This window comes from Rhodobacter aestuarii, assembly GCF_900156655.1.
In the GTDB taxonomy this organism is placed as follows: domain Bacteria; phylum Pseudomonadota; class Alphaproteobacteria; order Rhodobacterales; family Rhodobacteraceae; genus Rhodobacter; species Rhodobacter aestuarii.
In genome coordinates, this window is sequence record NZ_FTOG01000001.1 from 57,302 (window position 1) to 114,972 (window position 57,671).

Annotated in this window: 34 protein-coding genes, 1 tRNA gene and 2 pseudogenes (2 of these 37 running past the window's edge); 16 read left to right on the top strand and 21 right to left on the bottom strand. The window is 62.3% G+C overall.

Features of this window, described 5'->3' with window-relative positions; all coding sequences use genetic code 11:
- From BW967_RS00270 to BW967_RS00280, 3 genes are all read right to left on the bottom strand, one after another.
- A protein-coding gene (locus tag BW967_RS00270; protein WP_076483043.1) for a glutathionylspermidine synthase family protein crosses the window boundary here: on the bottom strand, positions 1-959 show its 5' portion. Its footprint begins 268 nt before the window's first position; the window shows 959 of its 1,227 coding nt (coding positions 1-959); it begins with the start codon at positions 957-959; its stop codon lies off the left edge, out of view.
- A gap of 101 nt (positions 960-1,060) precedes the next feature.
- Positions 1,061-1,915 (bottom strand): universal stress protein, encoded by an 855-nt coding sequence (locus BW967_RS00275; RefSeq protein WP_076483044.1) that lies wholly within the window; start codon positions 1,913-1,915, stop codon positions 1,061-1,063.
- Between the two features lie 16 nt (positions 1,916-1,931).
- Positions 1,932-3,422 carry a SulP family inorganic anion transporter gene (locus BW967_RS00280; RefSeq protein WP_076483045.1) on the bottom strand — a complete coding sequence of 497 codons (1,491 nt, stop codon included), beginning with the start codon at positions 3,420-3,422 and terminating at the stop codon, positions 1,932-1,934.
- A 432-nt stretch (positions 3,423-3,854) separates the two neighbouring features.
- Here BW967_RS00280 and BW967_RS00285 point away from each other — a divergent pair.
- Both BW967_RS00285 and BW967_RS00295 read left to right on the top strand, forming a co-directional pair.
- Positions 3,855-3,944, top strand: a tRNA-Ser gene (locus BW967_RS00285).
- A gap of 859 nt (positions 3,945-4,803) precedes the next feature.
- Positions 4,804-6,834: pseudogene (locus BW967_RS00295) on the top strand (putative bifunctional diguanylate cyclase/phosphodiesterase).
- A gap of 352 nt (positions 6,835-7,186) precedes the next feature.
- Here BW967_RS00295 and BW967_RS00305 read toward each other — a convergent pair.
- Together BW967_RS00305 and BW967_RS00310 are read right to left on the bottom strand one after the other, a co-directional pair.
- The gene (locus tag BW967_RS00305; RefSeq protein ID WP_076483049.1) at positions 7,187-13,984 is read right to left on the bottom strand and encodes a CHAT domain-containing tetratricopeptide repeat protein; all 6,798 of its coding nucleotides are present in this window, start codon (positions 13,982-13,984) and stop codon (positions 7,187-7,189) included.
- 28 nt (positions 13,985-14,012) lie between these two features.
- On the bottom strand, positions 14,013-15,683 hold the full coding sequence (locus BW967_RS00310) for an alpha/beta hydrolase (RefSeq protein ID WP_076483050.1): 1,671 nt from the start codon (positions 15,681-15,683) through the stop codon (positions 14,013-14,015).
- A gap of 158 nt (positions 15,684-15,841) precedes the next feature.
- Between BW967_RS00310 and BW967_RS00315 the strand changes: the two genes are divergently transcribed.
- The 4 genes and pseudogenes from BW967_RS00315 (at position 15,842) to BW967_RS00330 (ending at position 21,438) form a co-directional block, all read left to right on the top strand.
- Entirely contained in the window at positions 15,842-17,899 is a 2,058-nt protein-coding gene (locus BW967_RS00315) for a mechanosensitive ion channel family protein (protein WP_076483051.1), read from the top strand.
- 173 nt (positions 17,900-18,072) lie between these two features.
- Positions 18,073-18,378 (top strand): annotated as a pseudogene (locus BW967_RS00320) (transposase); the annotation flags it as partial.
- 187 nt (positions 18,379-18,565) lie between these two features.
- Positions 18,566-20,587, top strand: coding sequence for a 4Fe-4S binding protein (locus tag BW967_RS00325; RefSeq protein ID WP_245826398.1), 2,022 nt, complete (start codon positions 18,566-18,568; stop codon positions 20,585-20,587).
- The gene (locus tag BW967_RS00330) at positions 20,584-21,438 is read left to right on the top strand and encodes an FAD:protein FMN transferase (RefSeq protein ID WP_076483053.1); all 855 of its coding nucleotides are present in this window, start codon (positions 20,584-20,586) and stop codon (positions 21,436-21,438) included. The genes BW967_RS00325 and BW967_RS00330 overlap by 4 nt, the downstream gene beginning before the upstream one ends.
- A 12-nt stretch (positions 21,439-21,450) precedes the next feature.
- On the opposite strand, the gene BW967_RS00335 is transcribed toward BW967_RS00330, so the two are convergent.
- Both BW967_RS00335 and pedF read right to left on the bottom strand, forming a co-directional pair.
- Positions 21,451-22,347, bottom strand: coding sequence for a substrate-binding periplasmic protein (locus BW967_RS00335; protein ID WP_108188568.1), 897 nt, complete (start codon positions 22,345-22,347; stop codon positions 21,451-21,453).
- Positions 22,344-23,033: a cytochrome c-550 PedF gene (pedF, locus tag BW967_RS00340; protein WP_076483054.1), complete on the bottom strand. Its 690-nt coding sequence runs from the start codon at positions 23,031-23,033 to the stop codon at positions 22,344-22,346. Before pedF ends, BW967_RS00335 begins: the two co-directional genes overlap by 4 nt.
- A 189-nt stretch (positions 23,034-23,222) precedes the next feature.
- Between pedF and BW967_RS00345 the strand changes: the two genes are divergently transcribed.
- The 3 genes from BW967_RS00345 to BW967_RS00355 are packed head-to-tail and all read left to right on the top strand — an operon-like array spanning position 23,223 to position 25,636.
- A complete protein-coding gene (locus tag BW967_RS00345) occupies positions 23,223-24,215 on the top strand; it encodes an ABC transporter substrate-binding protein (RefSeq protein WP_076483055.1) in 993 nt (330 codons plus the stop codon).
- A gap of 3 nt (positions 24,216-24,218) precedes the next feature.
- Positions 24,219-25,046, top strand: coding sequence for an ABC transporter permease (locus BW967_RS00350; protein ID WP_083951824.1), 828 nt, complete (start codon positions 24,219-24,221; stop codon positions 25,044-25,046).
- Positions 25,043-25,636, top strand: a complete 594-nt coding sequence (locus tag BW967_RS00355) for an ATP-binding cassette domain-containing protein (protein WP_076483056.1) — start codon at positions 25,043-25,045, stop codon at positions 25,634-25,636. Before BW967_RS00350 ends, BW967_RS00355 begins: the two co-directional genes overlap by 4 nt.
- Before the next feature lie 7 nt (positions 25,637-25,643).
- Here BW967_RS00355 and BW967_RS00360 read toward each other — a convergent pair whose 3' ends face one another.
- Genes BW967_RS00360 through BW967_RS00380 form a run of 5 tightly spaced genes read right to left on the bottom strand, consistent with a single transcriptional unit; the run spans position 25,644 to position 29,729 of the window.
- Complete coding sequence (locus BW967_RS00360) at positions 25,644-26,432, bottom strand: ABC transporter permease (protein WP_076483057.1); 789 nt, start codon at positions 26,430-26,432, stop codon at positions 25,644-25,646.
- Entirely contained in the window at positions 26,429-27,151 is a 723-nt protein-coding gene (locus tag BW967_RS00365) for an ABC transporter ATP-binding protein (protein WP_076483058.1), read from the bottom strand. Before BW967_RS00365 ends, BW967_RS00360 begins: the two co-directional genes overlap by 4 nt.
- A complete protein-coding gene (locus BW967_RS00370; protein WP_076483059.1) occupies positions 27,144-27,593 on the bottom strand; it encodes a cupredoxin domain-containing protein in 450 nt (149 codons plus the stop codon). Before BW967_RS00370 ends, BW967_RS00365 begins: the two co-directional genes overlap by 8 nt.
- A gap of 9 nt (positions 27,594-27,602) precedes the next feature.
- Positions 27,603-28,565: a YVTN family beta-propeller repeat protein gene (locus tag BW967_RS00375; protein ID WP_076483060.1), complete on the bottom strand. Its 963-nt coding sequence runs from the start codon at positions 28,563-28,565 to the stop codon at positions 27,603-27,605.
- Positions 28,566-29,729 carry an ABC transporter substrate-binding protein gene (locus BW967_RS00380; protein ID WP_076483061.1) on the bottom strand — a complete coding sequence of 388 codons (1,164 nt, stop codon included), beginning with the start codon at positions 29,727-29,729 and terminating at the stop codon, positions 28,566-28,568.
- A 116-nt stretch (positions 29,730-29,845) separates the two neighbouring features.
- Between BW967_RS00380 and BW967_RS00385 the strand changes: the two genes are divergently transcribed.
- From BW967_RS00385 to BW967_RS00410, 6 genes are all read left to right on the top strand, one after another.
- Positions 29,846-30,385, top strand: coding sequence for a tetratricopeptide repeat protein (locus BW967_RS00385; protein ID WP_076483062.1), 540 nt, complete (start codon positions 29,846-29,848; stop codon positions 30,383-30,385).
- Between the two features lie 105 nt (positions 30,386-30,490).
- Entirely contained in the window at positions 30,491-30,889 is a 399-nt protein-coding gene (locus BW967_RS00390) for a c-type cytochrome (protein ID WP_076483063.1), read from the top strand.
- A 127-nt stretch (positions 30,890-31,016) separates the two neighbouring features.
- Positions 31,017-32,792 (top strand): PQQ-dependent methanol/ethanol family dehydrogenase, encoded by a 1,776-nt coding sequence (locus tag BW967_RS00395; RefSeq protein ID WP_076483064.1) that lies wholly within the window; start codon positions 31,017-31,019, stop codon positions 32,790-32,792.
- Positions 32,793-32,952: 160 nt separating this feature from the next.
- Positions 32,953-33,660 (top strand): response regulator, encoded by a 708-nt coding sequence (locus BW967_RS00400; protein WP_108188567.1) that lies wholly within the window; start codon positions 32,953-32,955, stop codon positions 33,658-33,660.
- Positions 33,661-33,696: 36 nt separating this feature from the next.
- On the top strand, positions 33,697-34,854 hold the full coding sequence (locus BW967_RS00405) for an FIST N-terminal domain-containing protein (protein WP_076483065.1): 1,158 nt from the start codon (positions 33,697-33,699) through the stop codon (positions 34,852-34,854).
- Positions 34,847-37,096, top strand: a complete 2,250-nt coding sequence (locus BW967_RS00410; RefSeq protein ID WP_076483066.1) for a hybrid sensor histidine kinase/response regulator — start codon at positions 34,847-34,849, stop codon at positions 37,094-37,096. Before BW967_RS00405 ends, BW967_RS00410 begins: the two co-directional genes overlap by 8 nt.
- A gap of 43 nt (positions 37,097-37,139) precedes the next feature.
- Here BW967_RS00410 and BW967_RS00415 read toward each other — a convergent pair whose 3' ends face one another.
- The 9 genes from BW967_RS00415 to BW967_RS00455 all read right to left on the bottom strand — a co-directional run bounded on the left by BW967_RS00415 (position 37,140) and on the right by BW967_RS00455 (position 50,519).
- Positions 37,140-39,392: a molybdopterin-dependent oxidoreductase gene (locus BW967_RS00415; RefSeq protein WP_076483067.1), complete on the bottom strand. Its 2,253-nt coding sequence runs from the start codon at positions 39,390-39,392 to the stop codon at positions 37,140-37,142.
- A gap of 118 nt (positions 39,393-39,510) precedes the next feature.
- Positions 39,511-39,756: a hypothetical protein gene (locus tag BW967_RS00420; protein WP_076483068.1), complete on the bottom strand. Its 246-nt coding sequence runs from the start codon at positions 39,754-39,756 to the stop codon at positions 39,511-39,513.
- A 176-nt stretch (positions 39,757-39,932) separates the two neighbouring features.
- On the bottom strand, positions 39,933-41,237 hold the full coding sequence (locus BW967_RS00425; protein ID WP_076483069.1) for an HlyD family type I secretion periplasmic adaptor subunit: 1,305 nt from the start codon (positions 41,235-41,237) through the stop codon (positions 39,933-39,935).
- Between the two features lie 8 nt (positions 41,238-41,245).
- Positions 41,246-43,375 carry a type I secretion system permease/ATPase gene (locus tag BW967_RS00430; RefSeq protein WP_076483070.1) on the bottom strand — a complete coding sequence of 710 codons (2,130 nt, stop codon included), beginning with the start codon at positions 43,373-43,375 and terminating at the stop codon, positions 41,246-41,248.
- 31 nt (positions 43,376-43,406) lie between these two features.
- Complete coding sequence (locus BW967_RS00435) at positions 43,407-44,756, bottom strand: TolC family protein (protein ID WP_083951828.1); 1,350 nt, start codon at positions 44,754-44,756, stop codon at positions 43,407-43,409.
- A 3-nt stretch (positions 44,757-44,759) separates the two neighbouring features.
- Positions 44,760-44,963 (bottom strand): DUF6447 family protein, encoded by a 204-nt coding sequence (locus tag BW967_RS00440; protein WP_076483072.1) that lies wholly within the window; start codon positions 44,961-44,963, stop codon positions 44,760-44,762.
- An 18-nt stretch (positions 44,964-44,981) separates the two neighbouring features.
- A complete protein-coding gene (locus BW967_RS00445; protein WP_076483073.1) occupies positions 44,982-45,212 on the bottom strand; it encodes a hypothetical protein in 231 nt (76 codons plus the stop codon).
- A 46-nt stretch (positions 45,213-45,258) separates the two neighbouring features.
- Positions 45,259-45,909, bottom strand: a complete 651-nt coding sequence (locus BW967_RS00450; RefSeq protein WP_076483074.1) for a hypothetical protein — start codon at positions 45,907-45,909, stop codon at positions 45,259-45,261.
- On the bottom strand, positions 45,906-50,519 hold the full coding sequence (locus BW967_RS00455; RefSeq protein ID WP_076483075.1) for a cadherin domain-containing protein: 4,614 nt from the start codon (positions 50,517-50,519) through the stop codon (positions 45,906-45,908). Before BW967_RS00455 ends, BW967_RS00450 begins: the two co-directional genes overlap by 4 nt.
- Before the next feature lie 572 nt (positions 50,520-51,091).
- Between BW967_RS00455 and BW967_RS00460 the strand changes: the two genes are divergently transcribed.
- Positions 51,092-57,671, top strand: the 5' portion of a protein-coding gene (locus tag BW967_RS00460) for an ExeM/NucH family extracellular endonuclease (RefSeq protein WP_076483076.1). Its footprint extends 1,343 nt past the window's final position; only the first 6,580 of its 7,923 coding nucleotides appear in the window; it begins with the start codon at positions 51,092-51,094; its stop codon lies off the right edge, out of view.

The window sequence follows — 57,671 nt, forward strand, 5'->3', positions numbered from 1 at the left end:
TGACCAACCTCAAGCGCCTTGGCCGCGCGGGCAAAGCGAGCGGCGAGTTTGGGTGGCAGGTTGCCCGTGCCATCCAGCATCGGGGCGATGTCTTGTTCGAAAAACGCGGGCAGCAGGTTCTTATGCCCCTCGAACATCTCCCACAGCACCGGCAGAATGCCTTTGTTTGACAAGATCGCCTTCCAAGGCGGTTCAATCATCAAACAGCCCGCGCTGGTGAGGTTTTGGGCAAACTCATCGCGCAGCAGGTCTTCCCACGGGTAAAGCTTGAAAAGCGTGCCAATCACCCGGTCTTGCTCATCTAAGAACTGGCCTTCGGTGCTGAGCGCGATCTTTTCCAGATCGGTGTAATGCGCGCCCATGCCCGCCTCGCGCGCGGCCCAGCCAAGCGCCTCGACGGTGGCGTAATCTTCCGGCGCGCCGGAAATGGCGGTGAAATGGAGTTCGGTGCCGGGCTCAAACAGATCCGCAAAGCGGGCGACCAGCGCCTCATGCAGGCCATTGAACTGATCATCGCCCTCTTGCAGCACGCCTGCGGCGATCTGATCTTCAAGCCATTGCCACTGGAAGGCCGCCGTTTCGTAAAGCGAAGTCGGGGTATCAGCGTTGTATTCCAAAAGCTTGGCCGGGCCTTCGCCGTCATAGGCAAGGTCAAACCGACCATAAAGCGAGGGTTCTCCCGCGCGCCAGCTTTCGGCAATGTAATCGCGATGCGCTTCGGGGATGGCGAGCTTGTCGAGCAGTTCTTCGCTTTGCAGCACATGATCGACCGCTTGCAGGCACATGCCATGCAGTTCGGTTGCCGGATCTTCGATCTTGTCTTCGATCTCACGCAGGGTGAAGCAGTAGGCGGAGCTTTCTTCCCAATAGGGCTCGCCATGCATATCGGCAAAGGTGAAGCCTTGTTCCTCGGCCTTGGCGCGCCAATCTGCGCGCTCGGGCAGGTCCATCTTCTGCACTGGGTTTCCTTTTTGTTAGCCCGTGGACACAGCGCCTATATGGGAAAATGCGCTTGCGGGTTCAAGCAAGAGGGGCAGGGCAGGGGCCCCGCCCGCACTCTTTAGCGCACCAAAAGCACCGGGCTGTGGCAGGTGCGGATCATCTCTGAGGTGGTGGAGCCCACAATCATCGTGCGGATGCGCGAATGGCCATATGCGCCCATCACCAAAAGATCGAAACCTTCTTCCTCCTCGATCCGGCCGAGCACGGCAGCGGGTTGGCCGGGGATCACCTCTGCCGTGGCCTTGATGCTGGCCGCGCCCAAAAGGGCGGCGGCATCGTCAAGGCTGCGGCGCGCTTCGGGGGTGTTGTTGCCAATGGTGACAAGCCGCACCGAAAGCCCGGCAAAGAGCGGGCTGCGCGCCATGAAATCCACGGCCCGCATCGCCGAGGGGCCGCCATCCCACGCGACCAGCACGCGCTCGACGGGTTTGAAGGCCCGCGCGGCCACAAACACCGGGCGGTGGCTCGCGCGCACGATCCGCTCAAGGTTTTGGCCCAAAGCGCGGTCGGGCTTTTCGGCGGTTTCGCCGCGCTTGCCGATCAGTACCATCGTGGCGGCCAGATCTTGTTCACCCACGGTTTCGGCAATCTCACCATGGCGCAAATGCGGCGTCACGGCCTCAACGCCTGCTTCGCGGATCACGGTGGTGGCGTCATCCAAAATGGCGCGGCCGCGATGCGCCACCAGCTTGGCGCGTTGCTCATCAAGACTGGCAAGCTCTTCCATCAGCGCGGTGCGCGCGCCCAGCTTGATCGAGCCCGAATAGTCTGAAGGCGCAGAAGCCTCACGCGGGCCCAGCACATGCACAAGGTCAATGGCGGTGCCGGTGCGCTTAGCGATCCAGGCGGCGTATTCACACAGGCTATGCGAATAGATCGAGCCGTCGACGAAGGCGATGATCGTGTCGGTCATGGGTCTTTCCTCCGCCTCAATGCGCATTCAGCTTATCAAGCGCATCCGGTTTGTCATGCAGCGCCAGTTTGTCCACGATGGTCTCGGACGCTTCGTTCATACCGACGATCTCGACCGTGGCGCCATCGCGGCGGAACTTCAACACGGCCATGTCGAGCGCGGCAACGGACGAAATGTCCCAGATATGGGCGTGGCTCACGTCGATGGTGACGTGTTCAAGCGCTTCGCGGAAGTCGAAGGCGCGCATGAAATCTTCGACACTGGCGAAGAAAAGCTGCCCCTCAATGCGGTAGGTGCGCGCGCGGCCATCGGCGGAAAGCGTCGATGTGACGCGGAAGAGTTGCGCGATTTTCGCGGCAAAGAAAATGCCCGAAAGCAGCACCCCCAGCACCACGCCAATGGCAAGGTTATGGGTCCAGACCACTGCCGCCACGGTGGCGAGCATCACGATGGAGCTTGAGGTCGGGTGGCTGCGCAATGCCTTCATCGACGACCAAGAGAACGTCCCGATCGAGACCATGATCATAATGGCCACAAGCGCCGGCATCGGGATGCGCCCGACCCAATCGCCCAAAACCACGCAGAAGAACAAAAGCATCACCCCGGCGGTAAAGGTCGAAAGCCGCCCCCGCCCGCCCGATTTCACGTTGATCATCGACTGGCCGATCATCGCACAGCCCGCCATGCCGCCAATAAAGCCGGTGGCCGCATTGGCCAGACCTTGGCCTATGCATTCTTGATTGCGGTCCGAATTGGTGTCGGTCAGGTCATCAACGATTTGCTGCGTCATCAGGCTTTCCAAAAGCCCCACCACGGCCACGGCGACCGAATAGGGGAAGATGATTTGCAGCGTCTCAAAGGTGAGCGGAATATCCGGGATCAAGAAGACCGGCAGCGTATCGGGCAGCGCGCCCATGTCGGACACCGTGCGCACATCCCAGCCAAAGAAGATGGTGAGCGCGGTCAGCACGATGATCGTCACAAGCGGCGAGGGCACAGCGCGGGTGATGAGCGGGAACAGATAAATGATCCCAAGCCCTGCCGCGACCAGCGCATAGGTCATCCACGTCACCTGACGCGGGTCCAGTTCAGGCAATTGCGCCATGAAGATCAAAATAGCGAGCGCATTCACAAAGCCCGTCATCACCGAGCGCGAGACGAAGCGCATCACCCGGCCCAGCTTGATCACCCCGGCGCCAATCTGGATCAGCCCGGCCAGCACCGTGGCAGCCAGCAAATATTGCAGCCCGTAATCGCGCACCAGCGTCACCATCAAGACCGCCGTCGCGGCTGTTGCCGCCGAAATCATCCCCGGCCGCCCGCCGGTGATCGCCGTGATCACCGCAATCGAGAAGCTGGCGTAAAGGCCCACCTTCGGGTCAACGCCTGCGATGATGGAAAAGGCGATGGCTTCCGGGATCAGGGCCAGCGCCACAACAAGGCCGGAAAGCACATCGCCGCGGATATTGCCCAGCCATTGGGCGCGATAGGCAGAAAGGGACAGCATGGAAAACCTCTTCGACGACCGGAGGGCGCGGATCGGGCGCGGGCCGGTGGGGTGGGGTTTGCGTTCGGTGGTCAGTTGGCGGGCATCCGGCGCAGGGGCGCAGGCGCCCCGCCGGGACGGTTCGGCCCTCCCTAGCCAGCCAAGCCGCCCTTGCCAACCCCGCAAGGCGCGAAATCCTGCGCAGCGGCGGGGATGGTGGCTTTTTGAGCAAGACGGGCGGGGGATGCCATGCCATTGAGCGCGCCCCAATGGGGGGCGGATCGCTTTGCGCGCCGGGGCAGGGGGTGTTGGTTACGAAGGTCAGGGTGTGCGAAGCGTCTCGCCTTTGTGGTGCGCAAGATAGAGCGCGGAAAACGCATCCTTTTCGCTGCGGCCTCCAGCCACAGAAAAAGGCTCTTGTTCTACCCGCCCGAGCCGCATATACGAGGCGACGGAGACGTGGCCGAGTGGTCGAAGGCACACCCCTGCTAAGGGTGCAGGCGGGAAACCGTCTCGAGGGTTCGAATCCCTTCGTCTCCGCCACCCCTCACTCATGAAAATTATCCATTATTCATCAATGGGTTAGCGGATCCCAATTTCGCCGATCACCACACGTTATCACCACACGTTTTCAGGTTATCGCCCACCACTTATGGCCGCTTGCCAAGCTAGTTCGCGACGAGAGTGGTTCGAGCAATGAGAGGGCCATCGTCGCATCACTCAGCCCCAAATGTCCGCAGTACCGAGTCGACCATCAGGATTGACGCGACATAGGAAGAGATCACGCCCCTGAAGGTGCGAACCGCTCATTCGCTGCACTGAACGCGAATGTCAGTTACTGATCTCCGCACTATACTAATCCCGCCGAGCGCTAATCTTACAGTTGATTTTCGAAGCAAGACGCTGGCTTTTGGCTGCAAGATCATCACGCCACAGTGACGTGATAACCATCCACCGCAAACTTATTGTTCGTGAGTTGTCTGCAAGGAGTTGTTGCGAATGCGAACTGAGGAGAAGTGCTTTAGGGAACTTATCGAACTGTGCCGAAGCCCGGGTTTTGCGCACGCAATCGCGATGTTCTGCTTCCGAGACAATTGGATCGGTTTCAAAGATCGAATGACTGGCCAACTGATTGCGGACAAGAAAACACCGCAACGTCTTGTACGTACCGAGATTGCATCGTTGATTGGTGGGTTGCTTGCGCGCGACCGAGGCGCAGTTTGAAACGCAACTGGAACGGTTGCGCACTGAACTTCTGGGGCAAACCAGCCCGCGCCGGATCGACCGGATCGAGCGTCATTGGCAAGAGTATCGCGCCTCTTTGGCCGAGGTCGATAGTTTGATGGAGCAAGGCAACCTGCGCCGCGCCGCGGCCCGGTTGCAGGGGCCAACGATGGCGGCGATGGATGCCGCACAAGATGAGCTGAAAGCCCTGATTGCGGAGACCCGCGCCGAAGCGGATCGTTTATCAACGCGCGTGGATGACGAATATCTCAAGACCCGCAATGGCACGCTGAGCGCTGTGGCGGTGGGTTTGATCGCCACGCTTCTGGCGGTGTTCTGGACCGCGCGCTTCGTCAGCCAACCCTTGTTGCGGATCAGTTCGGCCATGCAACGCCTGACCCGTGGCGAAGATGACATCGAGATCCCGCATCTGTCGCAGCGTGAAGATGAGATTGGCATTCTTTCCCGCGCTGCCGAAAGCTTTCGCGGCAAGCTCGTTGAAACCCGACTTTTGGCGCATGATCTGGACCTTGAGCGCTTGCGGCTTGAAGCGAGCGGTGCGCAGCTTAGGGCAACGGTTCACAACATGCCGCTTGGGCTTGCGATGTTCGACCATCAGGGCAAACTGGTGATCTGGAACGCCGCTTTCGAAGCGATTTGGGTCATTCCGGAAAACTGGCTGCACCCCGACCAACCGCAAGAAAGCGTTTTGGCGGAAATGGCGCGGCTCACGCCAAAGGAACAGCGCGCGCAATTTGCCCAAACTGTTCAGGCGCGCTTGGCGGAAGAGGGCGCAGAGGCGCGCTGTGAAGTGTGGCGGCTCACCGATGAACGCTCGATCTCGGGGATGTTCCAACCCACGCCTGATGGCTGGATGCTGATTTGCGAAGATATCACCGAACGTGTCACAGTCGAAGAGCGCATCCGTAAGCTTGCCCGCAATGATAGCCTGACCGGGCTGCATAATCGGCTGTCGTTCCAAGAAGCGATTGAGGCGGCGCTGCAAGATTCTGATGCAGAAAATCCGGCTGCGATCATGTTCATTGATCTGGATCGCTTCAAAAGCGTCAACGACACCTTGGGCCACCCGGTCGGTGATGCGCTCTTGCGCCAAGTGGCGGCGCGGCTGCGTTGGCTGGTGCGCGAAAACGATGTGGTGGCGCGGCTTGGTGGGGATGAATTTGCGATCATCCAATATGCCGGGCCACAGCCCGAGGCGGCGCTTTCCCTTGGCGATCGGATCATCGCGCAATTGTCGAGCCCGTTCGAAATTGACGGCCATATCGTGCAGATCGGCGGCAGTGTCGGTGTGGCGCTGGCACCGCTGCATGGCGACACGCCCGAAGACGTACAAAAACACGCTGACCTTGCGCTTTACGCAGTGAAAGAGGCGGGCAAAGGTCATTGCCGCGTGTTCGACCCAGAGATGAACGCGCGCCAACAGGAATTGCATGGGCTGGAACAGGCGCTGCGTCATGCGCTCAAATCCGATGGGTTCACGCTGAACTATCAGCCGCTGATTGATCTTGAGACCGGGCGCGTGCGCGGGGCCGAGGCGTTGCTGCGCTGGCGCCACCCGACCAAGGGGCCGCTCTCGCCCGCCGAATTCGTACCCTTGGCGGAAGAACTCGGCCTTATCCAGCCGCTTGGGCTCAAGGTTTTGGACATGGCGTGCCAAGCCGCCATGCAATGGCCGGAAGATATGACGATCTCGGTCAACCTGTCGCCGTTGCAGTTTCATCGTTACGATGTTGCACAAGATGTTCTCAACGCACTCGACCGCTCTGGCCTGCCGCCCTAACGCCTGGAAGTGGAGATCACCGAGGGCGTGTTGCTGGATCATACTGATGCCACGCTTGCCGCGCTGAAACGGTTGCGCGCGCATGGGATTAGCGTCGCACTCGATGATTTTGGCACCGGCTATTCGTCGCTGCGCTATCTCAGGGCCTTCCCCTTCGACCGGGTCAAGATTGACGCGGCCTTTGTCGGGGAATTGCCTAGCGATGAAGGCGCTGGCGCGATCGTGCGCGCGATTTGCAACCTTTGCCAAGCCTTCTCGCTCAGTGTGACAGCGGAAGGCATCGAAACCGACCCGCAACGCGTGTTCGTCAAAGAAGCCGGTTGCAGCTTCGGACAAGGCTATCTCTTCGCGGCCCCGATGCCGCTTGAGAGCTTCATGGCCTATCTGGATCAGATGCGCGCGGCTTAGGGCGACAGCCTTCGATGGTGTGGGGTAATTGGCTGCAGCCTTTCTTAGCTGACAGTCCCGCTTCCTATGAAGTGCATTCTCCCTAAAGCGTCAACGAACGGCGGCTATCCGGTTGAGAGTGGGGGACTGGCGGGTGATCATGGATGATCACGGCAATTGTCTGGCCATTCTCGATATCGGGCCGCGCGTAGGCGTCTACGACTGAAAGGGTTTGAGATGAACGAGATGGTGACCTTCATGACCGAGGCGTGATGGTCAGCTTTCTCATGCAGGCCAGACAGTGGCGAGCCTGAAATTTAATAACTGTTCGTATTATGGTGGGGATGAAAACAACATCCACAAAAATTGGCATTCAGGGTGCGCCAAACAGCGTCAATCCCGCCCAATAGCCCGGCCGCGCATGATCACCCCCCGCCGCGATCATCGCGCGTTGCGCGGCGCTGAGCGCGGCGGCATTGCCCGCCCCCTCGAGGCGCTTGGCATAGAAGCTTTCGGCCAGTTTGCGCGTCGCCGCGTCATCGACCTGCCACAGCGTCGCAATCACCGCCCGCGCACCCGCCAGCACGAAAGCATGCGACAGCGTGCGGTATTCAAGCCCGTCCGCGCCGATGCCGCTTTCGCAGGCCGAAAGGAACACCAGCTCGGTCTCGGGCATCGCCAGCGACATGATCTGCGCCAGATCCATATGCCGCTTGCCCGCCAGAAGCAGGTAGCTGTCCTTCGGCGAGGTGGGGTTCAGCTTGCCGTGGGTGGCGAGGTGGACGAACGGCGCATCGGGGGCGAGCCCTTGCAATTCCTCGTAAGTGGCCTCTTCGCCAAGGCGGAGTTCGACCATCCCCTCGGCCTCAAGCAGCCCCGCCACGGTCTCGGCCTCGGCCTTGGCAGCGGGCAGCGAGCCGTCGGGGTCGCCGAACACCAGCGGCGCGAAGCCAGCCGAGGGCAGCGCGCCGATCATCGTGTCGAGCGCATAAAGGCTGGGCGCCACCGCCAGATCGAAGCGCTCGACCGCATAGACCGGGCCGCGCGGGCCGATCTCGCGAATGAGCGCGGCAAAGGGCAGGTAGGAAAGCGCCCCCGCAGGCGAGACCACGAGCGATGCGCCCTCGGGGATGTCGTTCTCGATCGGGCGCAAAAGCTGGTCGTAAAGCCAGCCGAGCGCCGTCTCGGTGTCGAGCACCTCGCCTGCCGCGATCGCCCCTGCCTGCGCTGCGATAGCCAAGGCCTCGGTGGGGGTGGCAGGCGCGGCGGGAGCAGAGGGGGCCGGATCGGGCGCTTGGTCCATGTCAAAGCCGCGCATTTGCCCGCGCGCCTGACCGGCCAGCGCCTGAGCCACCTGCCGTGCGCGGGCGTCGAGCAGTTTGGGATCAAGCTTCACCTCGCGCAGGGTCTCGCCCTCGCGGCTGACAAGGTTGATGTAAAGGCTCTGCCCCGCGGGCAGATATTGCGCCACCACCACGCCATCGGGCAGCTTGCGGGCAAAGCCGCGGAGATCCATCGGGTTTAGTTGCAACATGTTGAAAAGCGAAGGGTTCTCTTTTTCCAGCTTGCCAAGTAACGCCAGATCGCGTTGCTTGGCACGCAGGATTTGCCGCTCCAGATCGGCCTTGCGCGCCGCATCCTCGCCCACCGCAAGGTCGAGCTTTTCCTCCAGCGCCGAGATCGCCCGGGCGCTTTTTCGGAAATTCGCCGCCAGCTTGCCAGCCTCGCTGTCGGGCGGCAGCGCGTCGATCAGCACATCGTTCACCGCCCGCATTCGCCCCTGCTCAAACGCGGCAAAGGCAAACTCGCTTTGCGCCTGCGAGATTAGGAAGGCCTCGGGCCCGGCGCCGCGTGGGTCGTAGACCGTCACCCCGGCATCGGTGGCGATGTAGACGCGCCCCTGCGGGTCGGTTTCCAGCGCATGCACCACGCGCGCGCCATAGCTGGCATAATCCTGATCAGGCAGCATCCAGTTCAGCCGGTCGGGGTAGAACCAGGTCTCGCCCTTGCGCGCCACCACCCCGGCGGCCGAGCCGTAAAGCCACAGATCCTCGCCCAGTTGCACCCCGCGCGTGCCCAGATATAGCGCCGGATGGGCGTCGCGCAGCGCAGTATAGCTGCGATCATCGGCGTTGCGGAACTCGGTCCAGCTTTCGCCCGCAAGCCGCGCGAAGCCGCGGTTGGTGCCCAAGATCGCCGATCCATCGGGTTGCGGCGTGAGCGAGGTGGCAAACCACGAGCCCGCCACATTGAGCGTGCTGGGCACGAAGCGGGTGCCGTCGAATTCAAAGAGCCCGCCCTTGAGCGCCCGGTTTCGGTAGCTCAGATGGGCGTTGTTCGAGGCGACCAGAAGGATGCGCCCGTCCGGTGCCTGATAGATGCCGTGCAGGCTGTCGGACCAGACCGGGTAATCGGCGGGCCCTGCGTAAAGGCTGAATTCGGTGACCTCGCCGCCCGGCTGCCAGCGAAAGGCGCTGGCCCCGGCGACGGCCCAGATCGAGCCGTCCTTCGCCGCCAGAATATCGCGCAGCGGGCCTTGGCCGCGGTCGCCCGGCACAGTCTGGCTCGCGGCGAACAGCTCTTCGGCGGCGGTGGCGCCGGGTGCGAAGCGCATCACCCGGTTGCCCGAATGGGTGATCAGCGCGCCATCGGGGGCGCGGCGCAGGATATGCGCGTCGAGCGGCGCAAAGAACTGCGCGCCGGCCGCCAGATCGTCGTGGTGGATCACCTCGAGACTGCCGCCTCCCGCGACGAAGGTGACGCCGAGGTCTGCGAAAGTGAGCAGGTCATCGACCCGCCCCTCGGTTGCCAGCCTTGCTTGCCCGCGCACAACCGCCGCGACGCCCTCCGAGGTCAGCATCCAGAGCTGCCCGTCGCGCTCGACCGCGCGGAGAAGCCCGGTGAGGCGGTCGCGACCGGGCTCGCTGAAGGGCTCGAAGCCCGAGCGCCCCATCACCGCGCCGCCCTGATCGGTGAGTACGGTCAGCGCGGTGCGGGCGGGCAGCGCGGTGAGTTCGGCCAGCCCCAAGGGCGCATCGGTGCGCGCGATGGTTTCTTGCGCCGCGACGGGGGCGAAGGCGCCGGGCGGGGCAAGGATCGCATCCTCGCGCCCGGTCTGCGGCCAGTCGGCGCGCAAGAGCTCTTCGCCCGCGATCAGGTAAAGCGCGTCTTCGTGCTCGGGCGCGAGCGCATCGGTTACGCGGAAATCGGTCAGCAATTGCGCGCCGCGCGGGCCGTGGAAGGAAAGCCCCACCCGGCCCAGCGCCAGAAAACCGTCGCGCGCCGGGCGCAGCGTTTCAATGGCTTCCGGTCTGCGTTCGAGTTCGCTCAGCCGCTCCAGATCCCAGATCACCAGCCCCGCACCGTTGCCAAGCGCCATGCGCGGCCCGTTCACCGCCAGCGCCGCCAGCGGGCCCTCGGGCAGCGCCGGGTCGTCGGTTTTCCAGAGCTGCGCGGGGGCGGAGTAATCCTGCGCCAGCATCACAAGGCCCGCGCGGGTGGCAAGCCAAAGCCGGCCCAGATCATCCTCGGCGAGCGCCGCAATGGCGGAATGGGGGTCTAGTTTTGCAGGCTCAAGCGAGGCCGAGAACGCCCCCGCCGCGCGGTCGAAACCGAACCATTCCCAAAAACCGCGCCGAAACACCGCAAGGCCGCGGTCCGAGCCCACCACCACATCGCCATTGGCGCGGATCACCAGATCCGACAGGCTCAGCCCGCGCTCGACCAGCGCGCGCGGGAACACCTCGGCGCGCGGGTAAGAGCGCCAGAAGCCCGGGTTGGTGAGCGCCGAGGCGCGCAGCCAGCCCGCCTCGGACAAGAGCCGCAAGCCGCCCTGCGCCAGTTCGGCGCCAAAGCGGGCCTGCGCGCCCGTCGCCTCGGGGGAAAGGGGCGCAACGGCCATGGCCCAATCGCGCATGTCTTCCCATTCGGACCAGCGATCTTCGGGCAGACCCTCGGGGCGGATCAGGGCCGCCAGCGTGCGCCAGCGCGACACCGCCTCGAGCCCGAGCACCTGCAAGGCGGCGGCGTCTTCGGGCGTGGTGTCCTCCTCGTCCTCGGCGTAGCGGGCGGAAAAATAGATGTTGGAAAGCAGGCTCTCGGCGCGCTGGGCATGGGCGGGCAGATCGCCCAGCCGCGCCAGCAGCATCTGTGCCAGCTCCATCTCCAGCCGCCGATAGGCGAGCATCGAGACGGTCTCGTCCTCGTTCGCCTCCTCGAGCCGCGTCTGCATCGCGCTCAGCTCGGGGTCATCGACCTGAAGTCCAGAAAAATCGCCGCGCTGGATGTCGCGCAGATTGCCCAGAACCTCCTGAAAGCCGCTGAAGGCGCGCAGCACTGCCGCAGTGATGGCCTGACCGCCCTCCGAGCCATCGGGCGCCTGCGCCTGCGTGTCGGCAATATCGCCCGCCGCGTCATAGCTAACCAGCAACCGCCCCATCCCTTCGACCTCGATCCGCGTCGGCTTGCCGGCCGCATTATAGTCGAAACTGAGCGCCGGGTTGCCCTTCGATTCCATGCGGATGATCGGTGAAACGGGGCTTTCGGGGTCGCGCGGGGCGTAGATCAGCCGGGTCTCGACGCGGTCGCCCAGAAACATCCGCTCGACATTACCCTCGGCGTTATAGTCGATGCCGCCCTCGACCCGCCCGACCTTGAACCGCGTCAGCCGCCCGATCACGGGGTGATATTCGGCCTCCCATTCGGTGCCGTCGGGCTGGATCATCGAGACCCGCATCGCACTCAGATCAAGCTGGCGGATGGTGGGCTGCGGCTTGCGCGTATCGGCGCGGGCGCTTTCGAACCACGAGATGTAAAGGTCTGATTCCGAAACCGAAACGCCCTTGTCATATTGCTCGGCATAGTGCCGCTTGTAGGCGCCGAGCGTCTTGTAGGCATGGTCGGTTTCGACCTTCACCGAAGCCTCCGGGTCCCAGCGTTTTGCGCGTTCCAGATAGGCCAGCGCCACCACCGGCGAGCCGCCCCATTTGTTGTGCCGATGCGCGAAGCTACTCAAGCGTTTGGCATCGCGCGGGCGGCGCTCGACATAGGCGTGATGCGCGACAAAGGCCAGCGCGCCGCCGCCAAGGTTTTGCTGCACATCGCCCTTGTAAAGGTTGCCGACCGCGCCTTCGTCATCGGGGTGGGTGCGCTGGTTTTCCAGCGCGGCAAGGGTCAGCGCCTGCGACGGGCCGACCCGGCCAAGCAGGAAATAGCGCAATTTCCAGAAGCGGTCCTCGCCCAGACCCAGCGCGCGGGCGCGGTCGAGATCGGCCAGCGCCTGTTCGATCCGGGCGGGCTCGAACATCCGGCCCGCATAGACCGCATCGTCCACCTGCCCGGCGCGCTCCTCGAGCACGGCCGCCAGTTCGGGCGCCTCCGCCCCCGCCGCCTCGAGCCGCGCCAGCCCGGCATCAAGGCTGCCTATCACGCCCTGCCAGTCGTCGGGCGCGGCCTTGGCGAGCGCTTTCGCCCCCCGCACCTCGGGGAAAGCCGCGCGCGGGGCGGCTGCCCGGGCACGCTCCCAGATCGAGAGGTCTTGCTTGGTGGCGCGGCCAAGCTGCGCCCAGGCCTCGGCCATATCGGGGTAGCGCGCCACCACCGCTTCGAGCAGATCGGCGGCCTCGGCCATGCGGTCCGCCTTGGCGGCGTAATCGACAAGCCGGGCAAGGCGCCAGTCCGAGAAAGGATCGCGCAGAACCGCATCGCGGATGGTTTCGAAGGCCTCCTCGGCGCGGTCCTGTTGTGACAGGTCATAGGCGAAATTGCCGTGCAGCCAGACGGCGTGGGGCAGCACGGCGCGCGATTGAACCAGCAGCGCATCGAGGCCGGCACGGTCGCCCTGCGCGGCCAGAATTTTGCGCGCGGTGTTGAAGGCCGCATCGCTGGGCAGCCCGCCGGCGGCACGGTGCGCTTTGAGGGCTTCGAGGGCATCCTGCGGGCGCCCGTCAGTGTCGAGCGCCTGCATCAGCGCGGCCACGGCGGCGCTGTCGCGCGGGTCTTGCGCCACGGCCTTGGTCAGAAGCGGCACAGCCTCGCCGGGAAAGCCTTCGCCGGTCAGCATCTCGCCAAAAGCGACCAGCAGCGGGCGCAGATCGGGGGCGGCTTCAAGCGCCGCCAGCCCCGCCGCGCGCGCTTCGCCCAATGCGCCCGCCTTGTCGAAACCACGCAGCGCGATCAGCCCGGCCCAGGCGGCCTGAGCTGCCTCGGGCTGGCTGGCGCGCGCCGCCGCCTCGGCGGTTTGGCGGGCTTCCTCGAACCGCCCCAGCGCCGCAAGTGCGCGCGCGACGCGCGCGGTCGCATCGCGGAATGGATAGGCGGCCTCCTCGCGCCGATAGTCTTCAAGCGCCGCTTCGTGGCGCCAGAAACTCCCCTGTTGCGCGCCAAGGCGGCGCAGGGCGTTGGGGTCGTTCGGCGCGGCGGCAAGCCAGAGCGCGGAGAGGTCGCGCATTTCGGCGGCGGTGGTGTCGGGGCGGGCCAGAAGTGCGCGGATCAGAGCGCCGCCGGGGGCCTGATCCGCGCCCGGATGCGCGTCGAGCCAGTCGATCACCGGCGCGGGCTCCTTGATGAAGGTGCCGCCGAGCAGGAAAGCGGCACCGAAATCGGCGGGGAAGGTCTCGACCAGCCGCTCGGCGACCGCCAGACATTCGGCGCGCAGGCCAACGCCGCAGGCGGCATAGGCGATCTCGTAATCGGCCCAGTAATCGGCGCGGGGCCTCGCCAGCGTCGCCTCGGCCAGCCCTGCCAGTAGATCGTCGCGCCCCATCTGCACCGCCTGAAACGCCTGCGCGGCAAGGGTCAGGGTCGCGGCAAGGTCTGCGGGCGGGCGGGGCAGGGCGGTGGGCCCCAGCGCGCCTTTCGCCCATTGCGCCCAGGCCCAGACATGGCTTGCCGACGGATGGGGTGCGGCGCTGCGCAGATCGGCCTCGGTCGCGCCGATCAGCCCGTCGAGATCGCCCGCAGTGCGCAGCGCGATCCAGACGCCGATGCGCGGGTCGTCTTCCTTCGCCACCGCGCCCTGAAACGCCGGGGCCAGATCGGCGATGGGCTTGGGCGCATAGACGCCCTCGGCGCTCACCGCGCCGGTCGGGTCGGGGGCGAAGGCGGTCTGGGCAGTCAGGGTCAGCGGCGTCAGGCAAAGCGCGGCGAGAAGGGCGGGGAGGAAACGGGGCATCGGGGACTTTCGGCAGAAGGGAGGAGGGCTATTGCGGCAGCGAGGTTTGCACCACCGCCATCACGCCTTGCCAGAATTCGACCTGATCGCCCGGCGCGGCATCCAGCCGGTGCTGCGCCTCGGCCAGTGCTTGCGCGCCATATATCCGCAGCAGATCGCCCGCCGCGCGCACCGCCTCGACCCGGCAGCCATCGGGCTCGACCTCCCAAAGCCGCCCCTGCACGGCCGCGCGCGGCGCCACCGAGCAGCGCTCGTCCGCGCTCCAGCCCAGCCGCACCAGCCCCAGAATATCGCCCAGAATCTGTGGCGCATCGCCGAAATAGCTGTGGCCCAGACTGTCGGCCTCGATCCGCGAGGCATCGACCGTGTCGAGCCCGTCGAGCGTCACCACCTGATCATTGGCATCGCCGAGCCGCGCGCCGCCATTCACCTGCCGCGACACTTTCAGCGCCAGATCGTGTTTCGAGGCATACAGCGTCACGCCCTCGACATGATCGCGCAGCACCGGGAAACGCGCCAGAAACTCGGCGCGATCGACATCGGGGGCGGCCAGAACCAGCTGGCCAAGGCGCCGGTCGGGGTGGCGCAGCAGGAAGGTTTCCAGCGCCTCGAGCGTGTAGCGATTGCCCATCGAATGCGCGATCACATGCAGCTTGCCGCTGCCGCGGGTGGCGATTTCGAAGAATTCCTCCATCGCTGGGCGGGTCGAGACTACGCCATTGGCATCGGACAGATAGCCGTAAAGCGAGCCCTTTGAGGGCCAGCTGTAATACATCGTCTGGCCCGGAAATTCGAGGTCATAGCTCAGTTGCGCGGCGCGTAGCGCGCCGTCGTGAAACGACACGTTGTAGCCATGCACGAACAAAAGCCGGTCCTCGGAGCCGCAGCAGCCTGCGGCGAAAGCTTCGCGCCCCATCCGCGCGATTTCGGCCAGCACCACATGTTCGTTCGGGTCGAGATGGTCGGTGAACACCCAGCCGCCGGGGCGCTCGATCATCCCGGCCAGATGGTTCGGCGGAATCGTCACGACCAGCTTGCCCACCGAAAGATCGCCGCGCTCGCTGCCGTAGGCCTGCGCCGGATCGGGGTTGCCGGTCGCGGCCCGGTTGGTGCCATACCAGACCGTGACCGCATCGGGCTTGCCCTCGGCGCGTAGGCTTTTCGCTGCGGGCTTGGCTGACTCGAGCAGCACCGCGCGCATCGCCTCGAGTTGCGGCAGGATCTGCGGCATCAGCGCCTCGACTTGCGGGCGCAGCGCCTCGAGCCGCATCAGCAGCGCCGGGTTTTCCGGCCCGAGCCGCTTTTCGAGCGTGTCGTAAGCCGCAAGCCGGGCCCTCAGCGCCGCCTGCGGATCGCCCAACTTGTCCTGCGCCGCGGCGGTTAGATCGAAGCTTTCGGTGCGGCGCGGGTCGATGGCGGCGAGACGGGAAGCCAGCGGGGCCAGAAAAGTCAGCGCGCGGGCCGGTTCGCCCGCCGCAAGCGCGGCGCGGGCGAAGATCAGCCGCAGGTTGTCGTCGTCTTGCGTGGCAAGGATGGTTTCGGCCAAATCGAGCGCGGCTTTCGGGTCGGACTCGATCAGTGTCTCGAACCGCGCCACCTGTTCGAGGCTCGCGACCGAGGGCGCCTCTTGCCCCAGAGCGGGCGCCAAGGCGCCAATTTGCAAAGCAAAAACGGCGCAAGCAATGCTGAGAACGCGCATCGAGGTCTCTCCTTCCTGTCGTTCCGGCCGTGATCGGCCCGAGGCTGCTAGGCCCGCAACTGCCGCGGCCTATCCCCATCCAAACCGTCTTGTTCGCCTGTGTAAACCTGCGATAGCATCCAAAGCGTGACAAAAAACCGCATTTCGGGGGGCTGCACATGAGACGGGCATATCTGTGGGGGCTCGCGGGTCTTCTCCCCTTGCGCGCTTTGGCCGAATCATCCGAGGCGCCGGGCATCGTCACCTCGGGCTTCGTACAGGGCGCGCTGGCGGTGGTCGAGGTGCTGATGCAAAGCTCGAGCCGCGCGGCGCTGCAATTTGCTGCGCTGGGCGCCGATCTGCCCGACTTTCCCGCCACTCTGGTCGCTTTCTTCGCCCGCCTCGGCGAGACCGACTTCAGCCTTGGCGCGCTGGTCGCGCGTGTGGTCTTGTGGCTGGCGGTGGGCACGCTGGCCGAACTGGGTTTTCGCGCCATGCTGGCGAAGTTTCGTAAAGCCGCCGGAGCGGGCGGGGGGGACGGCGCGCAAGAGGGCGGGCGGGGCCTGTGGCTTCTGGGCAATCTTGCGGCGATGGCGGTCTTCGCGGTGGTCGGCGGCTGGCCCTTGCTGATGAGCGTACAGGCCAATTCCGGGGCGCAAAGTTTCGTCGTCAGCTACATGCTGGCGCTGGTGATGGTGCGGGTGTTCGCGCTGCTTGCACGGCTCGTGTTGGCGCCTTGGCGCCCCACGCTGCGCCTTGCCGCGCTGAGCGACCCCGAGGCGCGCCGGCTTTACCGCCACCTCGTCACCATCGCCGGGGCGGCAGTGTTTTTCCTTGTCACCACCAAGCTTTTGCGCGCGGGTGGGCTGTCGCTTTCGGCCACGCTCACTTTCGCGCTGATCACCCGCACGCTGGTCGCAGTCGCCGTCATAGCGGCGATCTTCGCGCATCGCGCGCCCATTGCCCGCATCCTGTCGCGCGACCGCAAGGGGCGCCGCCGCGCGGCGGGCTGGCAGGGGCTGGCGGGCATCTGGCACTTGCTCGCGACCAGCTATGTCGCACTCTCTTGGGGCATGAGTTCGATGCTGCTGCTGCTGGGCCGGTTCGAGGCCAACACGCTCGCCGTCGCCAGCCTGATCCTGATTGTGGCGCTTGTCACCTTGTGCCTGATGCTTGACGATTGGGCCGCGCGCGCCGATGCCGCCACGCCCGCCACAACCCTCGCCGCCGTCGCCGGCCAGCGTTCGCCGCCCAGCTTCGCGCAATTCTTCTCGCGGCTGGGCCGGGCGCTTGCCACCGTCGGCACGCTCACCCTTCTGGTGCGGCTCTGGAGCGGGCCCTGGGACATCTGGCGCAACCCGCTGGCCGAGGCTCTGGGCCCGGCGCTGACGCAACTGATGCTGACGCTGCTGATCGCCTATGTGCTGTGGCAGGTGGTGGCGATCGGCTCCGAACGGATGCTCTGCGCCGCCGCCCCCGGCGCGAGCGCGCGACAGACCCGCGTTGCCACCTTCCTGCCGCTGATCCGCAACACCACCTTCGTCGCCATCGCGCTCACTGCCACGATGATCGGGCTATCCGCGATTGGCGTCGATGTGCTGCCGCTTCTGGCCGGCGCCGGGGTGGTCGGCATCGCGCTTGGCATGGGCGGGCAGGCGCTGGTGAAAGACATCGTCTCGGGGATTTTCTTTCTGCTCGACGATGCATTCCGGGTTGGCGAATATGTCGACACAGGGCTTGCCGAGGGAACGATCGAGCGCGCTGGCATCCGCTCGCTGGCGATCCGCCACCCGCTTGGCGCGCTGCACACCGTGCCCTTCGGCGAAATTCGCACCATCGCCAATCATTCGCGCGACTGGATCTCGCTACGCCTCGATTTCCGCTTGCCCTTCGACACCGACCTAGCGCTCTTGCAAGCCGAATTCGAGCAACTGGCCGAGGTGCTGGCGGCGGACCCGCAACTGGGGCCGCTGTTCGTTGGGCGGCTGGACTTTGGCGGCGTGGTGATGATCGACGAAGGCGCGATGATCGTGCGCACCAGCTACAAATGCCTGCCGGGCGAACAATACCGGCTGCGCCGGATCGTTTATGACGCAGTACAAAAGATGTTTCAGGACAATGGGATATCTGTCGCCGTGCGCGAGGTTCGGGTGCGCGGCGAGGGCGCGGCGGAGCATGGCCCTGCGACCTCCGCAGGCAGCGTCGCCGCGCCCGGGAGCGGGCAGGAGATGCGCTGATAGAGAGGCGGGCAAGGTGGGCCGGGCTCCAGAGCGGCTTCTAGGTGTCGGACAGGGGGCATGTTTGCGGCACAATTCGGCGGTTGGCAAACCTGCCTTCTGCTTTTCGATCATCCCGCTAATCTGCGCTTCGGTGATCGTGGCCCCAGTGGGGCCGCGTAAGCCCTCAGAACCAAAATGCGTCCATCTTGCGGCAAGGCGAAGAGGGGATGCCTGTTGCCGGGATTTGTCGCAAAGCTGGGATTAGTCAGGCGACCTGCTTCAACTGGAAGAAAAAATACGGCGGGCTGCTGCCCGACGAGATGCGGCGTTTGAAGTTGCTCGAAGACGAGGTCGTCCTTGAGCGCGAGGGCTGGCGCCACAGCACCAAGAAAACCTACTGTGTTTACAAAGCTATGGGCATGCAGTTGCGGAACAAGACACCGAAGCGGCGCGTTAAGGGCAAACTGCGAGAAGATCGCGCTGAAGCCCTCGGGCCGAAACTTCTTCTTTGCGATCATGTTCGTCGCAACCATCCTGTTCTGACTATGATCAAGAACGAGTCCTGAGCCCAACCCCCCTTGGCCTTTGTCTGCGCGAGGGCACTCCCCCAACACCAAGGTCTTATATCCAAACCCTTATGCGTCGGATCAGACTGTGCCGATGTGGCGCGTTTTGATTTTTTGGATGTTTCTGGCCGGACCGCTTTTTGCGGCCCCGCTTACGCGCGAGGCGCTCGCGCCGATGATCTTGGCCCCTTATGAACTTGGCGATCCGGTCAACGACAGGGGCGTTTGGGCGCTTTTGAATTCGGGGGGTGGTGAGGCAGGGTATGTTTTTGAAACCGAGCCTTTGGCCCCTTTGCCCGGCTTTTCTGGCGCACCGATCAACATGCTGGTGCTGCTCGACCGCGAGGGACGGTTTTTGGATGTGCGGTTGCTGTCCCAAAACGAGCCGATCTTTGTGTCGGGGCTGGGCGAGGCGCCGTTTCGCGCGTTTTTGGAGCAATATCGCGGTCATTCCATCAATGAACCGCTGGTGGTGGGCACGCCCTATGGCGCGGGCGTTACGGCGTCGGACAATGTCTATCTGGATGGGGTGACGAAGGCGACGGCCTCGGTCCGGATCGCGCATGAATCGATTTTGGCGGCCACTTTGGCGGTGGCGCGCGAAAAGATGCAAGGCGTGGGGGCGGGGCCTGCGCCAAAGCCTGACCCGAGCTATAACGAGCCGATCACGTGGCAAGAGATGGTCGATCAAGGGCTGGTGGCGCGGCTCACGGTCTCTTTCGCCGATCTTGATGCGGCTTTTGCGGGCACGAAATGGGCCGATGATGGCGCGGCGGCGGGGGAGGGGGCTTATATCGATCTGTATGCGCTTGATCTTGGCCCGCCTGCGCTTGCCCGCGCCGCGCTTGCGCCTGACACTTTGGCCGAGGTGGCAGGCTTCACCGCCCGCGCCCCCGATGATGAGCTTTACCTCCTGATTGAGGCGGGCGAACATGGGCTCGTGTCCGAAGATTTCGTGCGCAACACCGCGCCCGATCGACTGACCGCGAGCCAAGACGGGTTGCCGCTCGCGCTGCGCGATGCCGATATCTTGCCGGAACTCGCCGCCGATCTGCCCGAGGCATTGCAAGACGCCACCAAGATGATCTTGCGGCTGGATCGGCGCCTTGGCTTTGACCCGACCCGGCCTTGGCAGATCAGTCTGCAAGCGGTGAGGCTGCATGGCATGTTCCAGCCAGAGGCGGGTTCGGCCCATTTTCCCTTGCAGATGCAAACGCCTGAGCGGTTCTTTTTGCGCCCCAAAGCGCCCGAGCGGCTCAGCCCGTTTGAGGAAGCTCTGCGCAACCGCGCCAATGATCTTTGGGCGCTGGGCGGGTTTCTCACTCTGCTTTTTGCAGCGCTCTTCGCGCAATCCCGCTTGGCTGGGCTGCGCGCCTTTACCCCGGCGCGACTAGCCATTTTGGCCGTGGTCACCGGCTTCATTGGCTTTTGGGGGCAGGGACAGTTGTCTGTTGTCACGCTTATGGCGGTGGCGCGGGGGCTGGTGTCCGGCGGGCTGGAGGTGCTGCTTTATGACCCGTTTGGGCTGATGATCTGGGCGGCGGCGGCTCTGGGGTTTTTGCTTTGGGGGCGTGGGCTTTTTTGCGGCTGGCTCTGCCCCTTTGGGGCGTTGCAGGAATTTGCCCATCATTTGGGGCGGCTTTTACGCCTGCCGCAGATCGAGCCGCCGCAAAGCCTTGCCCGCGCGCTGTTGTGGGCCGGGCCGCTGGCGCTTGCCGCGATGATTGCGACGGCCTTCTTTGCGCCCGAACAGGCCGAGACCGTCGCCGAACTAGAGCCTTTCAAAACCGCGATCACCATGCAGTTTGACCGCCCGCTCGCTTACGTGCTTTGGGCGGGGGGCTGGATTGCCGTCTCAATGGTTTGGTTCAAGGGCTTTTGCCGCTCGCTCTGCCCGCTTGGGGCGGCGATGCGGCTGGGGGGGCTTTTGCGCCTGCGTCGCTGGATCCCGCGCCGCACCGAATGCGGATCACCGTGCCAACTTTGCCGCGTGCGCTGCGCCTATGGCGCAATCAAACCCACGGGCGAGATACGCTATTCTGAGTGCTTCCAATGCCTTGATTGCGTCTCTATCCATGATGATGCCAACCGCTGCGTGCCGCTGGTGGTGGCAGCCAAACGCGCGCGGAGGGCCGCATGAAACGACGCCGTTTTTTACAAATTGTGGCCGGGGCGGTGCTGGCGGGCGGGGCGGCACAGGCCAGCACATGGCAAGGCCGCGCCTTTGGGGCGGATTTGCAGATTACCGCTTCGGGGGATTTGCCGTTAGAGGCGATCAAGGCAGAGATCGCGGCGATCGAGGCCACCTTTTCGCTTTATGCCGAAAGCGAGTTGACCCGGCTCAATGCCCGTGGGGTTGTGCCCGGCTCGGCGCGCTTGCGCGAAGTTTTGGCGGTGGCGCGGCGGGTGCATGACCGCACGCGCGGCGCCTTTGACCCGACCGTGCAGCCGCTGTGGCGCGCTTTGGCCGAGGGCGGCAATGAACGCATGGCCCGCGCGGCGATTGGCTTTCATCGAGTGCGGGTGGGTCATGAGATCCGGCTTGCCCGAGGGCAGGCGCTGACGCTCAATGGGATCGCTCAGGGCCATGCCGCCGATGCGATTGCGCGGCTGTGTGAGGATGCGGGCCTTGGCCCCTGTTTGATTGATATGGGCGAATTGCGCGCTTTGGGTGGGCCGTTTCGTATCGGGCTCGAGGATCCAACCGCCGGACAAATCGCGCAGCGCAGCCTCAGTTCTGGCGCGGTGGCGACCTCATCGCCCGGTGCGATTTGGCTTGCGGGGGGCAGCCATATTCTTGGCCCGCATGGGCAGGTGCCGCGCTGGTCCACCGTCTCTGTCGAGGGGGCCACAGCCACGCTCTGCGATGCGGCCTCCACCGCCTTTGTGCTGATGGAACGGCACGACATTCTGCCCGCCGCGCGGCGGCTGGGCCTGCGCACGGTGATGCTGGTGGATTTTGACGGCAATCTGGAACGGCTGACGCTTTAGCCTCGCGTAGGGCTACCGCAGGGGCACGCGGAAATCCGCGCCATAATCGGCGAAAATCGCTTCAATACGGCCATCTTCAAGCGCGGCGGCAATTGAATCATCCACCGCATAGGCCAAGGGCCGATGCTGGAAGGAAATCGCCACGCCCAAGGTCCAACTGTTGCGGGCGAGGCCCAAAAGCGGCGGCTCATGCACCGCTTCGCCATCTTGCAGGGCCGCATCAATCTCGGCGCGTGGGCCCATCACGGCCATCACCTCGCCTGCGCTCAAGCCCGCGATCGCTGCCGCCGTGGTCGGGTAGCGGTGCACCTTATCGGCGGTCGCCCCATGTGCGAGCGAGGTCAGGTAAAAATCGGAGATGGAGTCATTTTCAACCCCCACCGGATCATACCGAAAGACCGGGGGCGTTGGCCCCTTTTCGGGGTAATCTGCGGGCTTGTAAGCGATCGCCAGCCGCTCGGTCGCATATTGTCCGGTAAAGACCACCTGATCAAAGCGGCAGGCGTAATCCACATCATAAGGGGCGTGCAGCATCACATCGGACACATGCCCGCCCACAACCGCGCCGCGATAGACATAGTTCAAAAGATCCGCGTCCAGCGTTTCACCGGGCGTGACCAGCCGTATGCGAGCCGTTACCCCCAAATCTTCGGCAATCAGCCGCGCGATCTCGACATCTATCCCGCGCGGCTTGCCGCCTTCGGCCCAAGACCAAGGGGCGAAGTTTTCATACATCGCGAATTCGATCCAACCCTCATCCCGAATACGGTCCAAGTCCCGCCCAAGGTCGCGCTGGGGAGTGTTTTGTAACCGTTGTTCGGGGGCGATGCCCTCGCAAGCCGCCTGCGCGGCGAACGGGAAAACCGCCAGCGCCAGCACGGCCAGAAGGGATCGCCCCCGCCCACTCATTGTGCCGCCGAAAGGCCAAGGGTCAGCAATTCCGCCGCATGTTTGAAGCTGGCGGGGTCATCGGTGAGCGCCTCCGCCGCACGGCTGACCGCGCTATCGGCGATTGGGGCCCCCGAGAAGGTTTTGACCTCCCCCGCCACCTGCAAAAGCTCCTCACGGATCGCCGCCGCATCGCCTTTGCCTGCCATCAGATCATCGCGGATCACATGCAGCCGCGCGGCATGGCTTTCAAGCGCATCATCTTCGGGGCGGGTCTCGATATAGGTGCGGATCGCCCAACCCGCCTTTTGCCCCAAAATCTCGCCAAAGGCGGGCATTTTGGTGGTGCCATCTTGGGTGTAGCCGTGCTGGAACCGTTCGGCGAACCATTCATCGCCATATTCCTCGGCCTCCAAAAAGCGCAGATCCGGGGCCAAACCGCCCGAGACCGCGCCAAGCCCGTGGCAACGCGCACAGTTTTGGTTGAAGCCGGAATCGCCAATCCGCACGGCGGCGCGCCAAACCTCTTCGCCTGCGGCCTCGGCGCGATAAGGGTTTTCGGTCAGCCAGTCCTCGCCGACGTCGGGCAGCGCGTCGGTGTTGATCGGCTGCGGGGCCACATCGCCATGCGCGATCACCTGCACAGGTGCCAGAACGCCGGCTAGGATGAGCGCCGCAAGGGTGCGGCGGGTCCGGGTGTCAAGCATCTCTCTCTCCCTCTCGATCGGTGCTGCCAAGCAATTAACGGGACCGGGCGCGGTCGCTCCATTCGACCTTGGTAGCGTTTGGCCCGATCCTGCCCGAGAGGGGCCCCTGCGCGTATTGTCCAATGGTCTAATAGGAAGGCGGGCGCCGGGGCGGGTAGCGTGATCCCAACGAATGAGGGAGGAGAGACCATGCTCAGATTTACGCGCCGTGGCGCGCTGGCCCTCGGGCTTGCCGCCGTGCTGACGACCCAAACCCCTGTTCTGACCCCGGCCTTGGCCGATGATCTGCCGGTTCTCAAGGTCGCCACGCTGCAAGGCGGCACGGTGAGTTGGGAGCTGGATACCATCGCCCATTACGGGCTCGACGCGGCCAATGGCTTTCACCTTGAGGTGCTGCCACTTGCGGGCAAATCCGCCTCAGAGGTCGCGCTTTTGGGCGGGGAGGCCGATGCGATTGTGACCGATTGGTTTTGGGTCGCGCGCCAGCGGGCCGAGGGGCGGGATTACACGTTCATCCCCTATTCGCGCGCGGTGGGCGGGCTTTTGGTCAAGCCGCAATCGGGGATCATGGATCTGGAAGACCTCGCGGGCAAAAAAATCGGCATCGCAGGCGGGCCGCTTGATAAAAGCTGGCTGATCCTGCGCGCCTATGCGCAGCAAGAATTCGGCATGGATTTGGCGGCTCAAACCGAGCAAGTCTTTGGTGCGCCGCCGCTTATTATGGAAGCGGCGCTTTCGGGCGAAGTCGATGCCGCGATCAACTTCTGGCATTTCGGCGCGAAAATGCAGGCGCGCGGCATGGAATCTTTGGTCACCACAGGCGAAGCCGCGCAGGCGCTGGGCCTTGACCCGGAAACCCCGCTTTTGGGCTATGTTCTGTCTGAAAAACTGGTGGCCGAAAAGCCCGAAGCGGTGGCCGGGCTGCGCGCGGCCTCCCGCGCGGCGAAGGACATGCTCGCAACCAATGACGAGGCTTTCGCCCGGCTGCGCGATGTCATGCGGGTGAAGTCGGATGCGCAATATGTGGCGCTGGTGGCGGGCTTCCGCGAGGGGATTCCAGCGCAAGCTCCGGTGGATGAAGCCGCCGCCGATAAAATGCTCAAGCTGATGGCGGGCTTGGGCGGAGAAGACCTTTTGGGCCCGGTCAAAGACTTGCCGCCCGGCACGTTCTTGACCAACTGAGCCATGATCGCCTTGGCGCGCAAACGGCACATTCCGAGCGGGGGGCGCAGCGCGCTGCCCGCTCACGCCATTGCCACGCCCGATTGGCGCGCCGTGGGGCGGACCATTGTATCCATCCTTGCGGCGCTTTTCTTATGGGCGGGGCTGGCTTTTGTGCTGGATGACCCGGCCCACGCACCGGGGCCGCAACAGGTGTTGCCTGAGCTTTTTGAGGGGCTCGCCTCGGGCAAAATGCTGCCCGATCTGGGCGCAACGCTTTGGCGGGTCGGGCTTTCTTTTGCGCTGGCGATGGGGATTGGCGCCGCTTTGGGCATTTTGCTTGGGCTCTCGCGCCGCGCCGATGCCTGGTTCGATCCTTGGCTGACGATTTGGAACAATATCCCGGCCCTGGTGCTGATTGTGCTGTGCTATCTGTGGATCGGGCTGAATGAAACGGCGGCTGTGATGGCCGTCGCACTCAACAAAGTGCCGCTCGTTGCGGTGATGCTGCGCGAAGGCGTGCGGGCGCGTGACCCGGCGCTTTCCGAAATGGCGCGGGTCTTTGGCATGGGCTTTGTCGCGCGCCACCGCCACATTCTGATCCCGCAACTGATGCCGCATATTTTGGCTGCGGCGCGCGCCGGGTTGGCGCTGATCTGGAAGGTCGTGTTGGTGGTGGAGTTTCTGGGCCGATCAAACGGGATCGGCTTTCGGATTCACCTGAATTTCCAGATGTTTGACATTGCGGGCGTGCTGGCTTGGGCGTCGGCCTTTGTGCTGGTGATGCTGGCGATTGAATGGCTGGTGCTTGCGCCGCTCACCGCCCATGCTGCTCGCTGGAGACGCGAATGATCGCCCTTGATCTGACAGAAAAACGCTTCGGCCCCACGCAGGTTTTGGGCGCGCTGCGCCTAGAGGTCGCGCGTGGTGAAGTGCTGGGGATCGAAGGGCCCTCGGGCACCGGCAAATCCACGCTTTTGCGGATTTTGGCGGGGGTGGACACGCGTTTTGAGGGCAAGATGCAAGCGCCGAGCCGCCGCGCAATGGTGTTTCAAGAACCGGTGTTGATGCCGTGGCGGCGGGTGATCGACAATCTTACCATTCCCACGGGGGCCAGCGAAGACGAGGCCGAGCATTGGCTGTGCCGGGTTGGCCTTTCGGGCTATGGCGCGCATTGGCCGGGGCAATTGTCGCTGGGCCAAGCGCGCCGAGTGGGCCTTGCGCGCGCCTTTGCCTCGCGACCTGAGTTGTTGATTTTGGATGAGCCCTTCGTCTCGCTTGATGCCGAGCGGGTGGATGATCTGTTGGAACTGACGGCGCGGCTGATTTCGGAAACCCAGCCCGCCGTGGTGTTGGCCTCGCATGCGGTTCGGGAGTTGGATCGGCTCGCCACGCGGCGCGCGGTTTTGGCCGGGCGCCCGGCGCGGCTCACCGCGCTTTAATCGGGCTTTAATCGCGCTTCGGGGGGCGGGTGCGGGCCGGTTCAAACCCCCAAAGCGCAAGCGCAAAAAACACCGCCGTTGCCCCCGCCACCACCGCGAGCGACAGCGGCTCAAGCTGGCGGTAAAGCGCAAAACGGATCAGTTCGACCGCATGGGTGAAAGGGTTGAGTTTGCACAGCAGCGCCAACACCGGAGAGGATTCTTGCATCTTCCAGATCGGGTAAAGCGCTGAAGACAGGAAAAACATCGGGAAGATGACGAAATTCATCACCCCCGCGAAGTTCTCCAATTGCCGAATGCGGGCCGAGAGAAAGAGCCCCAAGGCCCCAAGCATCAGGCCAGACAGCACCACCGCGGGCAGCGCCGCGACATAGCCCAAGGGCGGAAGATGGATGCCATAGGCGTAAGCGATGCCCAAAAACGCCGCGACCTGCAACAACCCCACCAGCGCCCCGGCCACCAGTTTTGCCCCGAGCAAAAACCAGCGCGGCCAAGGCGCGGTGAGCATCAGCCGCATCGTGCCGCTTTCGCGGTCATTCACAAGGCTCAGCGAGCTTTGCATCGCTGAAAACAGCAAGATCATGCCGCACAGCCCCGGCGCGATATAGGTCTCGTACGTAATATAAGTGCGATAGGGCGGGATGATGGACAGCCCCAGCGCCGCACGAAACCCCGCCGCAAAAACGACAAGCCAGACCAGCGGGCGCACAAGTGCTGCAAAGAACCGCTCGCGCTGGGTCAAAAACCGCGCCAACTCGCGCGCCATAATCGCGCCTGCCGCGCGCAGAGCGCTCATGCTGCGGCTCCGGTGCGGGCCAAGAACCAATCCGCAAGCGGGACCTCTCCCCGCAATTGGCCAATGGCCCCCGTGGCCGCGACAGTGCCCCGGTGCAACAGCACCATCTCGTCACTATCGTGCAATTCATCGACCAGATGCGTGGCCCAAAGCACGGTGATCCCAGTTGCGGTCAGATCATGCACATGCGCGGTGATTGCCGCACGGGCGGGGGCATCCAGCCCGACGGTGGGTTCATCAAGCAACAAAAGCTTCGGGCGGTGGAGCAGCGCGCGGGCAATCTCCATCCGCCGCCGATGCCCGCCATTGAGCTTGCCGACTTTTTCGCCCGCGCGTTCCGCCATGCCGAGCCGGGTGAGCGCTTCTGCAATCCGGCCCTCGGTCTCGCGCCGGGCAAGCCCTTGCAGCGCAGCGAAATAGCGCAGGTTTGCGGCCACGGTCCGGTCTAGGTCATGGGTGGGCTGTTGAAACACCACACCAATCCCCGCCAGCGCCTTGCGCGGCGCGCGCCCCATATCCACGCCCTCCACCGTCACCACACCGGGGCGCGGGCGAATAAGCCCCGTCAGCACCGCCATCAGCGTGGATTTGCCCGCGCCATTGGGGCCAAGAAGCGCGCAAAACCGCCCCGCGGGCAGGGTGAATCCCACCTCATCAAGTGCGAGCTTCGCGCCCCAGCGGTGGCTCAGCCCCGCAACATGGAGCGCAGGCTCATTCAATGGTGATCGCCAGCCGCTGGCTTTCGCCGGTTGAGCCGGGGATCGACAGCGCATAGCTGCCCGGTTTTACCGCGATGAAGGTGATTTTCATCGTGCCGGGATCGTCAAATTCAAGCGAATGCAGCCCGGTGGGGCGCACTTCCAACCCCTCGATCACCACTTCATCGACCCAGATCGCATGGAAAAAATCCGCCCCCGCAAGGCCAATTTCCCCCGAGCCATCCGATGTAATTTCGACCGAGTAATACCCGCCCGAGCGCAGTTCCCACGGCCCGCCCAAAGGCTCGCCCACCGAAAGCATCACCTCGGGCAATTTTGTCCGGTTTGGTGCGGCCATCAGCCCGGCAAGGGGGCGGGCGATCTCATCATCATCGTCCGTTTCGGCCAAAACAGGGGCGGTGGCGAGCCCCGCCACAAGCAGGCAAGAAAGCAAAAAACGCATCGTCTCTCCTTAGTTCGCAGTCGGGCGCGCCGCCGCGCCCCAGGGGAAGCGGCCCACTTTGATCGTGGCAACCGGGGCGAGCGTGGCGACATCTATCGCCGTCACATCGCCCGAAACGCCATTGGTGGTGAAAAGAAGGGTCTCATCAGGCGACAGCGCCATATGCCAGACGCGGCGGCCAACAAGGATGTACTCTTCCACAGAGAAACTTGCTGCATCGACCACGGCGAGATGGTTCGCAGGCCCCAGCGCCACAAAAACCTTGGTGTGATCGGGCGAAAAATGCATCCCAACGGGTTGCAGCTTTTCGGGCCGGATGCCGGGGATTCCAAAGGTGATCTTGCCCTTTTCCATCTGCGTGGCAGTGTCAAAGATCGTCACCGTGCCGCCAATTTCCGAACTCACCCAAAGCTCACCCCCATCGGGGGAAAATTCGGCATGACGCGGGCGCGCATCCACCAGCGTGTTGGCGGTAATTTCATGGGTCGCGGTGTCGATCCAATGCGCCATATTGGTGGTTTCTGAGGTGGTGACCTGCACCTTGCCATCGGGGGAAATGCCCATCCCCTCTGGCTCAATGCCCACATCGATTTGCGCCACCACCTTGCGGCTTTGCGTATCGACCACTGTGGTCACGGCATCGTTTTCATTGGCGATGTACAAAAGCCGATCATCTGGCGCGATCACGAATTGCTCTGGGTCTTCGCCCGAGGGAAGATCGTGCAAAATCTCGCCCGTATCCGGGTCCATCACCTGCACCGCGTCGCTATCTGAGGCACAGATATAAAGGCGTTTGAAATCGCGCGAAAAGGTCACCCCGCGCGGGCGTTCGCCGGTGGGGTAAGTGTGGGTGACTTCAAGCGTTTCCACATCAATCACGCTCACCGTGTCATCGGCCTCATTCGTCACCCAAATTTCATCGGCCAAGGCAGGTGAGGCAAGGAGCGTGGTCAGCAAAAGGGCGCGCAGCATTTAGCCTCCAAAGGCAGTGCAAAGGGTTTCGGGGCGGTCGGGGCCGAGCGTGTCAAGTTCGTTATGCGCGTGCAAAAAGCCTTCAAGCGGCGCGAGCGCGATCACCGCGCGTTCGGTCACCAGCGGGATCGGTTGGCGCATCTGCCCATCCCACGGCCGAAACGACAGCGGACGGCCCAGAAATCCCGCGATCCGCGCTTTTTCTGAGGTCAGATAGGCACGCAGGGCTTCCGGCGTGGCCGATCCCGCGCGGGTGCGCGCATCGGAAATCGCCGCCACCGCCACCCAAGCGGCATAATCTTCGGCGCGCATTTCGCGGCCAATGGCGGCGCGGAAGCGGTCTTGCAATTGCGCGGCACCGTTTTGTTCCACCACGCCCGACCAGCCGCGCGGCACCAATCCTTCCGAGCCCGCAATGGGCCGGGGCAGCCATGTGTTATAGGGCAAATAGCGGGCAAAATCGCCGCGTTCATCGGCCACAAGCAAAATGTCATGTTTGGGCAGGTCTTGGGTGAAAAGCGGCACCTCCGCCGCGCCAGAGCGGCGCATATCGGCGGTAAGCGGCCAGTCTTTTTCCCCGCTCAGGGCAAGGCCAAATTTTGTGAGGCTCGCTTTCAGCGCCTCGGCATAGGCCGCATCTTCGGGTTGGGGGCCAGAGATCAGCGCCAAATCCGTCCAGCGTTTTGCGACCAAAAGCTGCGCCAAAGCATCGGTGCGCATCGCGACCGAGGGCAAGGTGTGCAGCACATTCGCCCGGCAATCCGCACCGCGCAAACGCGTTTCATCGGCGCCAGTGTTGAGGATCAGCGCGCCTTGCGCTTGCGGCAGATCGGCCAAGGCTAGCAGATCCTTTGCCGGGGCGCGGGTGATCAAGATTTGCGCGCCATCGGCCAGCGCGGCTTTTGCAACTTCCAGAAAATCCGCCTCGGGCGGCACGACGGTTTCTTGTAACGCCCAGTCGATGCCCAGAAATTTGCCTGTTTTGGCAATGTCTTTCAGGCTCAGCCGCGCCCCTGCAAGACCAAGGTCGTCTGGGTCGCCTTGCAGGTTTGACAGCACTGGCGGCGGCACAACTTGCCGCTCGATCCAATCCAGCCGCAGGGCCTCGGCCTGCGCCGAAGCGCAAGCCAGCCCCAAAGCCGCCGCTGTTGCCAAAAGTTTCATGTCTCTCTCCCTTCGCGCAGTCCATCCGCCCCCGTGCGCGGGCGCAATACGACCAAGGTCTAGGGAAGCGGCACTGGGCGCCGTGCTAGCCTGCCAAAAGCAACAAGGAGGAAACCATGAAGGCACTTTTTCACACCGGCCTTGGGCTTCTTTGCGCGCTCACCCCCGCTTTGGCTGAGGAGGCGGGCGGAGAGTTGAACCCGCCGGAGATGAGCCTTGAGCGGGTGCTGCGCGACACCGAGCGCGGCGAAGCGTCGATGATGAACTGTGCCTCGGGTTATTTCCTCACCAAATCGGGCGATCATAGCGGCGCGCGCGAAGTGTTTGGCCTTTGTGCCGAAAAGGGCTGGACCGGGGCGATGACATGGATGAGCGCCCTTGAAGATAACGGTCTTGGTGCACCAGAAGACCCGGCCAAAGCGGCGGAATGGGACCGCCGCGCGGCAGAGGCGGGTGACCCGATTGGCCAATTCAACCATGGGCTGGATTTGCTGCGCGGGCGTGGCGGCCCGCGCGATATTGCGGCGGGCCGGGCGCTGGTTGACAGTGCTGCGCAGGCTGGGCTCGCACAGGCGCAGCAGTTGCGCGACGCGGGCTATGATTGGCGCGCGGTGACCCCCGATGCCGATGAAGCGCGCTACTTGCCGCAAGGCTAAGCCCCCGATCTGCGACCAAAGTCTTATGGCGGTCTTGATACGGATCAACCGAGGCTGTGGGGCGCGGACCTAATCTGCACCTGCGCCGAAGACAGGAGACGGACCATGAAAAGAAGCTTCATCCTAGCCGCCGTGCTGGCCCCACTGCTGGTCACGGGGCTTGCCGCAACGGCGCAGGCCGACCCGACGGAGCGCATCAAAGTGGATGCCGGGCGTCAGTTCTTTGATGCCAATTGCCACCGTTGCCACTCGGTCGATGCCGATAAAGCGAGCTATGGCCCACTGTTGGAGGGCGTAGTCGGGCGCCGCGCGGGCACCTTTCCGGGCTATCCCTATTCCAAAGCGCTGCAAGGCGCGGGCTTTGTCTGGACGCCGGGCGCGCTTCGGGCTTGGATGGAAGCCAATGACGAGCTGCTGCCGGGGACGAAAATGCGCCATGTCGGCATCACTGACCCGACGGTGCAAGATTTCATCGTCACCTATCTGGCCAGCTTGCAACCCTAAGCACCGCATCGGGCGGGTCGTAAGACCAATGGACAATACCCGCCCGTTTGCCCCTGCCCGATACTCCTCCAATGCCTGATCTACCCCCTTCCCGAGAGGTGGACAGGACGACAGGGAGGACTACGCGATGAACCGTTTCGTTCTGGCCACGGTGCTGGCCATTTCCTGCATGGGGGCAGTGGGAGGCGCCCAAGCAGAGGTTACCGAGCAGGATCTGCGCGCCGATCAGCAAACCGTGGGCGATGTGCTCACCAATGGCATGGGGCGCGATCTGCAACGCTTCAGCCCGCTGACCACGCTCAACCGCGACAATGTGGAAAACCTCGTTCCGGCTTGGGCCTTTAGCCTTGGCGGCGAGAAGCAGCGCGGCCAAGAAAGCCAGCCGATTGTCTATGACGGGGTGATGTATATCACCGGCTCTTATTCGCGCCTTTACGCGATTGATATCCATACCGGCAAAGAGCTTTGGCAATATGATGCGCGCCTGCCCGAAGGCATTTTGCCCTGCTGTGACGTGATCAACCGTGGTGCGGCGATCTATGGCGACAATGTCTATTTCGGCACGCTCGATGCGCGGATCGTGGCGCTGGATCGCAAAACCGGCGACGTGGTCTGGAACAAGAAAATCGCGAGCTACAAGGAAGGCTATAGCTACACCGCTGCTCCGCTCATCGTGAATGGGCTGGTGATCACCGGCAATTCGGGCGGTGAATTCGGCATTGTGGGTGAAGTGCAAGCGCGCGATGCGGCCACCGGCGAACTCGTTTGGACCCGCCCGGTCATCGAGGGCCACATTGGCACGCTCAACGGCGAGCCTTCCACCATGACCGGCACGCTCAATGCGACTTGGCCGGGGGATATGTGGAAAACCGGTGGCGGGGCCACGTGGCTCGGCGGCGCTTATGATGCCGATACCGATACGCTGGTCTTTGGCGCGGGCAACCCGGCGCCGTGGAACAGCCATTTGCGCAACGCGGGCACCCCGGTTGAAGGCAACACCGGCGACAACCTTTATGCCGCCTCGCGTCTGGGCATTGACCCGGCGACGGGAGAGATCAAGTGGCACTTCCAAACCACCCCGCGCGAAGGCTGGGATTTTGACGGCGTGAACGAGGTGGTGGGCTTTGTCGACCGCGAGGGCAACAAGCGCTACGCCACCGCCGACCGCAACGGCTTTTTCTACATCCTCAACCGCGAAGACGGCAAATTCGTCGCTGCCTATCCCTTTGTGAAAGACATCACTTGGGCGAGCGGGATCGATGAAAATGGCCGCCCGATCTATAATGAAGACAACCGCCCCGGTGCCCCGGATGCGGCGGCCGAAGGCGGCAAGGGCCAGCAGGTCTTTGCGGTGCCAAGCTTCCTTGGCGGCAAAAACTGGATGCCGATGGCCTATAGTCAGCAAACCGGCCTTTTCTATGTGCCCTCGAACGAATGGGGCATGGATATCTGGAACGAGCCGATTTCCTACAAAAAGGGCGCGGCCTATCTGGGGGCGGGCTTCACGATCAAACCGCTCTTTGAAGACCATATTGGCTCGCTCAAGGCGATCGACCCGAACACCGGCGAGGTGAAATGGGAATACCAAAACCCGGCCCCGCTGTGGGGTGGCGTGATGAGCACGGCGGGTGGGCTGGTCTTTACCGGCAACCCCGAAGGCGAATTCATGGCCTTTGATTCCGAAACCGGCGAAAAGCTTTGGTCGTTCCAAACCGGCTCCGGCATCGTCGGCCAGCCGATCACTTGGGAACAAGATGGCGAGCAATATGTCTCGGTCATCTCCGGCTGGGGTGGCGCGGTGCCGCTTTGGGGCGGCGAGGTTGCCAAGCGCGTGAACTACCTCAACCAAGGCGGCACGGTCTGGACGTTCCGTCTGCCCAAACAGCTGGCCAGCGTGAACTGAGCCACACCACTCACGGAACTTTGCGCGCCCGGGGCAACCCGGGCGTCTTTTCGTTTTTCTTGCCTGAACCGCCTCCGAATGCGACCATTGGACAATGTGGGGCAACCGCGCGGCTTGCTAGGTTTGGGTACGAGGATTGGAAGAGTTTACAGGATCGCCGATGACCATGGCCCCCCAAGATGTGCGCCACATAGAATTTCGCTCGGCGTTGATTGTCGACGATCATCCGCTGTTTTGCGATGCGCTGGCGATGACGCTGCAAACCGTGGCAGGGATCGAAGCGATTGCGAATGCCGATTGCCTTGAAAGTGCTTTGGCGCAGGTGGAAGCGGAGGATGCCTCTGCCGATGTGATTGTGCTCGACCTCAATCTGCCCGATGTGAACGGGCTGGATGGCCTCACCCGGCTGCGCCAAGCCGCCCCTGACTTGCCGATTGTGGTGGTCTCTTCCATCGACGACCCGCGCGTGATCCGCGCCGCCATTTCCGCAGGCGCGGCGGGGTTTGTGCCCAAACATTCGCGTCGGGAACTGTTTCGCGCGGCCTTTGCCGCGATTGCGCGGGGCGAGGTTTTCGTGCCCGAACAAACCGGCGACAGCCTTGCCACGGGCGATGGGATGACCGCGCAAGATGAGGCGATCCGGCGGCTGAGCCTGCTCACCCGGCAGCAGGCCAATATTTTGGAACAGATCTGCGCGGGCAAGATGAACAAGCAAATCGCCTATGATCTGTCGATTGCAGAAACCACGGTAAAGGCCCATGTCACCGCGATCATGCGCAAGTTGGGCGTCTATTCGCGCACCCAAGCGGTGTTGCTTGCGCGCGAAGCCAGCACGTCCCCCTTGCCCGAAGCGTGGCGCAAGCCCTAACCTGTCGTTCCACCGCGCATCAGGGAGGAGGCTGCGATGGATCCCAAGACCCCCGCGCCCGATCTGGGCCCGGTGCATGCCTCTGTGCCTGCACATCTGCCTGACCCGCTCGCCGCGCTGGCCGAAGCGCTCGGCCCCGGCCCATTTGCGCAGGTGTTTTTGTTTGCGAGCCCGGAGGCCGATCTAAGCAATTTCGTCGCGCGAGCGCAGGCAGTGTTTGCCCCGGCGCGGACCTGCGGTTGCACCACCTCGGGCGAGATCACGGCGCAGGGCTATGACACCGGGCAGATTGTGGCCTTTGCCCTGCCTGCTGCGAGTTTTGAGGTTGAGCAGGTGGTGATTGAGCATCTGGAGGCGCTTGATCCGCGGCTGTTAATCGCGGATTTGCTGCGCGCCCGCCAAGCTTTGGGGCGCCGCGCTCCGGAATGGACCCAAGAAGTGGCTGTGTTGCTGATTGACGGTCTTTCGGGGCAGGAAGATGCGCTTCTTGGGGCGCTGTCTGGTGGGTTGGGCGCGGTGCCGGTCGTGGGCGGCTCTGCGGGCGACGCCGCCAAGTTTGAACGCGCGCAAGTTTTTGCGCGCGGGGCGCAGCGCGAGAATGCGGCGGTGCTGACCTTGATCCGTTCAGCCCATGAATTGCGGCCCTTTTGTTTTGCGCATCAAACGCCGACCACCCGCCGGATGGTGGTGACGCGCGCAGATCCGGCCAAGCGGCTCGTCGCACGGATCAATGATGAGCCGGCCGCACAAGAATATGCGCGCATGCTGGGCCTCGATCTTGAGCAACTCACCCCCTACACCTTCGCGGCCCATCCGGTGCTGGTGCGGGCGGGCGGGCGGCATCATGTGCGCTCAATCCAGCAAGTCGCGCCCGATGGCGGGTTGATGTTCTTTGCCGCGATTGACGAAGGGCTGGTGCTGACGCTTGCGCGCCCCGGCGATATGGTCGCGCATCTGCGCGGCGCGCTGGAGGATCTTTCCAGCCCGCAAGCCCCGCGCGCGATTTTGGCGTTTGATTGCTTCTTTCGTCGTCTTGAGGCGGAAGGGCGCCAGTTGGGGCGCGCGCTTTCTGAAATTATGGCCGCGCATCAGGTGTGTGGCTTTTCTACCTATGGCGAGCAGGTGGGCGCGATGCATGTGAACCAAACGATGACCGGTCTTGCTTTCTTTGCCCCGGAGGCTGCGCATGAATGACCCTTGCAGCCCCCCGGTTGGCCTAAACGCCGCGCGCGCGCTTTTGGACCGCAATGATCCGCCCGAGCGGCAGACAGAGAAGCTTTTGACCATTGTCGAGGCGCTCATCCGCCGCGCCGAGGAAACCACCGAAGATCGCGGCGCCGCTTGGGCGCAGTTTCAGCGCGCCGCCATGTTGGAAGATCAGGTGCGCGACCGCACCCGCGACTTGGAGCGTGCGCTTGATCTGCTCAATGCTTCCAACGCTCGTCTTGCCAAGGCGCATCGCGAAACAGAGGCCGCGCGGCAAAACCTCGCCTCCGCGATTGAAACCATTCAGGAAGGCTTTGCGCTTTTTGATGCGAATGATGTGATGGTGTTGTGCAATTCGCGTTTCAACGCGCTCTTGCCCGATATTCGCGCGCAAATGCAGCCGGGGCTAAGTTTCACGCAGTATATCGACTGCGCGGCAGGGTCGGCGCATTTGGGGATGCCACCGGGCATGAACCGCGCGGATTGGCGGCGGATGCGGCTCGCGCGGCACCAACAGCACCATTTTATTTTGACCCAGCAGATGGGCGAAGACCGCTGGGTGCAGGTGTCTGAGCACCGCACGCATGAGGGTGGCACGGTGATCTTGCAAACCGAGGTCACGGACCTTGTGCGGCGTGAACGCGCCGCGCGCGGCCAGTTGCGCGATGATCAAGCCGCCGTGCTGCGCCCCACGCTGGAGCACCTTAAAATCGGCGTTTGTCAGTTTGACCTGCGGCTGCATCTTTTGGTTTGGAACGACCGACTCGTTGAGTTTTTGAAACTGACGCCCGGCGCGGTTTGGCCGGGGATGCATTTCGACGAGATCCTGACCCTCTTAAGCGGTCGTTTCACCTTCCCCGGCGGACAAAGCGTGCGGCAATTGTCCGATTGGGTGCGACGCGCCCAGCGCCCAGAGACCTTCCAAATGGAGGTCACGCGCGAGGGCAGCCAAGTCTATGAAATCTTTGCCAAGGAACTCCCCGATGGTGGGTTTGTGCTGTCGCTGGAAGACATTACCCAGATGCGGACGACCTTGGCCGAACTCAGCCGCGCCAATGAAACGCTGGAAGCGCGGGTGACAGAGCGGACATGGGAATTGGAAGACGCGCTGGCGAGTGCCGAACGCGCCAATGCCTCACGCGCGCGGTTTGTGGCAGCGGCAAGCCATGACCTTCTGCAACCGCTTTCAGCGGCGAAACTCTATCTTGCCTCGCTTGGCGATGATGCGCTGACGGAGGCGGCAGGGCGCACGCTTGATAAGGCGCAAAACGCGCTGATGTCGGTCGAGGGGATTTTGGGCGCGCTTTTGGATATTTCCCGGCTGGAATCTGGCCGCGCGGCGATTGAGCCTGCGCCCTTGGCGCTGGGCCCCGTGTTTCGGCAATTGGCTGATGAATTTGCCCCCGCCGCCGCGCTGAAGGGGCTTCGGCTGCGCATTCGCCCAACCGAGGCGATGGTGATCTCGGATCGGGCTTATCTGCGGCGTATCTTGCAAAACCTGATCTCCAATGCGCTGCGCTATACCGAAACGGGCAGCGTTCTGGTGGCGGCACGCAAGCGTGGTGGGCAATGGCGTGTAGAGGTGCGCGATTCCGGTCTGGGCATCGCAGAGGCCGAGCAAGAACTGATCTTTCGCGAGTTCCATCGTGTGGATGCCCATGCCTCAGCTTCTGAGGGGATGGGGCTTGGCCTTGCCATTGTGGACCGGGCCGCCGCTTTGCTCGGCCATCCGCTTTCACTACAAAGCGCACCGGGGCGCGGTTCCACCTTCGCGCTTGATTTTGCCGTAGCGTGCAAACAGCCAAGCCAAGAACCCGAAGCGGATGCGGCGATGGGGCGAGACCCAGAGGCGGGCGATGTTTTGGTGTTGCTGGTGGAAAATGACCCGGAACTTTCGCGCGCCATGGTGCAGTTGCTCGAAAAATGGGGCGCAAGCGTGTTGGATGTCAGCAGCGGTGAAGAGGCGTTGGATTTGATCGCCTCGACCGGGGTGGAGCCGGATCGGCTGTTGATTGATTACCAATTGGGGAGCGGGATTGACGGGTTGGAATGCCTGCAAAAGCTGCAAGATATGCTGGGCCAAGTGCCCGCGCGGCTTGTAACCGCAGATCGCAGCGAGGAAATGCGGGCACGCGCCAAGGCGCTGGGCGTGAGCGTGCTGCAAAAGCCAACCCCCACCGATGCGCTGGAAGAGTTTTTGTTCGGCGCCGTTCCTGCGCGAAAGGCTTGAGGCCTATGTGAAACACCGCGCCAAGAATTGGCGTGAATGAAGGCTAGTCGCGCAGGTGCGCAACCTCCACCAAGGCGCTATGCGCGGCGCAGCCTTGGCCAAGGCGGGAGGTGCCCCGATCCTGTGTCAGCACATTGGGGTTGCCGTTTGGATCAATCTCTTCTCTCGGCCTCCCCATCCACGCCCCAGTCGGCAGCGCCACCACACCTTGCAAGATCGCATCAGACACTTGCGCGCGGGCGCGGCAGGCCCCGCGGGCGTTGAACACGCGCAAAAGATCGCCGGTGTTCACCCCGCGTGCTTTTGCGTCTTCGGGGTGGATCAGCAGCGGGGCAGGGCGCGCGCCTGCCGCATCGGCCAAGGCGCATTCAAGTTGGCTGTGCAGCTTGTCGCCGGGTTGGGGCGAGACAAGATGCAAGGGCGCAGCCTCGGTGGCGGTGCCCAACCATTCTGTGGGGGGCAGCCAGACCGGATGGCCGGGGCAATCTGGATAGCCAAAGCCTGCGATTGTGGCGGAGAAAATCTCAATCCGGCCCGAAGGTGTGGGGAGCGGGTGGTTTGCCGGATCTGCGCGGAAGGGCGCGAAAAGCGTTTGGTTCGGGCCCTCCTCCTCAATCGGCAAGCGCACCCAGTTGCGCGCCTTGAGGTCGTCAAGTGTTGGCACCAGAACGCCCTTTTCCAAAGCCGCGGTGCGATAGTCTGCATAAAGCGCTTCGGTCCAGTCTGCGGCGCTGCGCCCCTCGCTAAAGGTCGTGCCCGCGCCGAGCCGTTGTGCCAAGCCGCAAAAAATTTCGTAATCATCCCGCGCCGCGCCCACCGGCGGGATCAGTTGCGGCATGTGAAAGAGATAGTCATCAAGGTTGGTGCGGCCGATATCTTCACGCTCATAGGGCGTTGTCGCCGGAAAGACGATATCGGCGCGCTGGGCGGTGGCTGTCCACCACGGCTCATTCACAATCACCGTTTCGGGCTTTTGCCACGCGTCATGCAGGGCATTCAGATCTTGGTGGTGGTGATATGGGTTGCCGCCCGCCCAATAGATCAGCCGAATATCGGGGTAGCGCATTTGGTGCCCGTTGAAATCATAGGTCGCACCGGGGTTGCGCAGCATGTCACCGATCCGCGCGACAGGGATGAAGGTGGTGACCGGGTTGGTCAGTTGCGGCAAGGTCATGCCAGACAGCCCCAAGAGCGATTTGCCGACCCCGCCAATCGCCCCATAGCCATAGCCTACACCACCACCGGGCAGGCCGATTTGGCCGAGCATCGCCGCCAAAACGGCAGACATCCAATAGGGCTGTTCGCCATGTTCGGCGCGCTGCAAAGACCATGCGACGGTGATCAAGGTGCGGGTTGTGGCCATACGTCGGGCCAGCGCGCGAATATCATCTGCCACCACTCCACACAAAGGCGCGGCCCAATCGGGCGTTTTCGGCACCCCATCGCTTTCGCCCATCAGATAGGGGCGGAACTGATCGTAACCCACACAATGGCTTTGCAAAAACGCCTGATCGGCCAGCCCCTCTCTTTCGAGCACATAAGCAAGTGCCAGCATCAGCGCGGTGTCAGAGCCGGGGCGCAGCGGCATCCAATCACAACCCGCGGGCGCATCGCCGCGCTGCGGGCCAATGTTGAGGCAATGCATCCCTTTTTCGGCAAAGCGGTCAAACCAGCTCAGCGTTTCATGCCGGGTGATGCCGCCCATGCTGACTTGAGCGTTTTTCGCATTGATCCCGCCAAACATCACCAAGGTTTCAGTGTGCTCTAGGATGGTTTGCCAACTGTCTTGATGCTCATAAAGCAGCGATAGGAAATTGACGCCAAAGACATGCGGCATGATCGCTTGCGCACAGCCGGTGGAATAGCTGCCAAAAGAGGCAATATAGCCGCCGATACTATTGAGAAAGCGGTGAATTTGGCTTTGCGCATGATGAAAGCGCCCGGCCGAGCCCCAACCGTAAGAGCCGCCAAAGATCGCCTCATTGCCATGTGTCTTGCGAATGCGGTCAATTTCTTGCGCCGCGATGTCGAGCGCCTCATCCCATGGAAGTTCGACAAACGGGTCACTGCCGCGCCCTTCGTGCCGCCGCCCCTCAAGCCAGCCGCGCCGAATGGAGGGGCGCGCGACGCGGGACCGGTGATGCACGGCGGCGGGGATCGCTTTGGCAATGGCTGAAGGGGCGGGGTCTTCGACAAAGGGGCGGGTGGCGATGATCCGGTCCGCTTCGACATCCACTTCAAAGGCGCCCCAATGGCTTGTGGTTACCTTAGTGTGCCGCTTTGACTGATCTGCCATTTGCCCGTCTCTTCATGTCTTCCGGCGTCAATCTACCCGGTTTCGCGCAACCAAGGGAAGCGCGGTATGAGGCCGAGACGATGGATTGACGCGCAGACGGGTGGCTTGGCCGCGCGGGTCAGTTGCGCTCTGTCACATCTTTCAAATGGCGCCGCAACAGGTCAACCATGCGGCGCGAACTGAGCCCGTCTTGTTGTTTGAAAGCGACCAGAAGGCGCTCTGTCTCGTCAAGACCTTCTGTATTTTCCAATGTCTTAAGGGTGTCTTGAAAAGCTTGGCTCCGGCAGGGCGATGCCATGCCCCCTAGGCGCATCTGCGCTTTGCGCGCAACGATACGCGCCACAGAAATGCGGCGTCTATACATACTAAACCTCTTGCTTGGGCCCGAATGGCAAGCCGTAATGGGGAAGTCTAGCCATATAATTTTAGCTGTGTCAGCTAACTATTTGCCGCTCGAACAGTTGGCCCCAACCCTGCATGAAAGCGGGCGGAGAGATGGACTTTGTGCAACAAATCTGTGCGGTTGGCCGCCACTTTGCCTTAATCGCGCAAGGCGAGTTCCTGCACCTTTGCCATTGGCTGCCAAAGGTATTCCAACACGGTGCGTTTGCCCGAAAGAATGTCGATCGTGGCGGTCATGCCGGGCAGGAAGGTAACGGGCTTTTCATTGACCAATAGCTCGCCCTCAATCGCCACATCCACCAGATAATAGCTTTGCCCGCCCGCTTGTTCATCGACCATCGCATCGGGGCTGATCCGCGTCAGACGGCCATCGACGGCACCATATTTGGCTGAATCATAGGCGGAAAAGCGAATCCGCACTTGGTCATCGACACGCAGGCTTGAGATGTCTTTGGGCTCAATGCGCCCTTCCACAATCAGCCCTTCGCCGGTGGGCACCATCTCCAGCAACACATCGCCACGATTGACGTAGCCGCCGGGTGTGCGGAAGTTGAGCCGGTTCACGATCCCATCCATCGGCGCGGTGACGACGGTGCGGCTTACCCGTTCGCGCAGTTGCGGCAGCGCTTCTTCCAACTCTGACCGCTCGGCCATCACTTTGGTGAGTTCGTCAATCGCCTGAAGCCGATAGCTTTCGCGGGCATGAGCGGTTTCGCTGTCGATTTCATTGATGCCGGATTGGGCTTGGGCAATCGCCACTTTCGCGCGGTCATGTTCGCCGCGCGCGCGTTCCAATTCGCGCTGCAATTCCAGCAGCCGCGTCGCAGGGGCAATTTTCTCGCGCACCAGTGGCTCCACCACGGTGATTTCTTCTTCCAAAAGCGCCATCGTGCGCGCCATCGCCTCTACCGTCGCTTCGGCGGATTGGCGGTCTTGCACACGTTGCGCGCGGCGTTGTTCGAGCACCGCGATTTGGCCGGCTAAATCGGTCTGCCGGGCGCGAAACAGGCTTTCTTCGCTTTGTGCGACCTCTGGGGAACGGGCGGCCAGATCCGGGGCGACGCTATAGGCTGTTTCGTTCAGTTCCGCCTTCAGCCGGGCCTCGCGCAGCGACAGCGCCGCCTCGCGTTGGCGCGCTTGGTTGAATTCGCTTTCGGCCTCAACCGGATCAAGCTCAAAGAGCAATTCGCCCTTTTGCACGGCAGAGTTCTCCGCAACATAGCGGCGCAAAATCACCCCGGCTTCGGCGGCCTGCACAAGCTGGTTTTGCGCGGCAGAGACCACGCGGCCGGTGCCACGGGTGACATTGTCGAGTTCGGCAAATTTGGCCCATGTCAGAAGCGCCACAATCAAGACAAGGACCACCGCCAAGATCGCTGAGCCGCCAAATCCCTCGCGCCCCGCCATTTGTCGCGACAGTGTTTTGAAATCAGCCTGAGACATGGTGCCCCCTAACGCTGCGCGGCGCGCAGCTTATCGGGGGTGGTGTCGGCGATCACCGCCCCCTGATCGATCACCAGCACCCGGTCCACCATATCAAAGAGGCTATTGCGGTGCGTCACGGCCACCACCGTGCGCCCCGCCGCCCAACCGGCCAAACGCTCCAGAACCACGCTTTCGGTGGCGCGGTCCATCGCGCTTGTGGGCTCATCGAGCAGCAACATATTGGGGTTATGGAGAAGGGCGCGGGCAAGGTTGATGGATTGGCGCTGCCCGCCCGAGAGCCCCTCGCCACGCTCTTTCACGGCCATGTCATATCCCTGCGGATGGCGCCCGACGAAATCATCAACCCCGGCCACTTTGGCGACCTGCAAAAGATGGGCGTCATCATATTCGTAAAAGCCCATTTGCAGGTTTTCCTTGAGCGTGCCGGAAAAGAGCCAGCTGTCTTGCAGCATCACGCCAAGATTGCGGCGCAGGTCCGACCGGTCGATCTGGCGCAGATCAACGCCATCAATCAAGACCGAGCCCTCTGTCGGCTCCACTAGCCCCGCAAGCAGCCGTAAAAGCGTGGATTTGCCAGAGCCCATGCGGCCCACCAAAGCAAGCTTTTGCCCGGCTGGGATCTTTAGGCTCAGATCGCGCAGGACGGGGGCTTTTGTGCCGGGGAAAGTGTAGCTCACCCCACGCAGCTCAATCTCGCCGCGCAAAACGGGGCGGCTGAGCCGGGGGGTGGTTGTTGCCTCGGGCGTTTCACTTTCGGCCATGAAGGCCGACAGCGAGCGATAGGCTTGCCGCGCCGCATTGGCGCGCGACAGAGCGGCGGCCAATTGCGAAAGCGGCGCCAAAGCCCGCCCGCCAAGGATCACGGCGGCAATCATCGCCCCCATCGTGATGCTGCCTTCTTGGATCAGGAAAACGCCAAAGAAGATGGTCGCCACCTGCGCGAGTTGCTGGGTCGAGCCCGCCGAGTTGATCGCCAGTTGCGACAGCATCCGGTTGCGAAAGCCCAGATCGGATTGGGCGTCGACCGCTTCTTCGAACCGGCGCCGCATCAGCCGCCCCGAGCCTGTCGCCTGCACCGTTTCCAGCCCGTTCAGCGTTTCGACAAGCACCGCTTGTTTTGACATGGCGCTGGTCATGGTGCCTTCGGAGATGCGCGCCAAGAAAGGTTGCAGCACCAGCCCGACGCCAATGACAACCGGCACGGCGACGAAATGCACCAGCGCCAAGGGGCCAGCGATCATCCAGATCACCCAGATGAAAAAGAAGATGAAGGGCAGATCGACCACGGCCAAGAGCGTGGCCGAGGTGAAAAACTCGCGCAAAGTGTCGAATTCGCGCACGATGCTGGCCATCGCGCCCGAGTTGCGCACTCGTGTATCGAGCCGCATCGACAAGATCCGCTCGAAGATTTGCCGCGACACGCTCAAATCGGCGCGCTTGGAGGCATGATCGACAAACTGCCCCCGGAGCGTCTTGATAATAAAGTCAAAAGACAGCGCGATCAGCACGCCGATGGTGAGCGCGATCAGGGATTCTGTGGCGGCATTTGGCACGACCCGGTCATAGACGACCATCGTGAAAAGCGAGACGGAGAGACCAAGGAAGTTGGTCACCATCGCCGCAATGATCACTTGCGCAAAAAGCCAGCGGCTTTGTTTGAGCGCGCCCCAAAACCAGTCGCCATTGCGTTGGGGCGAGGCGCTGCCTTTGCGAGACAACAGGAAATAGGGGGAGAGCAGGCTGCGCCAGAGGTCTGCGGGCAGCACCTCTTCGGGGCTTTCCCCCTCGAATCGGATCACGCGCGCGCTGCCGTCTTTTTCAATCGACACGATCAGCACCGCATGTTGCGCAGCGTCAAAGCCAATCGCCGGGCAATGGCCGGGGCGCAGATCGGCAGGGGGCATTTCGCCAAAGCTTGCGTCATGGCCCAGATGCGCCAGCGCGGAAACGGCGGCGCGCGGGTCAAACCGCTCGCCCACAAGGTCTGGCAAATCGCGCACTGCACCCTCGGAAAAGGCTTTTCCCGAGAGCGCGAGCAGCTTTTGCACGGCCAAGATCAGCGTTTTTTCCGCCATTGGGTCTGAGGTTTTCGCGCTTTGCGCATCCTCCGCAGAGAGGCTGGTCACAGCGGTCATCTGCGGCGCTCCTTCATGCTTGGCGCCAAAGTCATGGGGCGTCCACCCCAACAATCTGCGCCAGATCACCGGTGCCCGCGGCAATCTCGATCTGCGCCAGCATGAGCGCGGCCTGCGTTGTGATCTTGCGTTCCTCGGTTTGGTAGGCTTCGACCTCGGTCGCGATCAGGGCCCCCAGATCGGATTGCCCGGTGGCGATCTGAGACCGCGCTGTGCGTGCGTGTTCGGCCAGCAGCGTGGCCTTTTGCGCCAGAAGGCCCGTTGTGCTGTGCAGGGTTTGCAGTTGCGCAACGGCGGCGCGATGTTCTGCCCGCGCGCTGCGTTGCGCATCGGCCAAGGCCGCTTCGCGCGCGGCGACGGTTTGCGTGCTGGCCTCTAGCTGCGCCTTGCGGCGCCCGCCATCGTGGAACGTATAGCGCAGTCGGACCCCCGCCATCACATCCGAACTGTCGTCGCTTTGCATGGGCGTGGTCGCACCCACCTGCACGCTGACTTCGGGCCGGAACCCGGCTTGGGCTGCCGCAACGCCCGCCCGCGCGGCAATCAAGGCTGCGGCGGCGCGTTGCAAAATTGGCGCCTGCCGCCACGCATCTTCGCGCTGGGCTTGGCGCAGTTTTTGTGACGGCAATTGTGCCGCGCCAAGCCGTGCGGGGGCGGCCCCAAAGCGCTGTTCGAACCGGATCCGTGCATCGGCAAGTTCTGCGGCAAGATCGCGGCGCATCAGCTTGACATCAAGCGCTTTTCCTCGCGCCGTATCTAGCGCGCTACGGTCAAACGTCCCGGCACTCGCCAGCCGTTCGATTTGACCGATCATCTCATCCATCTGCGCAGCCCGACGGTCGAGCGCGGCAAGCCGCGACGCCGCCGATTGCCAATCAATCCAAGCGCGCGCGGCCTCTAGTAAAACCGCGTTTTCCTGCACCCGCCGCTCTGCCCGGGCAACAAGGGCTTCGGCGGTGCTGCGATCCACCTGCGCGGTGCTGGCGCCCCCATCGTAAAGCAGTTGCGTCAAGGTCAGATCACCACTCGCCCCAGTGGTCTTGTCGGGGGTGGTGCCGCCATGTTCTTCGATCCGGCCCGCCATTGCCGAGCCCGTAAGTTGCGGGCGCCGCCCACTTTGGGCCACCGCAATTTGCGCCTCTGCCTGTGCTTCGCTGGCCCGCGCTGCACGATAGCCGGGATCGGCCAGCAAGGCATTGCGCAGCGCGGTGGTGAAATCTTGCGCCACCTTGCCCGAAAGTGCGGTGGTCGGCGCGGGCTCTGCAATCCCAGCAGCCAGCCGCATATCTATTTCTGATTGCATCAGTTGCAGCCCGTCGGTCTGCGGCGCACAGGCCGCAAGCACCAGCGCGCCGGTCATCAAGCGTATTGCGCTGTGCATGTCTTACCCTTTCACCGCCGCAGTTTTGGCGACCTCGGCCTTCAGCGCGGCCAGATAGGTTTGCCGGGCGGTCTGGAAGGCAAGCACCTCGCCCTGCAAGCGCCGCAACTGCTTTTCGACGAAATCGAGATTGGCCAGATGCGCCTTGCCCAGATCGCTCAGATCCTCTGAATTGAAATCGAGATCCTCTATCTTGATGCGTGGCATGCGCCCCCTCCCGGAGCTTTAGAAGTCATCAAGGAGCCGCGACAGATCGACCCCCGACTGTTGTTTGACCACCTCGGCGCGCAACTCGGCCAGATAGGCGGCGCGCGCCTTCAGCAGCACCTCGCGCATCCGCAGCCGCTCATCAAGGTGATGTTGCACCTGAGCAATCTGCTTGGCCAAGGCTTGGCCGCCCGTGCTCAGATGCGCGATCTCGTAGTCCTGCCCCTCAAGCGTGATCTTGTCGCTCATGTTTCGGCACGGCTCCATGCGCGCGTATTGGGGGCGGTACAGGGCATCAAAACACCTTCGCCAGAAGAGCAAGGTTCACGGCCCGGTCGTAGCGGCTTGCGGTGTAATCCAGCCGCAAACGCATCTCGCGCCCATCGCCCAGTTGCGGAACCGCGACCCGCCAACTTGCCGCAAGCCGGGCCTGCGGGAAGGTGCGGGTCAGCGTATCGGTCATGTGCCAGCTGCCCATATCTGTTTTCAGCTTGAGCCGCTGATGCGTCACAAACAGATCGGCCTCCAACTCCATCCAAGGTTTGGGGGCCCAAGTGGCATAGGGACCGACAGACAGATCCCAGCCCGTCAGGCGCGCCTGCGTGGGATCGGTGAAATGCACCGCCCCGACGTAAAACCCTTCCGGATAATTCACCTTGCCAGAAACGCTGTGGAGTTCTCCGGTAAGGCCAAAGCGCATTGCGCCAGTCTCTCGCAAGCCCTGCCGCGCGGCCACAAACAGCGTTGGGCGCACGCGGGTATTGCTTGGGGTGCTGCTCTCTGAGCCAGAGGTGGAGAAGCCGAAATCACTGCCCGCGCCCCCAGAGCCAGAGGTCGGAAGGCGGAGGTCAGACGTGGCCCCCAAAAACAGCTCGAAAGCGCCTGCGGGTTTCCCCGCAAGCGCCAGAAGGATTGTGCCGATAAGGCAGGCGAAATTCAGTCTCATGAAGTGGCAAGCACCTGACTGTCGAGGAACCCACCCGCGAAGCTTGAAAGATCATCCGCTTCCAAGCCCACAAGCGTGATCGCCCAATCTTCACCGGGGTTGCTCAGTTCCGTCACCGGGGTGGTGCCGTCATCTGCAGTGTATTCGGCGATGAGTTGGCTAGGATCGCCCGGACCGACCTGCGAGTCTTGAACAGCTGCGAAGAAATCAGCGATTTTGTCGACATCCAGCGACAACACGCTATCGCCCGCGATGCTGTAGTCGATGCTAAGTGCGAGCGCATTGATGCCATCATCCAAATCGCCAAGATAGTCTTGGATATTCGAGAGGATGTCATGAAGCGCGACATATTCTGCTTCGGTTAGCCAGTTGCCAAAGCCATCGAAACCCCAGCCGTCAATATAACTGGGTTCTCCGCTTAGCTCCGGATCGATTCCGCCTTCCCACGTTTCGCTCCAGCCTAGGATATTGCTCTCTTCATCAATCCAATAATAACCGGAAGAGGGACCGTCTCCGTACTCGTAATACGTTGAGGTGAAATGATAAAAGATAGAGAGTTCCTCGTAAGTCTCCGTGTAGTTAACAGTCGTATCTCCGATCTGTTGCTGGCCCGGGTTCCATTCTCCTGATTCCACATAGAACCCGGCCATGGCGGCATCGATGAAGGCTTCGGCGCCACCTGCGGCGTCAATCATGCCCTCGATCAAGCCGGGCAGGCCATCGACCGCAATCGTGAAGACATGATCGCCTAGCGTATATGTCAGGCTCTGTGCCGTATCGGTGCTGTCAAGGCTGACGGTGGCAAGGGTTGTGCCCTGTGCCATCATCGAAATGCCGGTCATGTCGATCAGGTCATTGAGCCCAGAGAGCAGGGTCAAGGCCCCGTCCAGATCGGTTGCGGAGGGGTCCAACGCAACGGTTTCGATCGTCTCCCAAAGCGCAATATAATCAACGATCTGGTTGCCGAAGCTGCCGTTGAGCACCAGCGTATCCATTTGGCCCGTGGTCACGCCTTCAATGAAGAACTCCATCCCATTGGCGGTATTGGACAGTGAGGCCAGAAGATCGCCATTTGAATCTTTAATCTCCATGGACACAAAGCCACCCGAAATCGTCAGATCATTGAAGTCACCGCTCGCACTAAAGTTTTGAATGGTGGTGATCAGGCTTTCAACGGAATCGGGGTTGAAATTGACGAAGTTGAAGGCGACGGAATTGCCCGAAATATTGCTTGTGACCGTAATCCCGCTAGAGGACACGGTGGGCGACAAGTCGTCCAAACCGGTGCTGAAGATGTCATCAAGAACCATGCTCCACGCCGGGTAACTTGCAAAAAACTCGGCGGTCGCCCCTTCAACAGTTGAGAGAGCCGCCTCATAACTTGCGCCCGCCGTTGCGAAAAGCGTAGTATCCACCGTCAGATGTACCAGCGGATCGACATTGGTGAGGCTCACCGTCACATCCTGACTGTCGCTCAGCCCGCCCTTATCTGTCGCCACAACGGTAAAGCTATATTCCGATTTGGCTTCATAATCCGGATAGGGCGCCTTTCCGCTAAACTCGATATCGCCGCTGTCTTGATCAATATGGAAGTACTTTGCATCCACCCCGGTGAGCGAGAGGGTGACCTCGTCGCCGCGATCAACATCGCTCGCCAGAGCGTTCAGGACGTAGGTATCTCCGTCAAGGTCCTCAGATAGGGTCACGCTCTCGGCCGAGAGCATCAACTCCGGCGCTTCATTGACATCCTCAACCCAAATCGTGACGAAGCTAGGACGCGCCAACTGCCCGTCTGCCTGCGTCGCAATGACCGTCAGATTGTATTGCTGTTCGGTCTCGTAATCCGGTGACACTTTAAAGCTGATTTCGCCGGTGGACTGGTTGATGCTGAACGCGTCCGGATTGGTACCAAGAAGCGAATAGATGATGCTTTGCCCTTCCGGGTCCTCGGCCAAAGCTGTCGTCACGAGCAAATCCGTGGTGTTCTCGTCAACGATGACGAATTCGTCCGGCGTGACTGTCCAAACGGGGCGCTCGTCCACATCCTGAACGGTGATCGTCACGTTCTCGCGGGTTTCATTCACACCATCCGAGACGACAATGGTCAGCGCATACTGATCTTGCATTTCATAGTCAGGAGGCGTGTTCAGGGCCACAGACACTTGGGCGGAACCGCCATATCCGCCAACATTCTCCGCGATTGCGGTTGGGCCGAGCGAGAATGCATCTTTATCGTCCCCTTCCAGCGCGAAGGTTAGGCCAGTGCTATCTTGATCGATGGCCGAGACCGTGAAGCTGAAATCAATCGTATTTTCATCGACCTCCGTGGGCGAGATCGCGGTGATCTCTGGCGCTTCCGGTACATCTTCCACGGTAACGGTGATGTCGCGCGTAACCGTGTTTGCTCCGTCAAACACGCTCACGGTAACGCTATAGCTGTCTTTTGCCTCGTAATTGGGCGAGGCTTTGAAGCTGATCGCGCCCGTCGCGCTATCAATGGTGAAGGCCGCATCATCGGCGCCCGAAAGCGCATAGGAAAGGGTGGCACCCGCGTCTTCGTCCGTTGCCGTTGCGTCTACCAAAAACAGATTGGTGGTGTTTTCCGCCACCGAGAGCGCGCTTTCCCAATCGTCAAACACCGGGGCGTCGTTGACGTCAGTGATGGCCACGCTCACGGCTTGGTCGACTGTACCACCGTTTCCATCGCTGGCGGTCACCGTGAAGCTGTAGCTCGCCTGTTCTTCATAGTTGGGCGTATCTTTGAAGCTGATTGCGCCTGTCGCCGCATCAATGGTGAAGGCGCTCGCATCATCGCCCGAAAGCGCATAGCTGAGCGTATCGCCATCTTCATCGCTGGCTTGTGCCGTGACCAAGGCCGGATCGGCGATGTTTTCATCAACGGTCAGGTTGCTTTGCCATTGCTCCATCACGGGGGCATCATTGGCATCTGTCACCGAAACGGTGATCTCTTGCGTCTCGGTGGCAATGCCGTCTGTGACTTCGACCTGGATTTTGTAGGTTTTTTGCGTCTCGTAATCGGGGGAGCCGTTGAAGCGGAGCACACCGGTCGCGGCATCAATGGTGAAAGCATCCGCGTCACCGCCCGAGGTGAGCGCATAACTCAGCGTATCGCCATCTTGGTCGCGCGCCGTGACCGTGACGACTTCTGCGTCGACAGTATTTTCGGCGATTTCGGGGCTGCTATCGAATTTTCCAAAGCGCGGCGCGTCATTGGCGTCGGTGATCGTCACGGTCACTTGGCGCGCGGTGCTTTCCAGACCATCATCGGCGGTAACGGTGAAACGGAAGCTCGCCTTTTCTTCGAAATCCGGTTGGTCGAGGAAGGTCACTTCGCCGGAGGCTTCATCAATGAAGAATTTATCCGCATCGGGGCCCGTCAAGCCGTAGGTGATCGTATCACCATCGGCATCGGTCGCGGCTGCGGTCAAAACGACAAGCGTGCTGGTATCTTCCGAGACCGTCACCTGACCGCTCCAATCCGTCATTTCAGGGGCGGCGTTGGTGGCAATGTCTTCCACCATGGCGGCGGCAACCCCATCATCCCCAAGAGGGATATTCCCTGAGCCGGATTGATTTGCTTCAGCCAAAGCTGCGGCTTTGGCTTGTTCAATCAACTCAACAACCAGTTGATAGGCTGGGACCATCTCGCCATCACCCAAATCTGTGACGGCCGCAATTTGCATCAAGACTTCTTCGAGGGCATTGATCAGGTCAGCTTGCAACCCCGAAAGAACTTGGTGTGTTACGCCACCTTCGGCTTCTTGCACCACTTCCTTGGCGAGCAGATCGTCAATCACCTGATAGATCATCGCGCCGATCGAGTCAAAATCGTCGTCCAATCGACCGGCCACGACTTCTTGCACAAGGTCATATGCGGTTTCGCCTTCAAGGCCTGCGGCTTCCAGTACGGCGGTCAAGGTATCAACAATCGCCATGATCTGTTGGGCGCGGCCTTCCGCCACCAACGCGAGGGTGGGGTCGGTTCCGTCCGCATAGGGGTTGAAGGTCGTCGGATCGAATTCCCCTGCCTCAAGCCCCAAAAGCGTGCCCAAAGCGTCTGCGGACCAGCCCTCTTCTTGCATCATCGTGGTATAAGCGCTGATGACGGTCGAGCCAGCCGGCGCGGTAAAGGTCTCGCCCTCGCCGTACACTCGGCCCGAGGTGGTATCGACCGCGCCTTCCAGATTGGCGATGATGGGGGCGCCGGGGTCGATGTCGCCATCGGCCAGCAGGAAGCTCCCGTCGGAGCCGGTGATGCCATAGGCTTCACCTTCGTCGAAGACACCGTTGTCGTTGTTATCCGAGAACACAAAGGCCCCTTCCACCGGGCCCTTCACAACAACGCCGCTGGTTCCGTTGGCCGAAGACCCGGAGCCGCCGCTGCCTCCGCCTTGACAAGCGGCCAAGGCGAGCACCGAAACCGTCGCCATGCCGCCTTGGGCCAGTCGACGTTGCGCCTTGAAAGGGGTGGGGCGGGCGCGCAGTGCGGACCCGTCTGTTTTGGCTGCAACGATCGGTTCGATCGAAGAGAAAAGCGCGAACTGATCCGCAGCCACGGTGATGCGGTCAAAAGTGACGGTGTCTTTCATCGAACGAATAGCCCCCAATAAACTTAGGGCAGCAAAAGGCCGCCCTTAGATACTGGTCAAATTCTGCACCTCGCGCGGCGCGCCACTCGAATTCTTTCGACAGCCGGAAATCGGCCTAATAGCAATTGTCGCGCACCGCGGCCCCTCCCGAGCAGCCAAAGGTTTACGCAAAATCAACCATCAACATAATTGTGAGGGTTCTTGATTCCTGTCAATTACTGAAAACCTTAGTTTATGGGCCTTTTCTGCCTGCTTGCCACCCATTGGTTGAGCGGCTGTTCTCTGGCAAGCGCTAAGGCGGAATCGCTTGGCAGTGCTTGCGCGCCTGTCCGTCCATTCCCCAACGGGGGAATTGTGGGCATGGCTTTGAAACGCCACGCTAGGCCCGTCGCACCGACGCCAAGGGGCCGCAATGGGGCGGTTGCCTGCTTTTGTGGGCCATAAACCCGTTACAGATTCGCGGTAAACCTTTGCTTAATATTTGGAGCGCTCGGGATTTTCCTTCGCTCTAGCACCGCTTCTAACGCGCAACCCGCTGGCTTGCGTAAATCAAACATATTGCGAGGGATAACATGGTTCGTTCCGTCACGCAGGTTTTCATCAACGAAATCCATTACGACAATTTGGCAGGTGACGAGAACGAGTTCGTCGAGATTGTCGGTCCGGCTGGGGCCGACCTCTCAGGTTGGTCGCTGGTTCTGTACAACGGCAATAACGCCAGCAGTGGGGCGGCTTACGTTACGATTGCACTGTCCGGTAGTCTTGCCGATGAGGGCGCGGGCTATGGCACCCGGTCTTTTGCCGCGTCAGGGCTTCAAAACGGCCCCCGCGATGCGATTGCCTTGGTCAATGCCTTGGGCGAGGTGGTTCAGTTCCTCAGCTATGAAGGTGAAATGACCGCCGCAGATGGCCCGGCGGCGGGGCTGAACTCGAGCGATATTGGCGTTGCGGAAACGGGCAACACGCCTGTGGGGCAGTCCTTGCAGCTTACGGGCACAGGGGCGGTCTATGAAGATTTCAGCTGGACCGCGCCAGCGGTGAACTCTGCGGGAACGATCAATGCCGGGCAGAGTTTCGTGGGCGGCGCCGTGACGCCGGTATTTTCAATCGCTGATGCGCAGGTGACAGAGGGCGATGCGGGCACCGTCGAGATGGTCTTCACCGTCACGCGCAGCGATGCCACGGGCAGTGCAACGGTCGATTGGGCGAGTGCCGATGGCACCGCGCTTGCGGGCGAGGATTATGTTGCCGCTGCGGGCACTATTAGCTTTGCCGATGGGGAGGCCGAACAGCAGCTTCGTGTCACCGTCACTGGCGACACGGTGCGGGAGGCGCATGAAACCCTCACCGTCACGCTGTCAAATCCTTCGGCGGGCTCTGGCATTTCGGTGGCGACCGCGACAGGGACGATCTTGAATGATGAGATCACCCTGATCTCTGAAATTCAGGGAACGCCGACGACGCAGGGCACGAACCTTGTGAGCGGCAATGACAATGGCGATGCCAGCCCGTTGCTGGGGCAGACCGTCACTGTTGAAGCGATTGTGGTGGGGGATTTCCAAAACGGCGATGCCGACACGGCGCGCAATCTGGGGGGCTTTTACCTGCAAGAAGAAGATACCGATGCCGATGGCAATGCGCTGAGTTCGGAAGGGATTTTCGTCTACGACGGCAGCTTTGGCACCGATGTGCAAATTGGTGACAAAGTGCGCGTCACCGGTGTTGTGGGGGAATATTTCGGCCAGAGCCAGATTGGTTCGGTCAGTTCGGTGCAGGTACTTTCCTCGGGCAATACGCTGCCCACAGCGGCGGTGATTACGCTTGGTGGCGATGTGAGCTTGGCCCAAGATGGGGGCTATCAGGCCGATCTGGAGGCCTATGAAGGGATGCGCGTCACCGTGGCCAACACGCTGACGATCACCGAGCAATATAACCTCGACCGTTTCAATGAGATGACCCTGTTTGATGCCAACGGGTTTGAACAGACCGGGCCGGGGGGCACGACCTTGGTGGGCGCGCGGCCGTTCCAATATACCCAATTCAATGACCCCGATGCGGCGGGCTATGATGCTTATCTGGCCGCGGTCGCTGCACGCCAGATCGTTTATGATGATGGGCTGAACGCGCAAAACCAAGCCATTGACCTGCTGGACGGGCTGCAAGGCTATTCCGCGGCCACCGCGCCGTCGATGGGGGATACGATCACCGATCTGAGCGGGGTGCTCGATTATCAATGGGCGGGAAATTCTGCCTCTAGCGCGACGTGGCGCATCCGTTCCACCGAAGATGGCGAGAATACCTTCGAAGATACCAATGCCCGCCCTGATGCGGTGGCGAGTGTTGCGGGTGACATCAAAGTTGCCAGCTTCAACGTGTTGAATTTCTTCACCTCGATTGATGGCAGCGGCGTTGAGGGCGTGGGGGAGACGCTCGACCAGCAGGCCCGTGGGGCCGACAGCACCGAAGAATATGACCGCCAGTTGCAGAAATTGGTTTCGGCAATCTCGGGGCTTGGGGTCGATATCATTGGCTTATTGGAGTTGGAAAACGACTTCTTTGATGGCGGCTTGGCCCCGGCTGATGGCATGGCGCAAGGGGATCGGGGCATTGCCATTGCCGCGCTGGTGGCCGCACTGAATGCCGCCGAAGGCAGCGAGGTTTGGGGATGGGTTGATCCCGGCCAAGAGTTCGCCGGGGATGATGCCATCGCGGCAGGGATGATCTACCGCACTGACAAAGTGATGTTGGCTGCGGGCACCACCACCGCGATCTTGACCGATGCCGAGGTCGATCCGGGGCTGATCGGCCAAAGCACGGTTGGCGGTATCTTTAATGGCGACAGCACCTCGCGCGCGCCGATTGCCGCGACCTTCGCGACGCTGGAGGGCGACGCGGAAATGACCGTTGTCGTGAACCACTTCAAATCGAAGGGGGGCACTGGCATGGGTGCGGATGCCGATGCGGGCGATGGCGCGGGCGCGTTTAACAATCAGCGCCTGCTGGCGGCACAGGCGCTTGATGCTTGGCTCGACACCAACCCGACCGGTTCGGCGACCGAAAACCTGCTGCTTTTGGGGGATTTCAACGCCTATGCCTCGGAAGATCCGATTGCCTATCTGACTGGCTACGCGGGCTTTGTGAACGTGGTCGCGGAATTTGTGGAGGCGGGCTATTCCTACCTCTTTGATGCGATGCTTGGCACGCTTGATTACGCGCTGGCCTCGGTCTCTCTCTTCAATGCCATTGTCGGTGCGGCGGAATGGAACATCAACGCCGATGAGGCCGACGCGCTTGATTACAACCTCGATTATGGCCGCGACGGCAGCTATTTCGATGGCACCGATCCTTATCGTGCCTCGGACCATGATCCGCTGATCCTTGGCATCGCGCTGCCCGAGAGCCCGCTTGAGGTCACGACTTATGCCGGGCCAAGCTACACGGGCGAGATTGCCGCGACCGGTGCGCTCAATGCGACCCATCTGGCGTCGCTCACCCTGAACGGGGCCGAGATTGCGGCCTTTACCGCCAATACGCTGATCGTCTCTTCGGGGAACGGGCTGCAATTGGTCGATATCACCGATATCGCCGATCCTGCGACCCCGGCCCCTGTGATGTCGATTGATCTCGTGACCGATTTTGGCCTGACGTCGAATGATGTTTCCTCGGTTGCGGCGCATGGTTCGCTGATCGCTGTGGCGGTCATCAGCGCCGATCCGACCGCGCCGGGGCAAGTGGCGATCCTCAATATCGAGACCAACGCGCTTGGGATCTACACCACCGGCTCGCATCCCGATGCGGTGACCTTCTCGCCCGATGGCACCAAAGTCCTTGTGGCGAACGAGGGCGAACCGGTGGATATCGACACGTTCAACCCCAAAGGGGGCGTGACGGTGATCGACATTTCCGCCGGGGCAGATGCCGGTGTGGCCACGCAGGTCGATTTCACCGCCTTTGACGGCCAAGAAGATGCCCTGCGCGAAGCGGGTGTTCGGATCTTTGAAGGCCAAAGCGTTTCGGATGATGTGGAGCCCGAATATATCGCCGTGTCGAAAGACGGGCTGACGGCGATGGTCACGCTGCAAGAAGCCAATGCGATTGCGGTGCTGGATCTGACCACCAACACTTTCACCCAGATCATTCCGCTCGGCGGCAAAGATTTCTCGGGCTTGCTCGCCGATTTCTCGGATAAAGACGGCGGGATCAACCTGACCACGGGCAACCCGGTGATCGGCCAGTTCATGCCCGATGCGATTGCCTCTTATCTCGGGCTGGATGGCAAGACCTATTACGTGATCGCCAATGAGGGCGATGATCGCGATGATTTCGTGTCCGTGGATAGCGCGCGGCTGAAAGACCTCGACCTCGATGATGCCACTTATCCCGATGAAGCCGCGCTTTTGGCGGATGAGGCGCTGGGCCGGCTCAATGTCTCGTCCTCTGGGCTGCTCAATGGCGACACCGATGGCGATGGTGATATCGACCAAATCCTGACCTATGGTGCGCGGTCCTTCTCGATCCTTGATGAAACCGGCGCGATGATCTTTGACTCGGGCGATGCGATTGAACGCATCATCGCCGAGCAATTCCCGGGGCTTTGGGATGATGGCCGCTCGGATAACAAGGGCGCCGAGCCCGAGGGCGTGACCATCGGCGTGATTGGCACCCAGACCTATGCCTTTGTCGGGCTGGAACGCGCAAACACTACGCTGATCTTTGATGTCACCGATCCGGCAGATGTCAGCTTTGTCACGGCCGCAGGCACTGTGGGGGACACCAGCCCAGAAGGGACGCTCTTTATTCCGGCGGTGGAAAGCCCGACCGGCACCGCGCTTTACGTGGCCAGCAACGAAGGTTCCGGCACGATTGGGATTTATCAGATCGAGGAAAACACTGCGCAAACGGCGACCTTGCACGTGAGCGAGGTGTGGGTGGGCCAAGAAGGCGAGGATCTGACCGCTGATTGGTTTGAAATCGTCAATACCAGCGACATTGCCTATGACGCGGCGACGATGGGTTCCCTCTATTACGATGACGACAGCGCCGATCCTGCGGCGGCAGATATGGTGGAAGGTCTTTCCACCTTGGCACCGGGGGAAAAGGCAATTGTGGTGATTGGCACCGAGGCTGACGCGTTCCATTTTGCGCAGGTTTGGGGCAATAGTATCGACCTTAGCGCGGTGCAGATCGTTTGGACCGATGGGGCTGGCCTTGGCCAAAACGGCGATACCGTCACCTTGTGGATGGGCAACCCGCAGCAATCTGGCACGCTGATTGAAAGCGTGGTTGTTCCGGGGCCGGTGGTCAGTGGCGCGTCCTATGATGTGTTGCTGGGGGCAGAAAGCACTGTGGGCAATGCGTCGGGGGCTGTGGCGACAGACCGGACGGCGGGCACAGATGGCACCGAGCCTGCGGTGGGCTCGCCCGGTCATATTGTGGGGGAGGCGGCGCCGCCCGCGCAAAACTTCACCCTCGAACTGCTGCATTTCTCGGATCAAGAAGCCTCGACTTCGGCGCTTGCGGATGCGCCGCGGCTTTCGGCGGTTCTCAATGCGCTCAAAGCGCAGGATCTGGGCAATGACGGAGTGGCCGATAACACGCTGGTGCTTTCCTCGGGGGATGCCTATCTCGGTTCGCCCTTCTATACCGCCTCGGCCAATGTCTTTGGCTCAAACGGGATCGCCGATATCTTGATCCAAAACGAGTTGGGCGTGCAGGCGATGAGCCTTGGCAACCACGAGTTTGACTTCGGCACCGCCAATCTGGCTGGTCTGATCTCTGGTTCGGCTAGCGGCTCCGATCTGGATGGCAATGACTTCACCGGCGCGGCCTATCCCTACCTTTCCACCAACCTCGATTTTTCGACCGATGCAAACCTTGCGCCCCTTGAAGTGACGGGCGGTCAGGCACCGCAAGCGGGCACGGTGACCTCCTCGGTGGTGCTCACCGTCGATAGCGCGCAAACCGGCACCACGGAATTGATCGGCGTTGTCGGGGCGACCACGCCGACCCTGGGGCGGATTTCCTCGCCCGGCGGGGTGGGTATTTCGCCAGACAGCTTTGATAACCAACCGACGCCCGCGCAATTGGACGCGCTTGCCGCCGAAATTCAGGCAGAGGTCGATACGCTGCTGGCGGCCAACCCCTCGATGAACAAGGTGATCTTGCTCGCCCATATGCAGATGATCGGCATTGAAGAGGCGCTGGCGACCCGGCTCTCGGGGGTGGATGTGATCGTTGCGGGGGGCTCGAACACACGGCTCTTCGACGATGATGACCGGATGCGCGACGGCGATACCGATCAGGGTCAATATCCGTTCTTCACCACCGATGCCGATGGCAACCCGATTGCGGTGGTCAACACCGATGGCAGCTACAAATATGTTGGCCGCCTTGTGGTCGATTTCGACGAAAACGGTCACATCATTACCGACAGCTATGATGAAACCGTCTCGGGCGCCTATGCCACCGATGCGCAAGGCGTGACCGATCTTGGTGCCGAAACGCTGGTTGACCCCGAAGTGCAGCAGATCGTCGATCTGATCGAGGCAGAGATCGTCTCCACCCAGTCGAATATCTTTGGCTACTCGAATGTCTTCCTGAACGGCAACCGCACCGGCGCGGATACCGCGACCGACACCGATGGCGTGCGCAGCCAAGAAACCAACCTTGGGGATTTGACCGCGAAAGCGAACCTTGCCTATGCGCAGGGCTTTGACGACACGGTGATGGTCTCGATCAAGAACGGGGGCGGCATCCGCGCCTCGATCGGGGAAGTGGTGGTGCCGCCGGGCGGTACCGAAGCGGAACGCTATGCCAATGCCGAGATGGTCGATAGCGCAGGCAATGTGATCAAACCCGCAGGTGCGATCAGCCAAACCGACATTGCCGCAACGCTTGCCTTCAACAACGGCTTGTCGCTTGTCACGCTGAGTGCCTCCGAACTGGTCGCAGTGCTCGAACATGCGGCGGCCAATGCGGGGGGCGGTGGCTTTGGCCAGTTTGCCGGGGTCTCCTTCAGCTTCGATCCGAGCCTGGAGGCCGGTGCCCGCATCACCCAAGCCGATATCGTCGATGAAAACGGCGCATCGCTCATTGCGCTGGTGCGTAACGGTGTGATGGTGGCCGACCCGGCGCTGACGGTGCGCGCGGTGG

What these genes read in the sequence shown, in the direction of transcription:
- BW967_RS00275 (WP_076483044.1), bottom strand. Translation starts at nt 1,915, where the DNA reads ATGACCGACACGATCATCGCCTTCGTCGACGGCTCGATCTATTCGCAT.
- BW967_RS00280 (WP_076483045.1), bottom strand. Translation starts at nt 3,422, where the DNA reads ATGCTGTCCCTTTCTGCCTATCGCGCCCAATGGCTGGGCAATATCCGC.
- BW967_RS00305 (WP_076483049.1), bottom strand. Translation starts at nt 13,984, where the DNA reads ATGCCCCGTTTCCTCCCCGCCCTTCTCGCCGCGCTTTGCCTGACGCCG.
- BW967_RS00310 (WP_076483050.1), bottom strand. Translation starts at nt 15,683, where the DNA reads ATGCGCGTTCTCAGCATTGCTTGCGCCGTTTTTGCTTTGCAAATTGGC.
- BW967_RS00315 (WP_076483051.1), top strand. Translation starts at nt 15,842, where the DNA reads ATGAGACGGGCATATCTGTGGGGGCTCGCGGGTCTTCTCCCCTTGCGC.
- BW967_RS00325 (WP_245826398.1), top strand. Translation starts at nt 18,566, where the DNA reads ATGTTTCTGGCCGGACCGCTTTTTGCGGCCCCGCTTACGCGCGAGGCG.
- BW967_RS00330 (WP_076483053.1), top strand. Translation starts at nt 20,584, where the DNA reads ATGAAACGACGCCGTTTTTTACAAATTGTGGCCGGGGCGGTGCTGGCG.
- BW967_RS00335 (WP_108188568.1), bottom strand. Translation starts at nt 22,347, where the DNA reads ATGAGTGGGCGGGGGCGATCCCTTCTGGCCGTGCTGGCGCTGGCGGTT.
- pedF (WP_076483054.1), bottom strand. Translation starts at nt 23,033, where the DNA reads ATGCTTGACACCCGGACCCGCCGCACCCTTGCGGCGCTCATCCTAGCC.
- BW967_RS00345 (WP_076483055.1), top strand. Translation starts at nt 23,223, where the DNA reads ATGCTCAGATTTACGCGCCGTGGCGCGCTGGCCCTCGGGCTTGCCGCC.
- BW967_RS00350 (WP_083951824.1), top strand. Translation starts at nt 24,219, where the DNA reads ATGATCGCCTTGGCGCGCAAACGGCACATTCCGAGCGGGGGGCGCAGC.
- BW967_RS00355 (WP_076483056.1), top strand. Translation starts at nt 25,043, where the DNA reads ATGATCGCCCTTGATCTGACAGAAAAACGCTTCGGCCCCACGCAGGTT.
- BW967_RS00360 (WP_076483057.1), bottom strand. Translation starts at nt 26,432, where the DNA reads ATGAGCGCTCTGCGCGCGGCAGGCGCGATTATGGCGCGCGAGTTGGCG.
- BW967_RS00370 (WP_076483059.1), bottom strand. Translation starts at nt 27,593, where the DNA reads ATGCGTTTTTTGCTTTCTTGCCTGCTTGTGGCGGGGCTCGCCACCGCC.
- BW967_RS00375 (WP_076483060.1), bottom strand. Translation starts at nt 28,565, where the DNA reads ATGCTGCGCGCCCTTTTGCTGACCACGCTCCTTGCCTCACCTGCCTTG.
- BW967_RS00380 (WP_076483061.1), bottom strand. Translation starts at nt 29,729, where the DNA reads ATGAAACTTTTGGCAACAGCGGCGGCTTTGGGGCTGGCTTGCGCTTCG.
- BW967_RS00385 (WP_076483062.1), top strand. Translation starts at nt 29,846, where the DNA reads ATGAAGGCACTTTTTCACACCGGCCTTGGGCTTCTTTGCGCGCTCACC.
- BW967_RS00390 (WP_076483063.1), top strand. Translation starts at nt 30,491, where the DNA reads ATGAAAAGAAGCTTCATCCTAGCCGCCGTGCTGGCCCCACTGCTGGTC.
- BW967_RS00395 (WP_076483064.1), top strand. Translation starts at nt 31,017, where the DNA reads ATGAACCGTTTCGTTCTGGCCACGGTGCTGGCCATTTCCTGCATGGGG.
- BW967_RS00400 (WP_108188567.1), top strand. Translation starts at nt 32,953, where the DNA reads ATGACCATGGCCCCCCAAGATGTGCGCCACATAGAATTTCGCTCGGCG.
- BW967_RS00405 (WP_076483065.1), top strand. Translation starts at nt 33,697, where the DNA reads ATGGATCCCAAGACCCCCGCGCCCGATCTGGGCCCGGTGCATGCCTCT.
- BW967_RS00410 (WP_076483066.1), top strand. Translation starts at nt 34,847, where the DNA reads ATGAATGACCCTTGCAGCCCCCCGGTTGGCCTAAACGCCGCGCGCGCG.
- BW967_RS00415 (WP_076483067.1), bottom strand. Translation starts at nt 39,392, where the DNA reads ATGGCAGATCAGTCAAAGCGGCACACTAAGGTAACCACAAGCCATTGG.
- BW967_RS00420 (WP_076483068.1), bottom strand. Translation starts at nt 39,756, where the DNA reads ATGTATAGACGCCGCATTTCTGTGGCGCGTATCGTTGCGCGCAAAGCG.
- BW967_RS00425 (WP_076483069.1), bottom strand. Translation starts at nt 41,237, where the DNA reads ATGTCTCAGGCTGATTTCAAAACACTGTCGCGACAAATGGCGGGGCGC.
- BW967_RS00430 (WP_076483070.1), bottom strand. Translation starts at nt 43,375, where the DNA reads ATGACCGCTGTGACCAGCCTCTCTGCGGAGGATGCGCAAAGCGCGAAA.
- BW967_RS00435 (WP_083951828.1), bottom strand. Translation starts at nt 44,756, where the DNA reads ATGCACAGCGCAATACGCTTGATGACCGGCGCGCTGGTGCTTGCGGCC.
- BW967_RS00440 (WP_076483072.1), bottom strand. Translation starts at nt 44,963, where the DNA reads ATGCCACGCATCAAGATAGAGGATCTCGATTTCAATTCAGAGGATCTG.
- BW967_RS00445 (WP_076483073.1), bottom strand. Translation starts at nt 45,212, where the DNA reads ATGAGCGACAAGATCACGCTTGAGGGGCAGGACTACGAGATCGCGCAT.
- BW967_RS00450 (WP_076483074.1), bottom strand. Translation starts at nt 45,909, where the DNA reads ATGAGACTGAATTTCGCCTGCCTTATCGGCACAATCCTTCTGGCGCTT.
- BW967_RS00455 (WP_076483075.1), bottom strand. Translation starts at nt 50,519, where the DNA reads ATGAAAGACACCGTCACTTTTGACCGCATCACCGTGGCTGCGGATCAG.